47 protein-coding genes, 2 tRNA genes, 1 pseudogene and 1 riboswitch (2 of these 51 running past the window's edge) are annotated in these 57671 nt (G+C 47.5%); of the genes and pseudogenes, 39 read left to right on the top strand and 11 right to left on the bottom strand.

Annotated elements, in window-relative coordinates; all coding sequences use genetic code 11:
* Both BVJ53_RS03275 and BVJ53_RS03270 read left to right on the top strand, forming a co-directional pair.
* Positions 1–183 carry the 3' portion of a metallophosphoesterase gene (locus tag BVJ53_RS03275; protein ID WP_129301129.1) on the top strand. The gene continues 651 nt to the left of window position 1, outside the view, so 183 of the gene's 834 nt are visible here — the last part of the coding sequence; its start codon lies off the left edge, out of view; it ends in the stop codon at positions 181–183.
* A gap of 95 nt (positions 184–278) precedes the next feature.
* A tRNA-Tyr gene (locus tag BVJ53_RS03270) sits at positions 279–359 on the top strand.
* A gap of 167 nt (positions 360–526) precedes the next feature.
* Here BVJ53_RS03270 and BVJ53_RS03265 read toward each other — a convergent pair.
* A complete protein-coding gene (locus tag BVJ53_RS03265; protein ID WP_129301128.1) occupies positions 527–2017 on the bottom strand; it encodes a helix-turn-helix domain-containing protein in 1491 nt (496 codons plus the stop codon).
* A 309-nt stretch (positions 2018–2326) separates the two neighbouring features.
* On the opposite strand from BVJ53_RS03265, the pseudogene BVJ53_RS03260 reads away from it, so the two are divergent.
* The 15 genes and pseudogenes from BVJ53_RS03260 to BVJ53_RS03185 form a co-directional block, all read left to right on the top strand.
* A pseudogene (locus BVJ53_RS03260) lies at positions 2327–7819 on the top strand (LPXTG cell wall anchor domain-containing protein); the annotation flags it as partial.
* Positions 7820–8247: 428 nt separating this feature from the next.
* Positions 8248–10224, top strand: coding sequence for an alpha/beta hydrolase family protein (locus BVJ53_RS03255; RefSeq protein WP_129301126.1), 1977 nt, complete (start codon positions 8248–8250; stop codon positions 10222–10224).
* Between the two features lie 2 nt (positions 10225–10226).
* Positions 10227–11024 (top strand): pyrroline-5-carboxylate reductase, encoded by a 798-nt coding sequence (gene proC, locus BVJ53_RS03250; RefSeq protein ID WP_129301125.1) that lies wholly within the window; start codon positions 10227–10229, stop codon positions 11022–11024.
* 109 nt (positions 11025–11133) lie between these two features.
* Entirely contained in the window at positions 11134–12279 is a 1146-nt protein-coding gene (gene nagA / locus BVJ53_RS03245) for an N-acetylglucosamine-6-phosphate deacetylase (protein ID WP_129301154.1), read from the top strand.
* Positions 12280–12303: 24 nt separating this feature from the next.
* Positions 12304–13005 (top strand): GntR family transcriptional regulator, encoded by a 702-nt coding sequence (locus tag BVJ53_RS03240; protein WP_129301124.1) that lies wholly within the window; start codon positions 12304–12306, stop codon positions 13003–13005.
* 200 nt (positions 13006–13205) lie between these two features.
* Entirely contained in the window at positions 13206–14669 is a 1464-nt protein-coding gene (locus BVJ53_RS03235; RefSeq protein WP_129301153.1) for a nicotinate phosphoribosyltransferase, read from the top strand.
* A 1-nt stretch (position 14670) separates the two neighbouring features.
* The gene (locus tag BVJ53_RS03230; RefSeq protein WP_129301123.1) at positions 14671–15867 is read left to right on the top strand and encodes a serine hydrolase domain-containing protein; all 1197 of its coding nucleotides are present in this window, start codon (positions 14671–14673) and stop codon (positions 15865–15867) included.
* Positions 15867–16694, top strand: a complete 828-nt coding sequence (gene nadE, locus BVJ53_RS03225; RefSeq protein WP_129301122.1) for an ammonia-dependent NAD(+) synthetase — start codon at positions 15867–15869, stop codon at positions 16692–16694. Before BVJ53_RS03230 ends, nadE begins: the two co-directional genes overlap by 1 nt.
* A gap of 112 nt (positions 16695–16806) precedes the next feature.
* On the top strand, positions 16807–17970 hold the full coding sequence (locus BVJ53_RS03220) for a serine hydrolase domain-containing protein (RefSeq protein ID WP_129301152.1): 1164 nt from the start codon (positions 16807–16809) through the stop codon (positions 17968–17970).
* 249 nt (positions 17971–18219) lie between these two features.
* Entirely contained in the window at positions 18220–20883 is a 2664-nt protein-coding gene (locus BVJ53_RS03215; RefSeq protein ID WP_129301121.1) for a cation-translocating P-type ATPase, read from the top strand.
* Between the two features lie 65 nt (positions 20884–20948).
* Entirely contained in the window at positions 20949–21386 is a 438-nt protein-coding gene (locus tag BVJ53_RS03210) for a hypothetical protein (protein ID WP_129301120.1), read from the top strand.
* A 693-nt stretch (positions 21387–22079) separates the two neighbouring features.
* Positions 22080–23075 carry a tryptophan ABC transporter substrate-binding protein gene (trpX, locus tag BVJ53_RS03200; protein WP_129301119.1) on the top strand — a complete coding sequence of 332 codons (996 nt, stop codon included), beginning with the start codon at positions 22080–22082 and terminating at the stop codon, positions 23073–23075.
* Positions 23072–23971, top strand: a complete 900-nt coding sequence (locus BVJ53_RS03195; RefSeq protein ID WP_129301118.1) for an ABC transporter permease — start codon at positions 23072–23074, stop codon at positions 23969–23971. The genes trpX and BVJ53_RS03195 overlap by 4 nt, the downstream gene beginning before the upstream one ends.
* Complete coding sequence (locus BVJ53_RS03190) at positions 23964–24716, top strand: ABC transporter ATP-binding protein (RefSeq protein WP_129301117.1); 753 nt, start codon at positions 23964–23966, stop codon at positions 24714–24716. The genes BVJ53_RS03195 and BVJ53_RS03190 overlap by 8 nt, the downstream gene beginning before the upstream one ends.
* Before the next feature lie 251 nt (positions 24717–24967).
* The gene (locus BVJ53_RS03185) at positions 24968–25420 is read left to right on the top strand and encodes a SprT family protein (RefSeq protein ID WP_129301116.1); all 453 of its coding nucleotides are present in this window, start codon (positions 24968–24970) and stop codon (positions 25418–25420) included.
* Here the strand turns inward: BVJ53_RS03185 and BVJ53_RS03180 are convergent.
* Positions 25413–25877, bottom strand: a complete 465-nt coding sequence (locus BVJ53_RS03180; protein WP_129301115.1) for a GNAT family N-acetyltransferase — start codon at positions 25875–25877, stop codon at positions 25413–25415. The two genes, BVJ53_RS03185 and BVJ53_RS03180, sit on opposite strands and share 8 nt — an antisense overlap.
* 103 nt (positions 25878–25980) lie before the next feature.
* Positions 25981–26066: transfer RNA gene (locus BVJ53_RS03175), tRNA-Leu, on the bottom strand.
* 212 nt (positions 26067–26278) lie between these two features.
* Between BVJ53_RS03175 and BVJ53_RS03170 the strand changes: the two genes are divergently transcribed.
* Together BVJ53_RS03170 and BVJ53_RS03165 are read left to right on the top strand one after the other, a co-directional pair.
* Entirely contained in the window at positions 26279–26884 is a 606-nt protein-coding gene (locus tag BVJ53_RS03170; protein ID WP_129301114.1) for an ECF transporter S component, read from the top strand.
* 45 nt (positions 26885–26929) lie between these two features.
* Positions 26930–28072 carry a M20 family metallopeptidase gene (locus tag BVJ53_RS03165; RefSeq protein ID WP_263932445.1) on the top strand — a complete coding sequence of 381 codons (1143 nt, stop codon included), beginning with the start codon at positions 26930–26932 and terminating at the stop codon, positions 28070–28072.
* An 84-nt stretch (positions 28073–28156) separates the two neighbouring features.
* On the opposite strand, the gene BVJ53_RS03160 is transcribed toward BVJ53_RS03165, so the two are convergent.
* Positions 28157–28975, bottom strand: a complete 819-nt coding sequence (locus BVJ53_RS03160; protein WP_129301112.1) for an aldose epimerase family protein — start codon at positions 28973–28975, stop codon at positions 28157–28159.
* A gap of 113 nt (positions 28976–29088) precedes the next feature.
* Here BVJ53_RS03160 and BVJ53_RS03155 point away from each other — a divergent pair, with 113 nt between their 5' ends.
* Positions 29089–29652, top strand: a complete 564-nt coding sequence (locus tag BVJ53_RS03155; RefSeq protein WP_129301111.1) for a restriction endonuclease — start codon at positions 29089–29091, stop codon at positions 29650–29652.
* A 174-nt stretch (positions 29653–29826) separates the two neighbouring features.
* Positions 29827–30657: a TIM barrel protein gene (locus BVJ53_RS03150; RefSeq protein ID WP_129301110.1), complete on the top strand. Its 831-nt coding sequence runs from the start codon at positions 29827–29829 to the stop codon at positions 30655–30657.
* On the opposite strand, the gene BVJ53_RS03145 is transcribed toward BVJ53_RS03150, so the two are convergent.
* Positions 30654–30953, bottom strand: coding sequence for a hypothetical protein (locus tag BVJ53_RS03145; protein ID WP_129301109.1), 300 nt, complete (start codon positions 30951–30953; stop codon positions 30654–30656). The genes BVJ53_RS03150 and BVJ53_RS03145 overlap by 4 nt on opposite strands.
* A 437-nt stretch (positions 30954–31390) precedes the next feature.
* Between BVJ53_RS03145 and BVJ53_RS03140 the strand changes: the two genes are divergently transcribed.
* From BVJ53_RS03140 to spxB, 4 genes are all read left to right on the top strand, one after another.
* Positions 31391–32572, top strand: coding sequence for an acetyl-CoA C-acyltransferase (locus BVJ53_RS03140; protein WP_129301108.1), 1182 nt, complete (start codon positions 31391–31393; stop codon positions 32570–32572).
* A 9-nt stretch (positions 32573–32581) separates the two neighbouring features.
* On the top strand, positions 32582–33862 hold the full coding sequence (locus BVJ53_RS03135; RefSeq protein ID WP_129301107.1) for a hydroxymethylglutaryl-CoA reductase, degradative: 1281 nt from the start codon (positions 32582–32584) through the stop codon (positions 33860–33862).
* Positions 33846–35048 (top strand): hydroxymethylglutaryl-CoA synthase, encoded by a 1203-nt coding sequence (locus tag BVJ53_RS03130; protein WP_129301106.1) that lies wholly within the window; start codon positions 33846–33848, stop codon positions 35046–35048. The genes BVJ53_RS03135 and BVJ53_RS03130 overlap by 17 nt, the downstream gene beginning before the upstream one ends.
* Positions 35049–35294: 246 nt before the next feature.
* A complete protein-coding gene (gene spxB / locus BVJ53_RS03125) occupies positions 35295–37049 on the top strand; it encodes a pyruvate oxidase (RefSeq protein WP_129301105.1) in 1755 nt (584 codons plus the stop codon).
* Between the two features lie 70 nt (positions 37050–37119).
* Here the strand turns inward: spxB and BVJ53_RS03120 are convergent, their stop codons facing one another.
* Entirely contained in the window at positions 37120–37599 is a 480-nt protein-coding gene (locus BVJ53_RS03120; RefSeq protein ID WP_129301104.1) for a nucleoside 2-deoxyribosyltransferase, read from the bottom strand.
* A gap of 85 nt (positions 37600–37684) precedes the next feature.
* Complete coding sequence (rlmD, locus tag BVJ53_RS03115; RefSeq protein ID WP_129301103.1) at positions 37685–39052, bottom strand: 23S rRNA (uracil(1939)-C(5))-methyltransferase RlmD; 1368 nt, start codon at positions 39050–39052, stop codon at positions 37685–37687.
* Positions 39053–39128: 76 nt separating this feature from the next.
* On the opposite strand from rlmD, the gene BVJ53_RS03110 reads away from it, so the two are divergent.
* Positions 39129–39509, top strand: a complete 381-nt coding sequence (locus BVJ53_RS03110; RefSeq protein ID WP_129301102.1) for a hypothetical protein — start codon at positions 39129–39131, stop codon at positions 39507–39509.
* A gap of 11 nt (positions 39510–39520) precedes the next feature.
* Here the strand turns inward: BVJ53_RS03110 and BVJ53_RS03105 are convergent, their stop codons facing one another.
* A complete protein-coding gene (locus BVJ53_RS03105; RefSeq protein ID WP_129301101.1) occupies positions 39521–41041 on the bottom strand; it encodes a helix-turn-helix domain-containing protein in 1521 nt (506 codons plus the stop codon).
* A gap of 72 nt (positions 41042–41113) precedes the next feature.
* On the opposite strand from BVJ53_RS03105, the gene recX reads away from it, so the two are divergent.
* From recX to BVJ53_RS03090, 3 genes are all read left to right on the top strand, one after another.
* A complete protein-coding gene (gene recX / locus BVJ53_RS03100) occupies positions 41114–41911 on the top strand; it encodes a recombination regulator RecX (protein WP_129301100.1) in 798 nt (265 codons plus the stop codon).
* A 73-nt stretch (positions 41912–41984) separates the two neighbouring features.
* Complete coding sequence (gene ntdP / locus BVJ53_RS03095; RefSeq protein ID WP_129301099.1) at positions 41985–42521, top strand: nucleoside tri-diphosphate phosphatase; 537 nt, start codon at positions 41985–41987, stop codon at positions 42519–42521.
* A 25-nt stretch (positions 42522–42546) separates the two neighbouring features.
* Positions 42547–43065, top strand: coding sequence for a hypothetical protein (locus BVJ53_RS03090; protein WP_129301098.1), 519 nt, complete (start codon positions 42547–42549; stop codon positions 43063–43065).
* 111 nt (positions 43066–43176) lie between these two features.
* Here the strand turns inward: BVJ53_RS03090 and BVJ53_RS03085 are convergent, their stop codons facing one another.
* Complete coding sequence (locus tag BVJ53_RS03085; protein WP_129301097.1) at positions 43177–43611, bottom strand: GNAT family N-acetyltransferase; 435 nt, start codon at positions 43609–43611, stop codon at positions 43177–43179.
* A 76-nt stretch (positions 43612–43687) separates the two neighbouring features.
* Between BVJ53_RS03085 and BVJ53_RS03080 the strand changes: the two genes are divergently transcribed.
* The 3 genes from BVJ53_RS03080 to BVJ53_RS03070 all read left to right on the top strand — a co-directional run bounded on the left by BVJ53_RS03080 (position 43688) and on the right by BVJ53_RS03070 (position 47939).
* Positions 43688–44866 carry an AI-2E family transporter gene (locus BVJ53_RS03080; protein WP_129301096.1) on the top strand — a complete coding sequence of 393 codons (1179 nt, stop codon included), beginning with the start codon at positions 43688–43690 and terminating at the stop codon, positions 44864–44866.
* A gap of 73 nt (positions 44867–44939) precedes the next feature.
* Positions 44940–46298: a hemolysin family protein gene (locus tag BVJ53_RS03075; RefSeq protein ID WP_129301095.1), complete on the top strand. Its 1359-nt coding sequence runs from the start codon at positions 44940–44942 to the stop codon at positions 46296–46298.
* A gap of 66 nt (positions 46299–46364) precedes the next feature.
* Positions 46365–47939 carry a peptide chain release factor 3 gene (locus tag BVJ53_RS03070; protein ID WP_129301094.1) on the top strand — a complete coding sequence of 525 codons (1575 nt, stop codon included), beginning with the start codon at positions 46365–46367 and terminating at the stop codon, positions 47937–47939.
* A gap of 129 nt (positions 47940–48068) precedes the next feature.
* Here the strand turns inward: BVJ53_RS03070 and BVJ53_RS03065 are convergent, their stop codons facing one another.
* Together BVJ53_RS03065 and BVJ53_RS03060 are read right to left on the bottom strand one after the other, a co-directional pair.
* Positions 48069–48362 carry a DUF1827 family protein gene (locus tag BVJ53_RS03065; protein ID WP_129301093.1) on the bottom strand — a complete coding sequence of 98 codons (294 nt, stop codon included), beginning with the start codon at positions 48360–48362 and terminating at the stop codon, positions 48069–48071.
* A 161-nt stretch (positions 48363–48523) separates the two neighbouring features.
* Positions 48524–50752, bottom strand: a complete 2229-nt coding sequence (locus BVJ53_RS03060; protein ID WP_167470157.1) for an ATP-dependent Clp protease ATP-binding subunit — start codon at positions 50750–50752, stop codon at positions 48524–48526.
* Positions 50753–50972: 220 nt separating this feature from the next.
* On the opposite strand from BVJ53_RS03060, the gene BVJ53_RS03055 reads away from it, so the two are divergent.
* The 7 genes from BVJ53_RS03055 to purK form a co-directional block, all read left to right on the top strand.
* Positions 50973–51164 (top strand): hypothetical protein, encoded by a 192-nt coding sequence (locus tag BVJ53_RS03055; RefSeq protein ID WP_129301091.1) that lies wholly within the window; start codon positions 50973–50975, stop codon positions 51162–51164.
* Between the two features lie 141 nt (positions 51165–51305).
* Entirely contained in the window at positions 51306–51572 is a 267-nt protein-coding gene (locus BVJ53_RS03050) for a phosphocarrier protein HPr (RefSeq protein WP_129301090.1), read from the top strand.
* The gene (gene ptsP, locus BVJ53_RS03045) at positions 51572–53296 is read left to right on the top strand and encodes a phosphoenolpyruvate--protein phosphotransferase (protein WP_129301089.1); all 1725 of its coding nucleotides are present in this window, start codon (positions 51572–51574) and stop codon (positions 53294–53296) included. The genes BVJ53_RS03050 and ptsP overlap by 1 nt, the downstream gene beginning before the upstream one ends.
* A 263-nt stretch (positions 53297–53559) precedes the next feature.
* Positions 53560–54984, top strand: a complete 1425-nt coding sequence (locus BVJ53_RS03040) for a sugar porter family MFS transporter (protein ID WP_129301088.1) — start codon at positions 53560–53562, stop codon at positions 54982–54984.
* Between the two features lie 166 nt (positions 54985–55150).
* Positions 55151–55248, top strand: a riboswitch (TPP riboswitch).
* Between the two features lie 42 nt (positions 55249–55290).
* The gene (thiT, locus tag BVJ53_RS03035; protein WP_129301087.1) at positions 55291–55896 is read left to right on the top strand and encodes an energy-coupled thiamine transporter ThiT; all 606 of its coding nucleotides are present in this window, start codon (positions 55291–55293) and stop codon (positions 55894–55896) included.
* A gap of 357 nt (positions 55897–56253) precedes the next feature.
* Positions 56254–56739 carry a 5-(carboxyamino)imidazole ribonucleotide mutase gene (purE, locus tag BVJ53_RS03030; protein WP_129301086.1) on the top strand — a complete coding sequence of 162 codons (486 nt, stop codon included), beginning with the start codon at positions 56254–56256 and terminating at the stop codon, positions 56737–56739.
* A protein-coding gene (gene purK / locus BVJ53_RS03025; RefSeq protein ID WP_129301085.1) for a 5-(carboxyamino)imidazole ribonucleotide synthase crosses the window boundary here: on the top strand, positions 56736–57671 show its 5' portion. It continues 180 nt past the right edge of the window; the window shows 936 of its 1116 coding nt (coding positions 1–936); its start codon is at positions 56736–56738; its stop codon lies beyond the right edge, outside the window. The genes purE and purK overlap by 4 nt, the downstream gene beginning before the upstream one ends.

The following is a 57671-nucleotide window of genomic DNA, read 5'->3' as shown; positions in this document are numbered from 1 at the left end:
GCGGTGGCATTTGGTCATGAACATTTTCGTGATGGCCCTAAGCTATTAGGCAAAACCGCTTATTATCACCAGCCGTTGGGTTACGGACTGAAACGTTTGTTTGAATGGCAAAGTCATGATTGGTTGACTGAGTGGCAAAACACTTTGGTGACGCTGCATGTACCGACGCTGGCCGAATCGTAATCGAGGGTCGGATAGGTTATAGAAACTGCCAAAAGATGGTTGCTTTTTATAACCTGTTTTTGTACACTATTTGAGTCGGTTGCTTGCAATCACATGGAGGAGTAGCGAAGAGGCTAAACGCGGCGGACTGTAAATCCGCTCCTTCGGGTTCATAGGTTCGAATCCTATCTCCTCCATCATGATGACTGGGCTTGATTGACTGGTAATAAAAAAGCTGCTTTACGCGATTCAGGGCGTAAGGCAGCTTTTTTCATGCGCGCATGCGAGACATGAACGTTTTATCAAGCATTTTTTAAATCGACAAATAATAGCTGAGGTACCCAAACTAGATTTTACTGAGACATTACGAAGCAGGGCTTTCAACGGTCTTGGCATTAATAATTTTATTGTAAACCGACAAGATGTTGTCAAAGTCTTCTGGTGTGGGATGTGGTTGTATCGAGACGATATGACAATCAGGCAGGTTCAACAACGGCAGATTTGTGATAATCATATCAAAGTGTGGCGCGGCCGATTTTAATTTGGCCAAGGTGGTGACGTGCATCAATTCCGGTTTCAAGGCGGAACGCATGTGGTAGCTTAGTTCCTGCAATAAAAATTGACTGTGTTCAAAGCTGGTATTGAAGAAGAGGCCAGTTCTGACTTTAGGTGCCTTTTCTTCCAGTTGAATGGTTAAATTTTCCCAAGAAGTGACCAAAATAAAGAGCAACCTAGTAATGAGGGCGTCATCAGTCCGTTCCCAGATTTTTGCAACCCGCAAAATGTTAATTAACGATTCTTTAGTTTGCGCAATGAATGTTTGCTCAAATTTGTTCATACTAATGAAGAAAGCTTCATCCGGATTATACAAAATCTTAGTCGGTCCCCAGGTATACTCGATGGCGTTATATAGCCGCAGAAGAACCAGATCACGATTCGCCAGTGTCAGATTTTTAGAGGCGATGGTGACATCAATAAAGTGAGACAGCGCTTGATAAATGGTACGAATCGTTGGATCATGGCGCGCTTTAACTAGAAGATCTTGGTAAGTCAGTGCGTTACGTGAATTGAAAAAAAGGTAAAACAGTTGTGAAAAAACAAACGAAGAGCAATTAATTTTATAAATTCGGGTAATCTTTTGCCGCAGTTCAGGTGAAAAGGTGTCATTCTCCTTCAGCAGGCCTGCATCTTTAAACATGTGCCCGCGGCTGTTGCGGTTCAAACAGATAAAAACAGTCGTTCGTAACTTGTTCAAAAATGAAAATGATTGATATCTAGCCGATTTTAAAACCGGAAAATGAGCAGAAAAATCTGCGATAATCTCATCGATCAACTGCAATTCATCTGGCGCCAAAAAGGCATCGATGAACCAGTATCTTTCCAGAAAGTAACAGTAATAGAAAAAGTGGATTCTTTTTTCATTCCCGATGATATCCAACGTTTGCGTGTCAATTCTAAAGCCGTCAGCTTCCAGGACTTGATTGATGGCCAGAACATGCCGTTTAAGCGTTGATTCACTGATGAAAAGTTCCTCGGCTAATTGAGCCATTGACGAAAAACGGTGAAGAAAAAGTTGTTCAAGGATCAAAAAACGGGTTGACTGCCGATAAATGGCGGCATAGATATAAAGCGGATTGTGCGAAGCATCATAAGTGAGTCGAATGCCAAAACGTTGGCTGCTTTCGATTTTGGCAGGCGCAATGTATTGATTGATATTGCCAATATCTTGTCTGATCGTGCGTGCTGGTATTTTAATTTCCTGGGCTAAACGGTCAATGGTCATCCAGTCTTTGTTCAACAAGAAAGTGATGATGTAATAGTGTTTCAATAAACTATTTTCAAGTAACTCCTCCATAACCTTACCCCCCCTTTAGTGAGCGTTGTACTGGCTTTCGAATCGGCAAACGTTTTTTTGACTTTCTCAAATGTTGCCTAACGTTAGGCAACATTTGACCTGATACCCAATAATGAATTATTTATACTAATTTGCGTGTTGCCAGAACAACATTCGAATCGTTATGAATTATAGCAACACAGTGATATTTATTTCAACAGTGACGCATTGACAATTGAAAGACGATCATAAAATTATTTTTTTAATAATAAACAAAACGTTTAAATGCGCGCTGTTTTGGAGGCTAGCAAGAAGGGGAGCGACGACAAATTGAACAAAGGAAAATTAACATTCTTTTTGGCGACCGGCATTGTCACAATTGGTCTTTGGGATTCAACCATTGTGGTGCAAGCGGCCGTTAAGCCACAAAGCGGCAACGTCTTTATCGGCGGTGATAGTATTGCTTATAAAAGAGTCGTGGACAGCATCACATTTCAGTACAGCAATGACACCATTGAGTATGATCAAAAAACGGATACGTTTAAAATTCCGATTCGTTTTGGCTCAGCAAATATTGCCGGTGGCTTGGATCGTTATCTGAAGTTCTCGTATTCTTTTAATGACGAACTGGAAGGCAAAGTTAAACGAGTCGTGATCTCACCTGATGGTTTAGATACAGCGGTTATCAATCACATGGATCCGATGACTCATCAGTTTACGCACCAATGGGATGTTCGAACGCGTGTCGGCGGGACAGCGGATGCCGTGATTTATATGCAGGCGCATAAGATCACGCCTGACGACTGGATCGCCGTTCAAATGGAAAGCAGTCGGTTGAAAGGTTTAAAGCCAGTTCGGCCTGCATGGGATTCAACTCGGGTTCTCGAATATAAAGACTTCGGGCCGGCGTTAAACGCCAAGTTGCTTGAGTCGATGAAAAAGAAAGCCGTTGCCGACGTCGCCACGGATTCCAAAGCGGTTCAGGATGAAGCCAAGAAAAAAATCGACCAAGTCAAGGTTGATGAAGACTTTGCAAAGGTCTTGCCGCAAGTGGTCACTGGTGCGCACAAAGAGCAAGCCAAAACCGATCTCGACGACGAGGCCGCTACAGTCGCTGCCAAGATTGACAGTGATCCGACCTTAGATGCCAGCGAAAAGAAAACGCAAAAAGATGCCGTAGCCGCTGAAACAGCCAAAGCGAAGACTGTTGTCGACCAAGCACAAGATGACAACGGCGTTAAGCAGGCAAAAGCTGCAGGTATTGCGACGATTGACGCACAACACAGATCTGGCAAGTCATTGGATTTGCGCAAAGCCAATGCCAAGAAGAACATCAACGATAAGGTTGCTCAGGTGACGGCAGCCATTGACCAGGATACGACGCTGGCAACGCCTGAAAAAGACGCGCAAAAGCAAGCGGCTGCCGATGAAGCGGTCAAGGCAAAAACTGCGATCGATCTGGCCCAGACAATTGAAGCCATCAATCAGGCAACGACAGACGGAAGCAAAGCCATTGATGATCAACATCAGTCCAGAGCTGATTTTGATAAGCAAAAAGAACAAGCCAAACAGGCAATTGATGATGAAGCGGCCAAAGCCAACAAAGCGATTGATCAAGACATCACCTTAACGACAGCCGATAAGCAGACGCAAAAACAAGCCGTTACCAAAGAAGCCGATAACGCCAAAGCTGCCATTGACAAGGCGCAGGACATGGATCACTTGATTCAAACCAAAGCAGACGGCATTAAGGCCATTGATGATCAGCATCACGCTGGCACCGCTTTGCCGGATCGCCAAGCTAAAGCCAAACAGGCGATTGATGATGAAGCAGCCAAAGCTAACGCGGCGATTGATCAAGATTCAACCTTAACGGCAGCTGAAAAGAAGACACAGAAACAAGCTGTTTTGGATGCTGCTGCGAAGGCAAAGACTGCCATTGAACAAGCTAAAGACGCAGATGAAGCAGATCAAAAACAAGCAGACGGCATCAAAGCCATCGATGGGCAACATCAGTTCGGCATAGCGTTGACCAAGCAAAAAGCAACTGCCAAGCAAGCGATTGATGACGAAGCTGCGAATGTTAAGGGAGACATTGATCAAGATGTCACCTTGACTGCCGCTGAAAAAAAGACTCAAAAGCAGGCCGTTGACGATGAGGCTGCCAAGGTCAAAAGTGCGCTTGACGCTGCTAAAGATGCTGATGGTGTGATTCAGATCCAATCTGACGGCATTAAGGCCGTTGATGATCAGCACCAGGCCGGCACAGATCTGGCTGTTCGCAAAGCTGAGGCACAAAAGGCGATTGATGCCGAAGCGACATTGGAAACAGATGTCATTGATCAAGATGTGACCTTGATTAGCAGCGAGAAAGCGATTCAGAAACAAGCCATTAAAGACAAAGCGACTGCCGCTAAAGATGCCATTATCAAAGCGCAAGATATGGATGGGGTTAATCAAGCCGAAGCAGATGGGATCAAGGCAATTGATAGCGTCCACCAGTCGGGTATGCTATTAGACACACGCAAAACCGATGCTAAGCAAGCGATCGATGCCGAACTCACGAAAGTTAACCAAACCATCGATCACGATGTTACATTGACTGGCGCTGAAAAGACCGCGCAAAAGCAGGCAGCTGCCAATGCTGCAACCACCGCTAAAAACGCCATTGATGCGGCAGGTGATGCTGATACCGTTGACCAAGTTAAAGACGATGGCCTTAAAGCCATTGCCGGCGCCCATCAGTCAAGGACACTTTTAGATACCCACAAGGCCAATGCCAAACACGCAATTGACGCTGCTGCCGCTAAAGTTGCTGCGGCGATTGATCAGGATGCGACATTGACCGTTGCCGACAAAGCATTGCAAAAACAAGCGGTGACGGATGAAGCAACAAAGGCAAAAGTGTCGATTGATGCAGCTAAAGATGCCGATGCGATCGATCAGGCGCAAAATGATGGTGTGAAGCAAATCAACGCGCAACATCAGCTCGGGACAGCTTTGGACGTTCGTAAAGACGATGCCAAGCAAGCGATTAATGCCCAGGCTGAAAAGATTCGTGATGCCATTGATCGCGATGCCACCTTGACAACGGCCATGAAGCAAGCACAGAAACAGGCAGTGGCTGATGAAGTGACGAAAGCTAAAACTGCTATCGACGCTGGGAAGAGTGCGGATATGGTTGACCAGGCGAAGGTAGACGGCATTAAAGCTATTGCTGATCAACACCAAACTGGCAAAACCTTAGCTGATCGCCGGAGTGATGCCAAAAAGGCGATTGCCGATGACGCTAAAAAGGTTGCCCAAGCGATTGACCAGGATGTGACGCTGACAAACGCCGACAAGGATGCCCAGAAGCAAGCAGTTAATGATGCGGCAGACAAGGCAAAACAGGCGATTGACACTGCGCAAGGTGCCGATGCGGTTGATCAGGCGATTGCCAATGGAAGCAAGCATATTGCTGATCAGCATCAAGCTGGTACCGCGTTGGCAACCCGTAAAGATGACGCCAAGAAAGTCATTGACGCAGAAGCAGCAAAGATTGCCAATGATATTGATCAGGACATCACTTTGACTGCCGCCGAAAAGCAGACGCAAAAGCAAAACGTTGTTAATGAAGCAGCAAAAGCCAAAGCGGCGATTGATGGTGCGCAGGATGCTGAAGGAGTTGTGACCATTCAGGCTGACGGGACCCAGGCTATTGATGCCCAGCACCAGTCCGGCACGGATTTAGCCACCCGCAAAACCGAAGCGCAAAAAGCTATCGACGCCGAAGCAGTGCTGGAAGCAGATGCTATTGATCAAGACGTGACGTTAACCGCCCCGGAAAAAGCTACACAAAAGCAAGCTGTGGCTGACAAAGCGACTGTTGCTAAAGATGCCATTGCTAAAGCTCAGAATATTGATGACGTTAATCAGGCAGAAGCTGCCGGCATTCAAGCAATTGATAGCATTCATCAGTCTGGTAAGCTTTTGGCGACGCGGCAGGCCAACGCCAACCAAGCGATTGATGCCGAAACTACCAAGGTTAATCAGGCCATTGACCAAGATGTGACCCTGACAGGCGATCAAAAAGCTGCTCAAAAGCAATCAGTTGCTGATGAAGCTGTCAAAGCCAAAGCAGCGATCGATCAAGCATCAAATGCAGATGCCGTTGATCAAGCCAAGACGACTGGCATTCAGACCATTGATGCCCAACACCAGTCCGGCACGGATTTGGCGAAGCGTCAAGCTGATGCCGAAAAAGCGCTTGAAGCCGAGGCCGTTAAAATCATGAAAGTCATTGACCACGACGTCACATTGACCAACACTAAAAAAGCGATGCAGAAACATGCTGTTGAAGATGAGTTGAAGCGAGAGAAAAAAGCGCTCAACAAGGCAACTGATGCTGATAAAATTAATCAAGTAAAAACCCGCGGTATCAAACACATTGATGAGCAACACCAGGCAGATGCCACTTTAAAGAGTCATAAGCAAGTGGCGGAAAAAGCCATTGATGCCGAAGCTGTCAAAATCAGTCAAGCCATCGATCAGGACGTCACCTTGACCACCGCTGAAAAAATTGCCCAAAAACAGGCAGTTGCGGCTGAAGCCATTAAGGCCAAGCAAGCCATTAAACAGGCTAAAGATGTCGATCAGATCAACCAATCGGTAACGCAGGGCATTCAAGCGATTGACGCGCAACATCAGTCAGGAACTGCTTTAAACACACGGCAACAAGCAGCTAAGACCGCGATTGATACAACAGCGGCCAAGGTAACTGCCAACGTTGAGCAAGATGCTACGCTGACAGCCGCCGAAAAAGCCGCTCAGAAGCAGGCAGTGGTTGCCGAAGCGGCTAAAGCGAAGCAGGCGATCGATGCTGCAACGGATGCTGATGCTGTCGATCAAGACAAAGCTGACGGTATTAAGACTATTGATGCTCAACACCAAGCAGGCACAGCGGTCGCAACGCGCAAAGATGCGGCAAAGCAATCAATTGATGATCATGCTACCCAGGTGATTGATGCCATCGATCGTGACGTGACGCTGACCAGCGCTGAAAAGGCTAAGCAGAAGCAAGCGGCCATCAATGCAGCAGACAAAGTGAAGGCCGCAGTTGATCAGGCTCGGGATGCAGACCGTGTTGATCAGGTCGTCGCTAATGATCTGAAAACCATTGATGCCGCTCATCAATCCGGCACATCGTTAGAAACGCGCAAAGCTGACGCAAAAGCTGCCATTGATGCCGAAGCGGCCAAAGTGGTCAAAGCGATCGATCAAGACGCCACACTGACTGAAGCGCAAAAAGCAACGCAAAAGCAGACTGTCGCAACACAGGGCGCCAAAGCAAAGGAGGCGATCGAGACAGCTACCGATGCCGATGCCATTGATCAAGCCAAGACTGACGGGATTGAGGTCATTGAGGCCCAGCATCAGTCCGGTGTTGCCGTAACAGTTCGGCGGGATGAAGCGAAACAGGCTATTGACGTCGAAGCTTCCAAAGTGATTGTCATGATCGAACGTGATGCCTTTTTGACCGATGCGCAAAAGGCTGACCAAAAGCAGGCTGTTGAAACACAAGCAGTCAAAGCCAAGCAGGCCATTGATGCTGCTGTCAGTGCCGCTGCGATCGATCAGGCAAAAGCTGAGGGGATCAAAGGCATCGATGCCCAATACCACGCCGGCAAACCGGCACCGCAACTTAAGAAAAAAGCACCTGTCACCAAGGCTCAGCCGGCACCGAAACAGGGTCATTTTCCTAAAACCGGTGAGCAGCAATCGCTATGGGCAGTCATGCTAGGAGCGTTGTTAAGCTTAGGGTCCGGATTGTTCTTCGGTAAAAAGAAGAAGCAATCACGTTAAACAGCTATTTGAACGAAAGTTGTCAGGCATGATACCTTGAACTCTCCAAGCAGCAAGAAGCAGTTAACCCAAAAAGATAGTTCATCATGAAGTGACACATTATAAGGACGCCCGCAATTTTGACATGTCGAAGTTGTGGGCGCCTTTTGTTTCATCATCATTAATTGACAAAAGTTTTAATTACTAGTGTCAAAGCGGAGCCATCAGAGGGCAGAGGGGGGACTCGGCCTGGCGGTTTTGTACTTGCTGGTGGGTCTTCTCAGCATTGGACGAAATGGAAACATTTGACTGAAACTATGGCCTGGCCCATCCATCATCAAAAGTTTTTCAGTTTCACCGGTCCAGTAGTTTGACACGGTATAGCCCAACCGCTACGCTTAAAGCAAGACAATGAAGGGTGTGATTGCATGGCATTAAAAGCAACGGATCTTTTCAAATTGGTATCGTTATCGTATCCGATTGCAACAAATCGCGGTTATTTTTTTCAGGAAAACCGTATTTCAGAAGTGGACAATACCTATTATCAGCGGATTTGTTTCGTAAACCCGCGTGGTCAGGTGACGGTTTATGGAACCGATCAAAAGCACGATCGACATCCTAAACTAAGCCCTGATCAGCAATGGCTGGCGTTTCTGAGCCAAGCCGCAGACAAAACAACGCAGGTTTTCCTGCAAGCAGTTGATGGCGGCGTAGCACATCAGTTATCTGCAGAAAAAGAAGACGTGACGGATTTCGGATGGCAGCCCGATAGCCAGGCTGTTTTTCTTCAAACAACGATTGGCGCTAAAAAGAAGCTGTCAGACGCTAAACGACCACATCCGGTGACGGTCACGCGCGCGCAGTACAAGCTCAATGGTGTTGGCCTGTTGCCGGAAAACGTAACCTATGAGTTGCGGGTGCAACAACGGCGGCAAAAAACTAGCCATATCGTGATGCAACGCCAACATGACTTTCAAGTTGGTGCGATCGCGCCTGATGGTCAAAAAATTGCATTTGCGGCGGAACGTTTACCAGATGATCCTAACGATTTTAGCCAAGCCACCTATTTGCTCGATTTAACCACTAAGCAAGTGACAATGGTGAATGACCACTTACCGCAAGCCGAGCTAACCCCTGCAGCCTTTTCAGCGGATTCGCAACAATTGTTGTTGTATGGTTCTGACAATCATTTGCCTAATGTGTCGCAGGGGCACTTGTGGCATTACGATTTAGCGAGCCAGAAACTACAGGACGTTGCCGATGATGTTGATTTTGACATTCCTGGTTATGTCAATGGTGACTTTCAGCAGGACTTATCAGGAAAAGTGGCCGATTTTGTTACGACGGATTATTATTTGACGATTGGTTTTGATCATGGGAAGACCAGCTTGTATGCTGGAGGACCGGATGAGCGCTTGACGCCGTTGATTGAGGGTCGGCGTCATGTGACCGATTTTACTTTGACACCTGATCATCGCGGGGTTGTGTTCACTGAAAGCACCATGACCATCCCGAGTCGGCTGATGTACTTTGATCTGGCCACCGAAGAGGAAATGGTTTTATATGATCCAAATCGGCGGATTACCCGCTCGCTCGGATTGGTAACGCCAGAAACCTTTAACTTTAATCGTGCTGGTTTTGAAATTGAGGGCTGGTATTTCCCACCACAAAAAGCAACTGCATCGCATCCGGCCATTTTATATGTGCATGGTGGGCCGGCAGTCGGTTACGGCTACACGTTCTTTCACGAAATGCAGTATCTCGCAGCAAAAGGGTATGGCGTTATTTGTCCCAACCCACGGGGCGGATTAGGTTATGGCGAAGCGTTTACGGCAGCGGTTATTAAGCATTACGGCCAGGATGACTATAAAGATTGCCTGGCAGCGGTTGATGAGGCCTTGAAACTGGATACAACCATCGACCCTGAGCGCTTATTTGTTGCCGGTGGTTCGTATGGCGGCTTCATGACCAACTGGATTGTGACCCACACGCATCGCTTTAAAGCGGCTGTTACCCAACGCTCGATTGCCAACTGGTTAAGTATGTATGGTACCAGCGATATTGGTTATTATTTCACACCTTGGGAGCTGGAAGGTAAGTGGACTGGCGATTTATCAGATGTGCAGGGCCTTTGGGAATTCTCGCCACTGGCACATATCGATTTTGCCAAAACACCGACATTGGTGATGCACAGCGAGGATGATCAACGGTGTCCAATTGGTCAGGGGGAAGAATTCTATATCGGGTTGAAACTACATGGAGTTGAAACCAAATTTATGCGTTTCCCGAAATCAAATCATGACTTATCGCGCAACGGACTCCCTAACTTACGGATGGCGCGTCTAACCGCGATTACGGACTGGTTTGATGCCCACCAATCAAAGCAAGAAGCTAAAGGAGAATAAGGATGACAATTGGATTTATCGGAGCCGGCAACATGGCGCAAGCGATCATTAGCGGATTATTAACCAAAAAGGCCATCGCCCCAGCGGACATCGTCGTTCACGGTGGCCACCCGCTGCATTATGAACCCTATGCAGCCAAAGTCGGCGTCAAAGCTTTAGACAGCAATCAGGCTGTTGCCGAAGCCGCCGACGTTGTTTTCTTGGCTGTCGCGCCGAAACTGGGTGCGCCGATTTTAAGTAGCATCGGAACGACCTTGAAAAGACGCCGCGTGCCCGTGGTTTCAATGCTAACCGGCGTTTCGCTTGCGACGTTAGAAAAGGCACTGAGCAATCAGAATCAGCCGATTTTGCGGATCATGCCGAACGTAAATGTTGCAATTAATGCCGGCATGATTGCTTACGCCGCGAATGATGCGGTGGCTGGCCAATTGGATGGGTTGTTGGATTTACTGAATGTTTTGGGCAAAACCATGTCGCTGCCTGAAGACCAATTTTCAACGTTTGTGGCACTGGCAGGTTCTTCTCCGGCGTTTGTGTATTTGTTCATCGATAGTCTTGCCCGTGCCGGCGTTAAGTACGGACTGGAAAAGAATGAGGCGACTGCAATTGCTGCACAAGCCGTCATGGGTAGTGCCAAAAATGTTTTGGCAAGCACACAATCACCTTTTGACTTGATTGATCAGGTATCCAGCCCAGGCGGTACCACTGTTGCCGGATTGCTGGCCATGGAAGAAGCCGGGTTGATGTCCGCTGTGGTAAAAGGTGTCGACGCAACGATTACCAAGGACCGTCAAGGATGAAAATAGTTAAACTTCCTGTAAATACGAGGTAGGCCACCTTGAAACTCTGGTCTATACCGGTTATACTGGTTAGTGATAGTCAGGACATTAAATGATTAGGAGTGGTATTGTGACGGTTACGGTGTTGAAACACGCAACAATTTATACAGGATTGGAACGCATTGAAGATGGGTATATCCGTTTTGACGACAAGATTCTGGCAGTTGGCGATATGTTTGATTACAAGGCTCAAGCTGGTGAACAGGTCGTTGACGTTCAAGGTAAAACGTTGATACCGGGATTCATTGATGTCCATGCTCACGGCGGTTATGGCTTTGATGCCATGGATGGTGATGTGGACCAGATCGATGAAATGGCCACTAAGATGATGACGCACGAAGGGGTGACCACTCTTTTTGCTACCACGATGACACAATCAACCGAGAATATTGATAAGGCGATGCGCGGCGTGAAACAGGCAGCTGAACGCAACCGTATTATCCAAGGTGTCCACCTCGAAGGTCCTTTCATTAGCAAGGTCTTCAAGGGCGCACAACCAGAAGAATATATCAAGAACCCAAATATCGATTTAGTGAAGCAATGGCAGGAGTTATCCGGCGGTCTGGTTAGGTTGATCACTTACGCACCGGAAGATGAAGGTTCCCGCGAATTTGAAGATTATCTGTTAGCGCACAACATTGTGCCATCAGTCGGTCACAGTAATGCGACGCGCGAACAGATGCTGCAAAGCAAAGCGACCCATGTGACCCATCTATACAATGCGCAGCGTGGGTTACGCCACCGTGAACCTGGCGTTACCGGTCATGCAATGCTCGAAGACAATATGTATTGTGAATTAATCTGCGATGGCTTCCATATTGTGCCTGACATGTTGCGCCTGGCCTTTGATCAAAAAGGTCCGGAACGGATTGAATTGGTTACTGATTCAATGCGCAGCAAAGGAATGCCGGAAGGAAAAAGTGAATTAGGCGGACAGACGGTGTATGTTAAAGACAAACAGGCGCGACTAGCTGATGGTACGCTTGCCGGTTCCGTTTTGATGTACAAGGATGCCTTTAAAAATGCGATGAGCTTCATGGACGCCTCTTTGTTTGATGCAGTTGAAATGTCGTCAGTCAATCAGGCCCGTGAATTCAATCTAACGTCCAAGGGAACTCTTGAAGTAGGTAAGGATGCCGACATTAACATGTTGGATCGCAACCATGATCTCGTTGCCACTTACAGTTATGGCGTCAAACATGATACTGAAGACTGAACCACGTATTGGAGATGATGATTGATGGAGTTACCGGTTTATATTCAAATTCATAACGCGATTCGGGCTGATATCGAAGCCGGCAAATGGCAGGTCGGCGATCGTATTCCTTCCGAACGCGATCTCGCGGTGACGTTTAATGTTTCTCGAATGACGTTGCGGCAGGCCATTCAAACTTTAGTCGACGAAGGCATTTTAGAGCGGCGCGTGGGTTCCGGAACGTATGTTGCGAATCAAAAAGTTCAGGAAAAAATGTCCGGCGTAACTAGTTTCACGGATTTGATGCAGGCCCAAGGTAAGGTGCCGTCCAGTAAAACGGTATCTTATCATGTGGCCCAGCCAACCAGCTCCGAAGTTGAAAAGCTGAAACTGGCCCCAGCGGAACAAGTGCTGCGAATGGAACGAATTCGCTATGCCGACAAGGTGCCGATCAGCTTTGAAACAGCTGCCGTGCCGTACGATTTGGTCAAGAACTTCACCAAAAAGGAAATGACGGCTAGTTTTTATCACACTTTAGAGAAAAAAGGCGGTTACGTTCTTGGCGGCGCACAACAAACTGTCAGCGCGATGTTAGCCAGCGAGCGGATTTCCGAATACTTGGCGATCAAGCGTGGCGATGCAATTCTGCGGTTGCGACAGGTGTCGTTCTTGAACGACGGCACACCATTTGAATACGTCCGTACCCAGTATGTTGGCGAACGGTTTGAGTTTTATCTAGAACGGTAACGAATCAGTATTAGCGTGACTAAAGGGCCAGAGAACAAATTTTATTGTTTTCTGGCCTTTTGCAATGATGAGAAAATTGGCATGATGTGCTTCCTGCAAAGCAGCCTACAGTGGTATATAATCATTACTTATATGATTGAATTAGTTGCTCAAAAGTTAACGTACGTCGTTTATTGTATGCTGCTGGAAGGGGAAAGATGATGGCTACGCAATTGGGTGAAGGACTGACACTCCACACCGATTTTTATGAACTGAATATGATGAATACCTTTTTTGAAAGAGGTATCAATGAACGTCATGCTGTATTTGAGGTTTTCTTTCGGGAGTTACCATTTGGTTCGGGATTTGCCGTATTCGCCGGGTTGGAGCATGTGATGGATTACCTGAACCATCTCAGCTTTTCCGAAGATGATTTGGCGTATCTTCAGGCGCAGACAAATTATTCAGATGCGTTTATCGATTACTTGCGAAAGTTTAAATTTAGCTGCACGGTGCGATCGGCTTTAGAAGGTGATCTGGTTTTCAACAATGAACCGATTTGGCAGATTGAAGGACCATTGGCGCAGGCACAACTAGTTGAAACCGCCGTTTTGAACATGATTAATTATCAAACACTTGTTGCGACTAAGGCGGCGCGGATTCGCAGCGTTGCCGGTGCCGACCCCTTGATGGAATTTGGCACGCGCCGGGCGCAGGAAACCGCAGCCGCGTTGTGGGGTACCCGTGCGGCTTACATTGGCGGTTTTAATGCGACGAGCAATGTTCTGGCCGGTAAAGAATTCGGTATCCCGATTAGTGGCACCCACGCCCACTCGCTAGTTCAGGCTTATGGCAACGACTATGATGCCTTTAAGGCTTATGCACAGAGCAACAAGGACGTGGTTTTCTTAGTTGATACCTATGACACACTACGTTCCGGTGTTCCCGCGGCAATCAAAGTGGCCAACGAGTTCAAAGGCCGTATCAACTTTCTTGGGGTGCGGATTGACAGCGGCGATATGGCATTTATTTCCAAGCGTGTTCGTCAGCAATTAGACGATGCCGGGTACACTTCGGCGAAGATTTATGCATCGAATGATCTTGATGAAAACACGATTCAAAACCTGAAAATGCAAGGTGCCAAAATCGACATCTGGGGTGTTGGTACGCGATTGATCACCGCATATGATCAGCCGGCTTTAGGCGCCGTGTTTAAACTCGTTTCGATTGAAGACGCCAGCGGTAACATGCGTGACACGATTAAGCTGTCAAATAACGCTGAAAAGGTGTCGACACCAGGCAAAAAACAGGTTTGGCGGATCACGCGCCGGGATGATGGTAAGTCGGAAGGCGATTACGTTGCATTGGCCGACGAGCAGATTGACACAGATCGTAGCCTTTACATGTTCCATCCCAACTTTCCATACATCAATAAAACGGTTAAAAACTTTGAAGCCAAGCCATTGCTACAGCTGATTTATGATCGAGGGAAACAGGTTTATCAAACGCCGCCGCTCGCCGAGGTTCAAGCCTATGCCACGCGCAGTACCAATGCTTTGTGGGATGAATATCGACGCATTCTGAATCCGCAAGACTATCCAGTCGACTTATCGCAGCGGGTGTGGGATAACAAGATGGACTTAATTAAAAAAGTGAAATCGGCTGTTGCTGACCGCGAGGAATAATATGAAACACGCAAAAAAAACGGGTTGGATACGCTGGCTGTTTTTGGGGCTTTTCGCTGGGCTCATCATCGGCATTGCGATTTACGCCAGTTACGATTATTTCTATGTCCGCCCTCAAACCGTAGCGAAGGAAGAACGCATCCGGCGCAAATATGAAACTGAGTTAAATCGGCATCGCGCAATTGAGCAACGTCTACAAAATGCCACTCGCCAGTCAACAAGTACCACTGAACGACTGATGCAACAAGTCAAGCTGGCAGAAGCGCAACCTTTTTTGAAACAACTGAAGGCCAATCATTTTAGCGGTACCGTTTTGATGATGCGCAACGGGAAAGTGATCCTGAACACCGGGATGGGTTATGCCGACGCCGCAACCGGCCGTTTGAATGGTCCTGAGAGTCTATATCAAATCGGCTCGATTCAAAAAGGGCTTACCGCAGTCATACTCATGAAACTTGTTGAGCAAGGCAAGGTACACTTGACGGATCCGATTAGTCGTTATTTGCCTGGTATTCGGACCGGTAAGCAGGTGACGTTACGCATGATGCTGGATATGCGCAGCGGTTTTTCATTGAAGCGTAATCAACCGAAACAACTGTCAGATGCCGGCATTGTTCGCTGGTCGATTGCCAATTTGAATTATGGTGCGAAGCGGTATGCATATGAACCGGTAAATTTTGTGTTATTAGCCGGAGTGATTGAAAAAGTAACCGGTCATTTATATGCTGACCTAATTCAACAGGAAATATTTAAAAAGTTAAAATTGACGCACTCAGGGTTTATGCCTGAATTATATCGTGAACCGAATCAATCATTTGGTTATAATGGTCCCAAGGCGGATCCTTATTCGCGACGTTACGTCGAACCATCTTTGAATTATAATCGAGAATTAGGTACCGGCAATATTTATACCAGTGTCGGAGATTTATACCAAATTATGGCGGCGATCAATCAGGGAAAGATTATCAGTCGTTCGGCGGTTGCCAAATTGCGTGATCTGAATCGAGGCCATTACACGGCAGGCGTATATAACTTTGGCGACTATACGCTGACGCATGGCATTGTAGCTGCACAATCATCCGCTACCGTCATGGATAGCAGTGGCCAAAATGCAGTGGTGTTGCTGGCAAATACGGATCAAGTGACGCGCAATTTAGCACAAACGCTTTATCGTGACATGATTAAGGGAGTGAAGTAATGCGTCCATTACAGGCAAAGATAATTAAAGCATTAGGTGTACAGCCAACAATTGATCCAGAAACCGAGATTCGACGGAGTATTGATTTTTTAAAAGACTATCTTAAGAAAAATACGGTTCTGAAAACCTATGTGTTGGGGATTTCCGGCGGTCAAGATTCAACACTTGCCGGTACGCTGACAGAAAAGGCCATGCAAGAAATGCGCGCCGAAACGGGCGATCAGTCCTATCAATTTATTGCCATTCGCTTACCTTATGGCGAACAGGCCGATGAGGCAGACGCAATGGCAGCGATTGACTTCATGCAGGCAGACGTGGTTAAACGGGTCAATATCAAACCCAGTGTCGATGCTATGGTCGCTGCAGTGGAAGCCGATGGATCGGCTATTTCCGATTTTAACAAGGGCAATATCAAAGCTCGGATGCGGATGATTGCCCAATATGCGATTGCCGGCAACATGTCCGGTGCGGTCATTGGCACGGATCATGCGGCGGAAGCAGTTACCGGATTTTATACCAAGTTCGGTGACGGCGGTGCTGATTTGACGCCGCTTTACCGCTTGGATAAACGCCAAGGTGCGGCTTTGTTGAAGACATTAGGAGCACCAGCACATCTTTATCAGAAGGCGCCAACTGCCGATCTCGAAGACAATCGGCCAGCTTTACCAGATGAAGTTGCTCTGGGCGTTAAGTACAAGGACATCGATGATTATCTAGAAGGTAAGCAAGTGAGTGACCATGCTGCCGAGACGATCGAACATTGGTACCAGAAGACGGCACACAAGCGTCATCTGCCTATTACGGTTTTTGATACTTTTTGGAAATAAGCATGGCAGACAGCCAACATCAGCGAAGTTGTTCTTAAAGGTGTTATGGCTGTTTTTTTGCGCTGGTTTAAGGTATCCTTTGGTACACATGACATTGGGAGGTTGAGACGTGGTGCGTCATCGTTGGGCTCTTTGGTTAGGCATTGTGACATTAAGTGCGCTTTTATTAGGTGCCGTTGCTTTTGTCTGGCAACAGAAGATAGATGTTCCGGAAAGACAGGCTAAGGCTGTGTTATCGCAGCGGCATGAGAAGGCGCCCCATCGTGAAGCCGCGCAAATGGCAGCAACGCATTTTGATGAGCGTCTCGATCGGCCGATCGAAACATTGGCGGGTAAATCGTTTAAAGAAATCTTAAAGAACGATAAATTTATTGGCAGTGCTTTGATCATCAAACAAGGCAAGATTATTTTCAATGGCGGCGTGGGTTACGCCGATGCTGCATCGAAACGGGTTAATGGGCCAACGACTTTGTTTCAGATCGGATCGATTCAAAAAGCGGTCACTGCGGTCGCCGTGATGCAGCTAGCTGAAGAAGGCAAATTGCATTTAGATGATCCGGTTGGCAAGTATCTATCCGGTATCAAAACCGGTGATCAGGTTACATTGCGCATGATGATCGATATGCGTAGTGGTTTTGCTCTTAAAAAGTATCAGCCTTACGTGATGGACGATGCCGGTATTATTCGTTGGGCAATTAGCAATATCACTTATCTGCCGCAACGAAACTATGCATATCAGGCAGTCAACTACCTTTTGCTCGCTGGTGTGGTTGAAAAGGTCACCGGTCGCTCTTACGAACAGCAGGTGAGAAGTACGATTATTGACCGTTTGGGACTCAAGCACACCGGATTCTTGCCAAAAATGCTGACAGACGCCAACCGTTCGTTGACATACACGGGACCGGTAACGAATCCTTATCAAACATCCATTGGCGAACCAAAACTGTGGTACAACCGCGAGCTAGGTACTGGCAATATGTATACGACGGTTGCTGATTTGTATCGATTGCTACGGGGCATTGATGATGGAAAAGTTTTGCAGTTGTCAGCGTTAAGGGCCTTGCGCAATCGCGATGACGGGGTCTATACGGCAGGCATTTATAATCATGCCGATTTTTACTCAACGAATGGCACCGTGGCCGGACAAATGGCGTCAACTGCTATTAGCCACGATGGCAAAGATGCGGTGATTTTGTTGAGTAATTATAATTCACATGCACTCAATCTTCACAATGAAGCCGTTCGTTTGTTTCAAATGCTGCGGCAAAAGGGATGATTGCCAAAATAGGTGAATGATTCCGACTTTTTGGCGCGCAGTGAGATTTTGACATAGCTTGCGCAAGGCCGCTTTGACCTGATATACTTGAACCAACATAGGGGAGTAACTAGCAGAGCTTTTCTGCGACAACATCACCAACAAGGCTATGTCTGGTGTTGTCTTAAATAGTGAGACTTATGGATCTACTGCTGGTAGGCCATAAGTCTCTTTTTGGCTACCGGCCCAAACAAAAAAGGAGGCACTATTTTGGCAAAAAAACCGCCATATGCATTAAGCAGTCAAGAAGTTCTGCAAGAAGAACAAACCCAATTGACTGGACTATCTAAAGAAACGGCACAAACCCGGTTGGCTGAAAACGGGCCCAACGAACTGGCCCAGGCCGAAAAAAAGAGCATGTTGGCGCGCTTTTTGGATCAGTTCAAGGACTTCATGATCATTGTCCTGCTTGCTGCTGCTTTGATTGCCGGGTTCCTGTTGAGTGAATGGGCAGATGCTGGGATTATTTTGGCTGTTGTGTTACTGAATGCCCTCTTTGGCGTTTTTCAGGAAAGCAAGGCCGAAGAAGCGATTGACGCGCTTAAGGAGATGTCGACGCCGAATGCACACGTCCGGCGTGGCGATCAGGTTTTGACGATTCCAAGCAGTCAGTTGGTTCTCGGCGATATCGTGTTGCTGGAAGCTGGTGATGTGGTTCCTGCTGATTTACGGTTGGTGGAAAGCGCTAATTTAAAAATCGAAGAAAGTGCCTTAACGGGTGAAAGTGTACCGGTTGATAAAACCACGGCACCGTTGGACACTGATGATGTTGGTATCGGTGACCGGACCAATATGGCCTTCATGAACAGTAATATCACTTACGGCCGTGGTGTCGGCGTCGTTGTTGCCACCGGGATGAAGACTGAAGTTGGACGAATTGCCGGGATGATTAATGCCGCCGAAGAAACGACGACACCGCTTCAAGAAAACCTTAAGAGCCTGGGCAAGACGCTGACTGTGATGATTTTGGTGATTGCAGTGATTGTTTTTGCGGTCGGCATCTGGCGCAATGCGGCAAGTCTGCCGGAAATGTTCTTAACGGCGGTGTCCTTGGCAGTTGCGGCTATTCCTGAGGGGTTACCGGCAATTGTGACGATTATTTTGGCATTAGGAACCCAGAAAATGGCCAAGCGCCATGCCTTGGTTCGCAAACTGCCTGCTGTCGAAACCTTAGGCAGCACTGATATCATTGCCAGTGATAAAACTGGTACGTTGACGCAAAATAAAATGACGGTTGAAAAGGTTTATTACGATGGTCAGTTAAATAATGCCAGCGACGGCATCCATGGCGGCAATCCACTCATGACCATTATGAATTTTGCCAATGATACGCAGGTTCAGGATGATGGAAAATTGTTAGGGGATCCAACCGAAACCGCGCTGGTGGCGTATGGGAAGACCCAATCGTTTGATCTTGATCAGGCTTTGGCGGACGAACCGCGAATCGATGAAGTACCGTTTGATTCTGAACGTAAATTAATGTCGACCCTTCATCGGCGGGCAGATGGCAAGATTCTGGTGACAACCAAGGGCGCCCCGGATGAATTACTCAAGCGGGTAACTGAATTGGCTACCGGTGATCACGCGGCGCCGATGTCAGACAGTGAACGCGATGCCATTTTAAAAGCCAATAAAGATATGGCCACGCAGGCTTTGCGTGTGTTGGGTATGGCTTATAAGGTCATTGATAAGGTGCCTGAACCGGTCAATTCAGAGACAATTGAAAACAATCTTATTTTCGCCGGTTTGGTCGGGATGATCGATCCGGAACGGCCTGAAGCAGAAGCAGCGGTCGCAGAAGCAAAATCAGCCGGGATTCGGCCGATGATGATTACCGGCGATCACCGCGATACTGCTGAAGCAATTGCGGTGCGGCTTGGGATCATTGATCAAGGCGATGACGATGCTGTCATTACCGGGGCCGAACTTGACCAGCAAAGCGATGAAGAATTTGCCAAAAATGTTGGTAAGTACAGTGTTTATGCGCGAGTGGCACCGGAGCATAAAGTTCGGATTGTCAACGCTTGGCAAAAAAAAGGTAAAGTTGTTGCAATGACCGGTGATGGTGTTAATGATGCCCCTGCTTTGAAGGCCGCCGATATCGGAATTGGCATGGGGATCACTGGTACAGAAGTTTCCAAGGGTGCCTCTGACATGGTGCTAGCTGATGACAACTTCGCCACGATCGTTGTGGCCGTTGAAGAGGGCCGGAAAGTCTTTTCCAACATTCAAAAAGCTATTCAGTATCTGTTGTCCGCCAACCTTGGCGAAGTGCTGACGCTGTTTATGATGACTATGCTTGGTTGGGATATTCTGGCACCGGTGCACATTCTTTGGATTAATCTGGTGACGGATACTTTCCCGGCGATTGCTCTTGGGGTTGAACCGACAGAACCTGGCATTATGAACCAAAAACCGCGTGGTCGTAAATCCAACTTCTTCTCAGGCGGTGTGGGTCCAGCGGTCATCTGGCAGGGTATTCTTGAAGGCTTATTGACCCTAGGCGTTTACTGGTTTGCCATCACGTATCCGGTGCACAGCGGTCAAGCAGCAATGCATGCGGACGCTTTGACGATGGCATATGCTACCTTAGGCTTGATTCAACTCTTCCATGCCTTTAACGTCAAAAGTATTCATCAAAGCCTCTTTACAGTTGGGGCCTTTAGAAATAAAGCCTTTAACTGGGCAATTCTTGCATCCTTCGTATTACTGGCTGTCACGATTTTAGTACCGGGGTTCAATGGACTATTCCACGTGACGACGCTGGATTGGCATCAATGGTTAACGGTTCTAAGTGCCGGTGTTACCATGATTGTGCTCGTCGAAATCGTCAAAATCTTTGAACGCGCTCGGCGTAAGCGGCGTGGCCTGTAAAACATTAAGCATATAAGACAAACAAAATTGATGAATCAGTTTTCAAGAGAGGATTCGTGCTTTTCATGAACAAGCAACAAATAAAAATAGCGCACTATGGCACTACAATTAATGATGTGGTGGAACAAACACAAGACAATCAGGAAAAAATGGCTCCTTTATTTGAACCGTTACGTCAAGCAATCGATGCCGGCAAATTGGCTGATTATGATCAGGATACTTACGATGACACCCGGAGTGTGTTTCGTGAAGGCACCGATGTATATCAAAAGTTACTAACGCAATTGCAAGAAGTTGCGGTTCCTGCGCGGTTGATCGGTCCACATCGCACCTTAATTCACAATTATGCGGCCTTCACAGCGGCGTGCGAAGCCATGACTGAAAGCCTCAAGCCTGACTTAGAGGTAGATGTCGCGGCGTTTAATGCAGCTGAAAAAGCGCAAGATGAAGCGATCCAAAAATTTACCAAGCAGATTCAAAAGATTTCTGCGGTCTTACAGTAATTTTCTTCGTGAAAAGAATCATTTTCGCTTGACATGAGAAGTTTGCTCACGTATCTTTAATTTACCATCTTAATTCAAATTTAAACGAATGGAGGAAACCAACATGAAAGCACTGCTTACCTTAAAAACTTGGCAAAGCCAACTTTAGGTAGGTTGCAGACGCGACCTGCCAGACGCGCAGGTTGTGTCTATGTTGGCTTCTGTTCAATTTGTCCGCATAGATACCCACAACGGGACTATGCGGTTTTTTATTTGCCGCAAAGGGACAACCTGATGCGGCAATTTTTGTGTGAGCGTGAGCCGGCGCGCTTAGAAGTCGGAGTGTAAGTGGCCTCAGACCGCAATGGCCGGTCTAAGCCATTGCGGTCTGAGGTCCTTACACGCAGACTTTTGCGCCGGTGAACGCGTTATAGAAAGCAAAAGCAAGATTTTCACGTCCAGCCCTCAATAGAACTAGTACCATACCGGTCTTTGGCCATTGCGACCAAGGTCCTTACACGCAGGTTTCTGGGATGGCGAGCGCGTTATAGAAAGCTGAGCGTGAGCCGGCGCGCTTAGAAGTCTGCGACAGCGAGCGCGTTACAGAAAGCAAGACTATCGGCCGGCCCTCAATCGAACCAGCCCCACATTAAAAAATCCATCACGGCCACAGCCACCACCTAACCAAAAATCACAACAATTGGAGGAACACGTATGAAGCGAATGCTTGGATTGATCATCATCATCTTCGGTTTTTTAGGCATTGCCTATTTTCAAAGCGGCACAACAACGCAACAAACGCAAACAAAACCAACTGTAGGAATTTTGCAGCTGACAACCCATCCGGCGTTAGATGCGATTCATAAAGGCATTATTTCAGGGTTAAAGGACAAAGGCTACGTTAACGGTAAAAACATCAAAATCGACTTCCAGAATGCCGAAAACGATCAGAGTAATCTGAAGTCAATGTCGGAACGTTTTACCGAAGAGAATGCGGCGGCTACCGTGGGAATTGCAACCCCAGCGGCCCAGGCATTGGCTAATGTTAACCAGAAAACGCCAATCATTCTCGGGGCCATTACCGATCCCGTGGCGGCTAAACTGGTCAAAAATGTCAAAAGGCCGGGTGGCAATATCACCGGTGTTTCCGATCAGGCGCCGATTGCGACCCAACTAAAGCTGATTCGCCAGATCATGCCCGATGCGAAAACGCTAGGCGTGATTGCCACTTCTAGCGACGATTCGGCCCAGACCCAAGCAAAGATGGTGGCAAAACTCGGGCCAAAAGAAGGTTTTACGGTGAAACGGTATGCCATTAGTTCCACCAATGATCTAAACCAAGTGGCAAGCCAAATGGTCAGCCAAGTTGATGCTGTTTTTGTGCCGACTGACAATACGGTTGCCAGTGCGATGCAAACACTGGTTGCGGCGGCCAATACGCGCAAAGTGCCGATTTTTCCAACTGTGGATACCATGGTTAAACAAGGCGGGGTCGCCACGATCGGAATCAATCAGTTTCATCTAGGCGTTGTTACCGGACACATGTTAGCGGATGTCTTGAAAGGTAAAACCAAACCCGCAACGACGCCCATTCATTTTGAAAAAACCGGTCAGCTTATTTTAAACGAGAAACAAGCAAAACAGTTAGGGTTGACCTTACCTAGCGCGTTAGTTAAACAGGCAGAGACGAAAGGAACGGTGATCAAATGAGTTTAGGCGTTTCGGCAATTGGTCAAGGATTGCTTTATGGGTTAATCGGTTTGGGATTGTTTTTGACCTTTCGGGTACTTGATTTTCCCGATATGACAGTTGAAGGGACTTTCCCGTTTGGAGCGGCAGTTGCGGTCAGTGCAATTACGCATGGTATTTCGCCGATCGTTGCGACACTGCTTGCCACCGGGGCGGGGATGCTTGCGGGCTTGGCAACAGGCTTATTGACAACAAAAGGGCGGATTCCAGTCTTACTCGCCGGAATTTTGGTTATGACCGGCTTGTTTTCGATTAACTTAAGAATTATGGGGCGGGCGAACCTATCCTTGTTGCACCAAGCCAATCTTTTTCAGGAATCGTTTTTGAAGGATCTACCGCCATACTTTAACAGCGTTGTGATTGGACTGGTGGTTGCGGTCGTTGTAGTCGGATTACTCATATTGTTTTTGAATACCCAGTTGGGTCAAGGCTTCATTGCTGCCGGAGATAATCCGAACATGGCGCGTAGTTTGGGGATTGATCCTGATCATCAAATGGTGCTTGGCTTGATGGTTGGTAATGGACTTGTCGGACTCGCCGGTGGCCTTTTAGCGCAGAACAATGGCTATGCGGATGTGAATATGGGCATCGGGGTTATTGTTATCGGGTTGGCTGCCATCATCATCGGTGAAGTCGTTTTCGGCGAATTGACATTGTCGCAACGGTTAGTGGCCGTTATTTTGGGCAGTATTCTTTACCGATTTGTCCTGCTAGTGGTTTTGGCACTGGGTTTCAACGCCGACGACCTGAAATTAATTTCGGCAGTGGTTCTAGCTATTGCCATCATGGTGCCGCAAATCGATCATCAACTGCGATTACGGCGCGTTTTGCAAAAAGGGGTGCAGGTTCATGGCTGAATTAATATTGGATCACGTCACAGTCAACGTCCCGGTCGCAACGGAAGTAAAAACCTTACTTCAAAATGTGACGTTGACGGTCAAGAACGGTGATTTCGTAACGGTTTTAGGCCACAACGGCGCAGGAAAATCAACGCTGTTTAATGCCATTACCGGCGATCTACCGGTGAGCGGAGGGACGGTGACCTTGGCCGGTAAAAAGTTGAATGGGCAGCGTCCGGAGCAACGGGCACGTCACATTGCCCGAGTCTTCCAAGATCCGAAAATGGGCACAGCCCCGCGAATGACAGTCGCCGAAAATTTGCTATTAGCCAGTCACCGTGGCCAACGATTAAGTTTGCGCTCGCGCGGACTAAATGCCCAAAAGGATCGGCTGAAAGAGCTTGCGGCAAAAACCGGAAATGGCCTTGCTGAAGCGCTAGATAAACCGACTGAACAACTTTCCGGTGGGCAACGGCAGGCACTGAGTCTGTTAATGGCCACCATGCGCGAGCCGGATCTGTTATTGCTTGATGAGCACACGGCAGCACTAGATCCACACACGAGCCAGTCAATCATGATGCTGACGAACGAAATCGTTTCGAATCAAGATTTAACCTGCTTGATGATTACACATCAAGTCGAAGATGCGTTGCGCTATGGCACGCGCTTAATTGTTTTGGATGCTGGTCAGGTTGTGGCTGATTTTGATCGAAAGAGAAAAGCCGCCCTAACCCGTGATGATGTTTTGGCATTTTTTAGCTAAAGACTTTTTTAGCTAGAGCATTCGAATAATTGTGTCTCAATGCATTAAAAATGGGTGATGCATGAGCCAGATTCAACTTTGCAAGGACGTTTAAAAACCGATTCTAGATAATCGTGCATTTTGCATGAACATCTAGAATCGATTTTTGTATTGTTGGTATAGATTGTTTGTGAATTGGTTAGTGTTCAACGTTGGCCGTGCAATCGCCCATTACATGATGTACACTATTGGCTCGGAGGTAATGTTCAACGATGACAAACCAAGAATTGCAGGCACGCGTGGAGGCTATTTCCATGGCGTCATTTCATCAGCCGTTCCGACATCATGCTTTTTTCAATGCGCGGCTTAAAACAACCGGCGGACGGTTTCATCCGGCTGACATGAATTTGGATTTTAATCCCAAACTCTTTGCCGATTATCCCACAGCAATCACCGATGGTATCATTAAACACGAACTGGTGCACTATCATTTGTATGCTCAACACCGCGGTTACCAACACCGTGACCATGATTTTCGCCAATTACTGGCAGCAGTCGGCGGCTCCCGCTTTGCACCACCGCTGCCTACAACCGGTCGTCAGTATATCTACGTTTGTACCCAGTGCGGTCGCCAATTCATTCGTCGTCGCCGGCTTGATGTCTGGCGTTATGCCTGTGGCCATTGCCGAGGCAAGCTTCGACTACAAAAAACGGTGCTCAATTAAGAGGCTTTTGCAAAATTAAATTGACCGGTTGGAACCCGGCCTTAACGTAGACTTCACGAGCCGTCTTATTGGCACTGAGAACGTTTAACTGGATAAAAGCCGCTTGGTGACTTTTGGCGAAAGACTCGACCGCCGCCATCAGCTGTTTTGCCAAGCCTCGGTGACGCTGATCACGGATGACAAAGAGATCAATGAGTTGTGCAAAATGCTGTGGCACAAATTCAGGACTGGCGCCGGTTTGTGCTAAGACAACCAAAGCAAAACCGGTAAGCTTGCCATTGCTTTCCGTCACAAATAAGCGGGCAAGGTCGTTTTGCAGATAGTCTGCAAAATATTGACGATTATCGGTGGTTAATGGCCGATATGTGTCCGGTGCCAATGTCGCCATTTCCGTCGTAAGCTGTCGGTAAAGATTCACAATCGCAGGAAGATCAACAAATTGGCCTTCACGAAGCATCTTAGGTCACTCCTATTCCATTCAGACTAAGCGGTTACGAATAACGAATCATTAAAAAAGATCCGATCAACAACAGCATCTTGTTGATCGGATCTTTTTACGCTGCGGGCAAGAAGACTCGAACTTCCATGAGCAAAAATGCTCACAAGATCCTTAATCTTGCGCGTCTACCAATTCCGCCATGCCCGCATAGCTATTTAAGCACAAGAGATATTATAGAAAAACAGATGATCAAAGTCAACAGAAATTTACTATTCGCTTGACACAGAAATTTACTATTCGTCTGAAACCAGAAAATGACCAAAAGTTGACAGTTGCTGACCGAAAGCTGAACTTGTTTGGTGCTGCTTGGAACGTGTATAATCTGATAGAACTAACTGTAAACAAATAGGGGGTCCAACATGACGCGTCGAGGGAAAGCGTATAATATTGCTATTATTGGGATTCTCGGTGCTTTGATTATCCTCCAGGCCTATATTCCGATGGTGGGTTATGTTCAGATTTTTCCAGCCTGGCCTGCCATTTCGACGATTCATTTGACCGTCATCATTGGCGGAATTGTTCTAGGATATGGTGGTGGTGCCAGTCTTGGCTTATTATGGGGACTGACAAGCTTGATTCGTGCTTATACATCAGCGACTGATCCTGTGACTTTATTACTTTTTCGTAATCCGATCATTGCATTAGTGCCTCGCGTCATGGTCGGTCTTGTGGCGGCGTTTATCTTTCATCAATTGTTCAAACGCCACCAAAGTGCACTCGCACAAACCGTTAAGATGGTGTTTGCCGGTATTGTTGGTGCTTTGACGAACACGCTTCTGGTCATCGGCTTTACCTGGCTGCTTTTTTCCAGTAAAGCAGCACAAATTGTGCCAGGCGCCAATGCAACGAATCTTGGTTGGTTGTTGATCACGGCGTTAGCGATTAACGCGGTTGCTGAAGCCTTACTAGGTGGTATTGTCACACCAATCCTAGGGCATGCATTATTGCGGTTTCGACGAAAATAGCTTTAGAATCAGCAAGCATGAGTTTTGAGAAGCGGAGGCTTTGGATTGACAGATGAAGAGCAGCAAGTCGTTAATTTATTGAAAGCAATGGTACAAATACCGAGTGTCGGTGCAAAAGAAGGTCAAGTTGCCGATTTGATTGAGGCTTATTTAGCCCCTGAATGGCAAGCCGGTTTAATCAGGCGCAAGCGGATTACTTATGCGCCGGGACGGGATAATCTGGTTTTGACTGTTGGCGATCCCAAAGCTAAACGGTGGTTAGGTGTTGACGGACATATGGATGTCGTCGATGCCGGCGATGAGTCTAAATGGGAATTTCCACCGTTTTCAGCCCATATCAAAGATGGCAGGTTATACGGTCGTGGGGCGACGGATATGAAATCCGGTCTGGCAGCGGTGATCGTCGCTTTGAAAAAGGTCGCGCATACGCAACTGGATCATGGAATTCAATTGATGGCCACTGTCGGTGAAGAAATCGATAATTATGGCGCCCGGCAATTAGCTGCGGCAGGTTATGGCGACCGCTTGGCTGGCCTTTTAGTGGCAGAACCCGGCAATAGTAACGTGGATGCGGCTGAGCGCGGGATTATTGATTATACGTTAACCGCGCACGGTAAAGCGGCACACTCATCGCGCCCGGATCTTGGTGCCAATGCGATTCATGGTTTGTTTGCATTTGCCAACGCGGCATTGACAGCAACAGCGCCATTGCAAGCTAAGGATGATCCGATTTTGGGACACGCCACGCATAATATTGATATGATCCGTGGCGGGAATCAGATCAACTCGCTGCCAGAGTCGGCCTATCTTCGTGGCAATATTCGCACAACGATGATCGCTGACAATGATGCGTTCATTCAGGCACTGAAACAAGCGGCGAAAACGGCTGTCCCAAAAGGCGTTCACCTGTCACTTTCAATTGACTCGGTGCTTGGTCCGGCTGCTGCTTCGCCTGACAATGCCTTGATTGAAACGGTTCAGCAGGCGCGGCAACATGTCGGCCTTGACCGTGGGGCTGTGGCGTATCGAACCGGAATTACTGATGCAGCACTGTTCTATCACGATGGTTTGGATCTGGCAATTTACGGACCAGGAAATGATACATCGCATGAGACTAACGAATATGTGACGCTCCAAGATGTTTTTGACAGTGTGAAAGTTTATAAAGATGTTTTTATGAATTATTAAGTAGAATATTGTAATTGAAAAAACTTGTACGCATGATCGGTACAAGTTTTTTGCTTGCTTATGTTCGACGCAGCCCAGTCTGGTTTACGATTCATGCCTAATGCCTAAGTGATATTCGGCATGATGGCGCCAGGTCTCACCTGCCGGAAGTTCCCAGGCTTGTGCGTGCGAATTAGCTTCAGGGGCAATGCCGATTGCCACATGGGGCTGGCCGAGGATACCGTTGAAGTTGTTTTGCGTACCAATGTCGGCAAACGGATCGATTCGGGTGGCCGGCGTATCGGTTACGTAATGGAGTTGCCAGTCAGCAGCTGCCATACTATACTCATGAGCCGGATAAACTTTTGGTTGTTTGGGAACCGCGGTTGGCTGCGTAGCAATTGTTAATTTGGCTTGCATCATTGTTTGCGCCGGATCAGCCGTGAGCAGCCAAGGCAAGACCAGTCGCGGATGCATGCGAATGGAAGCGCTGGTTTGGATCGCCATGTCGATTGTCCAGATGTTCGCGTTGTTGAGACGGTGGGTGATGGTAAGTTGTCGCGAGCCAGGTTGACCGTCTGCACCCTCTGGCAAGTCTAACGAAAACGTGATGACTAAATCAGGATCCTGACTGGTTTTCACCGCCCAGTTCCAGTTTTGCCATGCGCCAGAGACATTGGTTTCTGTTGGTTGCAGTGGACCGGTCATGGCACCGAAAAAGCCTGGCTGGTGCAAATAGTCTTCTAAAGTGACAAATCCTAGCAGTAAGTTAGGATCAAACCCAGTTGCGTTAGGCAGACGAACCTGTTGAACGCGGGCACCGAACGTCAAAAAACGTAAGGTCATGTGATGATCATTCACCAAAGTATATTGGGTAATCCGTTCCTGACCAACTTTGGCAAAAATTTTGGCGCTTAGTTTCATGACGGAAACGCTTCCTTTCTCAATAGTCTAAGCCTACAGAAAAATTGCTTCAGATTCAATGCAATCATGACTTGAATCTGCTAGGCTTGATAAAGAAAGAGAAGGGTGGAACCATGAAAACGTTACTTAAGAAGGCCTATCAATTACTGTGGGTACTATTTATTCTGGCACTTGCTTACAGTTTCTGGGCCCGCGATATTCTGCCCCAGCAGTTACGACCATATGGTGATCCGGCCAGCTTTGTGATCATTAGCTTGTTTGTCGTGGTGAATGCCATTTGGCTTTATCACCACCATTTTCGCTTCCGTGATTTAAAAATGGAAAACGTCGACATCATGGAAGGCGAGAAATTTGAGGAGTTTTGTGCCTATTTGTTGAAGCGGAATGGGTTTAAACATATCCAGTTGACGCAAGCTTCCGGTGATCAAGGAATTGACATCATCGCTCGAAAGAAGGGGCAGTCCATTGGATTTCAATGCAAGCGTTATACCGGTTTTGTCGGTAACAAAGCGGTGCAGGAGGTCTGGGCCGGCCATCAATTTTACAAACTTGATCAAGCTGCGGTGATTACCAACAGCGACTTTTCCGACTCGGCAATTGCACTAGCGGATGATCTGGGGGTTATGCTTATTGATCGTAAAAAGCTCAAACGGCTCATGAGAAGGCTACCAAGTTGAGGTGAGCGTGAGCCGGCGCGCTTAGAAGTCGGAGTGTAAGTGGCCTTGGACGCAATGGCCCGGGCTTAGGCCATTGCCGACCAAGGTCGCACGCAGACCCCCTGCGCCGGCGAATGCGTTATGGAAAGTCTGACGACTGTGTGATCAGTTTGATGAGGAGGCAACAGAGGATCAATGTTACTGGGATTAAAAGCTAGTACAGATGAACGGCAGATTCGCGATCGATTGCAGTATCATCCGGATGTATTTGAATTTCACTTAACCGAAAATGATTTTACGGCTGCAGGATGGGCGCATTTTTTGAAAATGGTGACTTGGGTTCGCAGCCAAGTGCCCACAGTGGTTTTTCATCATCCGATGCGATTTCGTGGTCAACGCAACGAGTTAGCCATGAATCCAACCAAGTATCCGACTCGGTACGATTTCATGATGACCAGTTCGATTAAGCTCATGAATCTGGCCAAAAAGGTGAATGCCACAGCGTTGATTCATGGTGGTTATCGCGTGGACACACCAGGCGATTATGCTGGGTGGACAGATGTTGCTAAAGCGCAGGATGTTGCTTTAGCGCGGATGATTGCTTTCGCGCAGGAGGCACCGGGACACGTTGTCTTTGAAAACTCCATATCACCTATTTTTCGCTATGGCGATCCTGATTTTGAGGCGCGGATAATGCGGTGGCATCTACCGCTAGCCTATGATACCAGTCACACTTTCATCACGCTTCATGGCGATAACGATCGATTAATGGCCAGTCTGACGAATCTAAAACCTTTGGTGCGGCATTATCACCTTGTTGATTCGATGGGCAAAACGCATGACAGTCTGCCTTTGAGTCAAGGTCGGATTGACTGGGCGCGGATGTTGCCGCGGCTTAACCCTAAGGCCAGTCGCATTTATGAAATCGGGTTAAAGGATCAGTTCAACTGCGAAGAAATGATTGCTAGCCATCACTATTTACAAAAGGTGGCTGAAGAATTAGCCGCAGCCAAGCATCCAGCTTAATTAAGCAGCAAACCATTCGAGCGCTTGATGAACCCGAAAAGAGCGCGCGGCCCATTTGCGTCTGTCAGATACAAGAATCGTGTCTGGAGGTCCGGCTTTTTCAACAAGAGCTGCAGTTCCCAGACTCGTAAAGGTGCTTTGCGGGTCGGGTTGGGTTTAAAAATCAGTTGCGGCTGATCATCTGCTGTTGTCAGGACAAAATCATCAAAACGACTCGGTGTTGGCTGCGTGTTCAGCAACACGGAGGCGTTTTTGTTTTGGTCGGCTAATAAGGCGAGTAAATCAATCACTCGCATGGTGGTTGCCCCCCTTTCTGACAACAAAAGTTAAGGATTCATGAAGACGGTTGGTGCTTATCAGAACAATCGCATACAATTTAAGCAAGCTGATGTTTGATTTGGTTTTTTGAGGTGAAGATAGCAGAAGCCTGCGTGTAAGGACCTCATTCGCAATGGCCAAACCCGGGCCATCACGCCTGAGGCCGCTTACACTCCGGCTTCTAAACGCGCCAGTTCACGCTCTTAAACGCGTTCACTGCCGCAGAAGCCTGCGTATAAGGACCTTGGTCGCAATGGTCAAAGCCCGACCATCACGCCCAAGGCCACTTATACTCCGGCTTCTAAACGCGCCAGTTCACGCTCTCTAAATTATAGCTCAATGTTTTACATTTAAGTCTGTGATAAACTATAACGGTTTATCTACAAAGTGCGATTTTACGTATTAGGAGGTCATCATGGAAGAAGTTGTCATTCTCAGTGCCAAGCGGACGCCGATTGGGAAGTTGGGTGGCGAGCTTGCTGGGGCCAGTGCGGTTGATTTAGGGGTTGCGGCGGCAAAGGCAGCTATTAAAGCAGCGCGGCTTGAACCGAAAGAACTAGATCAAGCTATTTTCGGGAATGTCTTACAGGCCGGCTCTGGTCAAAATGTGGCCCGGCAAATTGCATTAAAAAGCGGGATGGCAAATCGTTCCACGGCCATGACGGTCAATGAAGTCTGCGGATCCGGATTGAAAGCAATTCGCCTTGGGCAGGCAGCAATTCAATTGGGGGAAGCCACAGCTGTGCTGGTTGGCGGTACAGAAAGTATGAGTCAGGTACCTTATTACGCGGAAGCCATGCGCGCTGGCCATAAGTTTGGTGACACAGCTTTTGTTGACGGACTTAGCCGTGACGGTCTAAACGATGCCTTCAGTCAGCAACCAATGGGGATTACCGCGGAAAATATTGCCAAGCGCTTTGAGGTTAGCCGCCGCGATCAAGATGAGTTTGCTTTACGCTCGCATTTACGCGCGGCAGCTGCAGCGGCTGAGGGTCGATTCAAATCGCAGATGGCACGGGTCACGATTGCCGGTCGCCGCGGTGATGTCACCGTCGAAACCGATTCCGCCATCCGTCCGGACACGTCGCTGGCTCAACTAGCCAAACTGCCGCCGGTTTTTGAAGTTGGCGGTACGGTGACGGCTGGCAATGCAAGCGGCATTAATGATGGTGCGGCGGCTTTGGTTTTGATGGCTAAAAGTAAAGCAAAACAACTAGGACGACATTATTTAGCGACCATTACCGATTATACTGAAGTCGGCATTGACCCGGATATCATGGGTTATGCGCCAAAATTGGCTATTGACCAATTGCTTCAGGCAAAGGGCGCCTCGATCGCGGCCATTGATCAGGTCGAACTCAATGAAGCTTTTGCCGCCCAAAGCGTTGCAGTGATACGTGATTTGGGATTAACCGATGAACAGGTGAATATTAATGGCGGTGCCTTAGCTTTAGGGCATCCGCTTGGGGCTTCCGGTGCACGCATTATGGTTTCGCTGCTTTATAACTTAGCTGAACGTGATGAAAAAACCGGTATCGCTGCTTTGTGTGTCGGCGGTGGTATCGGCATTGCAATGCAAGTCATCCGTCATGTGTAGGAGAGTGCAATGAAATTTTATGAAAAAACACCTGAAGAAAGGCGTGCGCAATTGATTCGCGAAGGTTCGCTGACGCAGGCGGATGCTGATTTATTCGCGGCGACATCATCACTTCCTGCCACGACTGAAGCCAAGCTGGTTGAAAATTCAATCGGTGAATTTTCACTACCTTTGGGGATTGCGCGGAACCTCTTGGTGAATGGTCAGTTACATCAGGTGCCGCTTGCCAACGAAGAGCCTTCCGTTGTGGCGGCCGCCAGTAATGGTGCGCGGATTGCTGGGGAAAATGGTGGCGTTGTGGCACGGGTTGATGCGCATCAAGTCGTTGCTGAGGTGGTTTTAACAGAATTAACCGATTTGGAAGCTGCCAGGCAAACGGTTCTGGCCCATCAAGCAGACATCAAAGCGGTTGTCGCAGCCGCGCACCCTTCCATGATTCAGCGTGGTGGCGGGTTAGTTGCAGTCGCAGTATCGGTGTTGGCCAACCGTTTTTTGAAGATTCGCTTAACCCTTGATCCTAAAGCGGCGATGGGAGCCAATTATGCCAATACAGTTGCCGAAGCTGTTGCGGCAGTGGTTAAAACATGGCTTGGCGGGACAATTTTGGTCAGCATTTTAACGAATGCCCCGGCCGAGTTGGTGACCGCGACAGTGAGACTGGACCCGGCGAGCCTTGCCACGAAGGCGAAGCCAGGCGATGCGATTGCGGAAAAAATCGTTCAACTTAGCGACTTGGCATTTGTTGATCCGGAACGGGCCGTGACACATAATAAAGGAATTCTTAACGGTGTGATCGGGGCGGTTTTGGCAACTGGCAATGATACGCGGGCAGTTGCCGCTAGTGTGGGTGCTTTTGCAGTTGCTAGCGGCCAATACCAACCTTTGTCGCGCTGGGTGATGCGAGCTGGCAAGTTAGAAGGAACGTTACAAATGCCATTACCGCTTGGGACAGTGGGCGGTGCGATCGGCGCATTACCATTGGCGCAAGCTGCCCGCCGTCTGGGTGGTTATCGGGACTTAGCCACCATGCAGCAGGTGATGGCGGCATTAGGTTTGGTGCAGAATCTTGCGGCATTGCGGGCACTGGCCGGACCCGGGATTCAAGAGGGACACATGAAGCTGCAAGCCAATGCCTTAGCGATAACGGCTGGTGCCAAGGAACATGAACTTCCGGCTCTGGTTACCGCATTGCGGGAAGGTCAAATGGATTTAGCACACGCAAAAACTTATTTAGCAAACATTCGATTAAATCAGAAAGTAGGCCAATCAAAACATGAAAATCGGGATTGACGCCATTGCAATGGATACACCGGACTTTTACGTTGATTTAGTGACACTCGCAAAAGTCAGGGGAGATGACCCGGACAAATACACCATCGGCATCGGCCAAGATGAACAGGCGGTACCGCCTTCAAGTCAAGATATTGTGACGATGGGCGCCAATGCTGCATCGCAATTGGTAACTCCGGCGATCCGGGCAAGTATTGGAATGGTGCTGGTTGGAACCGAAAGTGGTGTGGATGCGAGTAAGTCCGCAGCATTGTTTATTCATCAGCTGCTGGACTTGCCTGAATGGGTGCGCGCAGTTGAATTAAAAGAAGCCTGTTATGGCGGAACCGCGGCTTTGATGATGGCGCGGGATTATGTGGCCGGACACCCAGACAAAAGTGTCCTAGTCATCGCGGCTGACATTGCCCGTTATGGCTTGGCCACAGCAGGTGAAGTCACTCAAGGCGCTGGCGCTGTCGCGATGATCGTCAAGGCGGAACCGCGGCTGATCACGATCGAACCGGATTCGGTTTATCGCTCGACTTCGATTAATGACTTTTGGCGGCCCATTTACCAAGATACTGCGATTGCCCAAGGAAAGTATTCCACCGAGCAGTATTTGGCTTTTTTTCAGGCTGTCTGGGATCGTTATCAGGAGGAAAACAAGTTAACCGCGGATAATTTTGCCGGAATGACGTTCCATTTACCTTACACCAAAATGGGCAAAAAGGCGTTGGATTTAGCCTTACCGAAAGCTGAGCCGCAGACTGTGAAACGGTTAAAAGAACGGTTTGACGCTAGTACCCGTTACTGTCGCCGGATCGGTAACATTTATACGGGTTCGCTTTACCTGGGACTGCTTTCCTTATTGGATCACGATGCAACATTGCAAGCCGGGGATCGGATCGGGCTTTTTTCATATGGCTCTGGTGCCGTGGCGGAGTTTTTCAGCGGTATTTTACAACCGGGCTTCAGCGATCAACTCCAATCAGCCGTGCACGCCCGCCAATTAGATGAGCGCCAACAGCTGACTGTACCTGCTTACGAGGCGCTGTTCAGTGACAAAGTGCCCTATGATCCTGAAGATTACCGACCAGATCCGGCATATTTCCGTGGCCAATTTGTTTTGACTGGCGTCGTTGGGCAAGAACGCTTGTATGAAAAGCGACCAGCCCATGCTTCCAACGCAACACAGCAACTGGATTGATGTCTGGTTATTTTATTGCGGTCATTCTCGTCAAACGATCGGGAAACTGTCAATCTGTATTAGTCAATTTGGTTGACTGTTCTGGTTGCTGATGCCTTGTTGTGATAGCAATGGAGGTGCTTTCCTAGTTTTCGGTGCTTTTGCAATCGTGACTGAGGTGAAAAGGCTTGCATTCCCAATGATTAGTTGTTATACTCTATTTTGTAATCAGCTTACAAAATGTAAGTAACAATGGAGGCAAGTGTCATGACAGAAAAAATCAATGCTGCAGACGCAATGATCAAGGTGCTTGAAGACTGGGGCATTCATAACATTTATGGATTGCCGGGCGGTTCTTTTGATAGCACGATGAATGCACTTTATAATCGGCGTCACACGATCAACTATGTTCAGGTTCGGCATGAGGAAGTCGGTGCGTTGGCCGCAGCTGGTGAAGCTAAAGTGACTGGCCGCATTGGTGCCACATTTGGTTCTGCAGGCCCTGGAGCTGTGCATCTGCTCAATGGTTTGTATGATGCGCAATACGATCACGTGCCGGTTTTGGCTTTGGTCGGGCAGGTGCCGACTGCTGCCATGAACACCAATTATTTCCAGGAAATGAATGAGAATCCGATGTTTGCCGATGTTTCGGTTTACAATCGGACGGCGATGACGGCTGCCCAGTTGCCGCATGTTGTGGACGAGGCCATTCGTCAGGCATACAAGCATCAAGGCGTGGCAGTGGTCACGATTCCTAAAGATCTTGGTTGGCAACAGATCGATGACAATTATGTTTCATCGGCCAACCTTTATCAGAAGCCGCTTTTGCCGGAGCCGGATCCGGAGCAAGTTGCAACGGCTTGGAGCATCATTAAAGGCGCCAAGAAACCGATCTTATACGTTGGTAATGGTGCGCGTGGTGCCCGCGATGAGATTATTGCTTTTTCTGAAAAAACGCATATTCCGATTATCACAACGGCTTTGGCAAAAGGCGTTGTGCCTGACGACTACAAGGCAAATATGGGTTCTGCCGGTCGAGTTGCGTCCAAACCAGGCGTTGAGGTAGCTCGCGGCGCCGATATGGTCTTGTTCCTTGGTTCGGATTTCCCATTCCAGCCATACTTTATTGCACCGAATGCCAAATATATTCAGGTCGATATTGATGCCAGCAAGTTTGGCCGCCGCCACACCGTTGACTTGGCGGTTCTGGCTGATGCCAAGAAGTTCATCAAAGCGTTGACCACCACCGCTGATTTATTACCGGAAACAGCTTGGTATCGGGCTGCCTTAGCCAATAAGGCAAACTGGGTTGATTGGATGAAGTCCTTTGAAGACGATGCAGAAACGCCACTGCGGGTTGAGCCAATCTTCAAGCTGATCAACGAGATGGCCGAAAAAGATGCCATTTTCCAAGTTGACGTTGGAAATGTCACCATTAACGGGATGCGCTATCTTAAGGCTAACGATGATCAGGTATTCACCACGTCCGGCTGGTATGCAACGATGGGTTATGCTTTACCGGCAGCCATTGGGGCACAGGCAGAGTTTCCCGATCGTCAAGTCTGGTCCATCTCTGGTGACGGCGGCTTTGCAATGGTGATGCAAGACATCATGACGCAAGTGAAGTATCACCTGCCAATCATTAACGTGGTTTTGACGAATCAAAGCCTAGGGTTCATCGAAGCAGAGCAGGATGATACGCATCAGCCACATTCAGGGGTTGATCTCATCGGTGCTGATTATGGTAAAGCTGCAGAAGCAATGGGCGCCCAAGGCTTTGAAGTCCACACGTTGGATGAACTCAAGGATGCGTTTGCCAAGGCGAAGGATCGTAAAGGTCCGGTTGTGATTGATGTGAAGATTTCCAATTTGCGGCCGATCCCGGTTGAACAGTTAGTTCTCGACAAGCAAACTCAGGATCCCGAAGCAGTTGATGCTTTCGTGAAGAAGTATCACGCCGAAAGCCTGATCCCATTTCGACAATTGCTGGAAGATGCAGAAAAGGCTAAGGCCAATGTTTAATTGAAGTGTAAAAAAGGCTTCCGATCATCAGTTGATTGACTGATGATCGGAAGCCTTTTGATATTTTGACTTAAGCAGTTGCCCGGGCTTTTATAGCCGCAACCAAGTCTGCTTCATCGGTGTAGATGGCACCGTTGAGTTTGATTAAGCCAGTGGTGTATAAATTCAGATAATGGAACTGATTTTCGGCAACTCGTTGCAAGGCGTCGAGTTTTTGCTGATTCGTCGCACCAAGACGCCGGCTGTCAGTGTAAAGGCCGAGAATCGGGATTTTGGTGGCATAGGCGACCCCGATTTCAGTGGCCACCCCATTGTCGATGACCGGACCATCCAAAATGGCTACCAACAGATCAGCGGTTTCCAGGTGATCAGTATCGGCTTGGGCAATCATTTTAGAATCGGCGCAAGCTTCTTTATTGTTAATTGCCGCGTTTTCCTGAGGCACATACAGGTCAACGCCAGGAACAGCGGCACGAATTTGGCCGGCCAATTTCGCGTTGTAATCGAAATCGGCATGACTGAAAAGGGCATTGGCAAAATAAATTTTCATGGCAAGAACCCGCTTTGTATGGATGAATGTGACGAATGAAGGGAATCTTTTGGCGATGTTGGAGCTGCTGTTTCACCTGACGCAATTAGCGGCGCGTAAACTTTACAACCGCCTCACAGCGGGCCGTTTGCGGGAACATGTCGATGCTCTGGATCCAAGCGACCTTGTAATGTTTGGCCAGAGGGATGAGATCACGTGCCAACGTTGAAGGGTTGCAGGAAATATAAACAAATTTCTTAGGATTAAGCGCTAGCAAGGCATCGATAAAAGGACGCTCGAGGCCGGCGCGTGGCGGGTCAACAATCACGGCATCAGCTTGAATGCCTTCTTGCAGCCACTTAGGAAACAGCGTCTCGGCTTTACCGACAAAATAGTGTGCTTTGGTGAAGCCGTTATGGACTGCATTTGCCTTTGCATCGTCAATGGCTTCAGGTACTGTGTCCATTCCGTAGATTGTCTGGTGCCGATTTGCAAGGCTGATTCCGACCGTGCCAATCCCACAATACGCATCAATCAGCGTATCGTCTGGTGCCAATTCAAGTGCGTCTTTTGCGACCGTATAAAGCCTTTCTGTTTGTACCGGGTTAAGTTGTAAAAAGGCTTGCGGCGAAACCTGAAAAGTACGGCCTAACAATGTCTCGTGGATATAAGGTTGGCCGGCCAACAATCGGTTTTCCTTACCCCAGATGATGGAGGTATTGCCTGGATTAATATTTTGAGCAATACTGACGACCATAGGCAAGCGTGTTGCAATGGCCGCGACCAATTTTGTTTGCTGTGGTAGTTTAGCGCTATTGGTAATGAATGTGACTTGCACTTCACCGGTTGCAAAAGATTCCCGAACAACCAGCGTTTTGACAATGCCGGCGTTATTTTTTTCTTGATAAATCGGAATCTGGAGTTCTTCAAGCAGTTGACACAAAGCAGCCACGACTTTCATGGTCAATGGCGCCTGCGTCAAAAAATGGGTCAATGGGACAAGGTGGTGTGAACCGGGCGCGTATAAACCGGCGCGAACATGACCGTCAATGACCCGAACCGGGAACTGAGCTTTGTTGCGATAATGCGTCGGATGCGTCATGCCAATGGTTGGTTTTAAGTCATAATGTTGCCAGCCTGCTGGTTTGAACTTGGCCAAGGCCTGTGCGACCACATCCCGTTTGAAGCGTAATTGTGCTGGATAAGCAAGATGGTTTAATTCGATGCCACCAATTTCTCCATAAAGCGGTTCCGCGGGTTTCACGCGATCCGGTGAAGCCGAACGGATTTTGTGAACCTTGGCTTCAAGATAGCGGTTGTAAATCGCCGTTACTTCTGCAACGACAACTTCACCAGGGAGCGCACCGGTGACAAAAGTGATTTTACGTTGATAATAGCCGATACCCGCACCATTGATATCCAACCGCTTGATAGTCAATGGAAAACGTTGCCCGATTTTAACTGTGGTTACCATAAATACTCCTTTACGTTGATAAATGGTGACGATCCCTGAAAAATTCTAGTATAATGTACTTTCAGGAGGATTGATTGTGAAAATTACTTATTCGAACACCATGAGCAAAAAAATGACGGCGACTGTTTGGCAAAACGACACGCCAAATGTCATACACGCTGGCGAAACGTTAGATCTCAAAGTCCAACGCGGCGACAAAATAACCTATAAGGTTGGCCGGTTGAACAAAGTCCATGCTATTGATTACCAAAGTCCAGAGGCTAAATTTGAAATTCAGATCAATCGCAGCCTGCAAAATGCCTATTTTGTTGTGATGCTTCTAATGGTGGCTTTTTTGTGGTTTAACCGCAACAGTAACTTAAACAACACGATACTGATTACCGCGGTGATTCTGGGGTTGGCTGGATATGAAGCATTAGTTTATTTTATCGGCTATACCGCCAAACCGGTCCACTAAAGCATCAAGGGTTAGGACTTCGCTGATGAACCGTGTTGACGTTGTAATTGTTTAAGTCGGCGATAAAGATGGAAATAATCTAAATCAGTCGGTTCCGGCATCCAGGTAATCAGCGGGGTTGCGGGATCAAACGGGTGGCCCAGACGTGGGATCACCCGTTTTGGCTTGGTGAGGGTGGTGATGATTAGATCCGGTTTGACTGCTGTATCAGGTGGCACAACCCGGATAAAGCCCAAATCATCCAGAAAGTTGAGCAAATCCCGTTTGGCAAACGAGTCATGCTCGATGAGAACGTTGACGACCATCTGCATGTCTCGGTTAAGTTCGGGATAATTGTCCTTCACCAAAAGATATAAGCCGCTGACGAATGGCTCGGAGAAATCGGCAAAAATGGATTCCGGCATCGATTTAGGAATCTTTTTGAGGTACTGTTGGATTTCCGTGGCTAATTGACTGCTGTCGGCTTCTTCATAAGGTGATTGGGCAAAATCAATGCGCTGGCTAAACCGTCCATCGAGTACGTACTCGGTAAAACTAAGACGGTACAGATTGGCAATCATGACTTGGCTTTCAGCAATCAGCTGGCGATCGGTTTCGTGCAGCTGATCGTTTAAGTGACTGAGCAAACCAAAGACGAATCGATTCACGAGGTTATCGGTTTCATCAAAATGTTCGATGATTTGCTTATCAAGCGTTTGCGGTTGCCGGGTAACGGTCATAAGATACATGCGCATAAAATAATAAAATTGTTTTTCCGCCTTTAGTTCGGACGCCGATAAATTAGGAAACCGTGATTGGGTAAAAATTAAATCCGGCAGATCGTCGTGGCCGAAAAAAAGCAGCTGCATGCGCCGATTCGGCAATAAGGTATGGCCGGCTTTGATCCGCATCAGCTGAATGGCGAGAATGACCAATGCCTCCTTGGACATCGGTTGCACCGGTAACAACAAAAATTTCGGCGCGACTTGATTGATCTCGGTCAAGAGCTGCTTTGCCTGCTGCTCTTGGACATCCGAAAATGGCCAGCCGGCACCGCGATAAGCAAGCATAAAAAAAGTAAACATCGCCAAGCGAATATGTAGTTCATCACCTTCGATTGCCCAGGTTGTGCTGTTGAGACTAACGCCATTGTCCGCCAAGTAATCCCGAAACGGGGTAATACGGCGTCTCAAAGTTGAAACGCTTGTCTGGTGATTTTCTTTAAATCGGTGAAAATCAGGGTTCGGATTTTTAAACACATCATCAAAGAATTCAAAAGGCAGGTTGTCTTTAAGCAAAGCAAAGCGGTACTGGTTGAGCGTGATACGTTCTAAAAATTGGGTAAAATTTGCCTCGTCAACGGCTTTGTCAGGAATGATTTTATTAAGCTGAACCAAAACGGTCTGAAATGCCGTGTAGGTTTGTGAGTATGATAAACCTGTTGTGCGGCTAAGTGCATTGATCGATATGGTTGTTTGTGGCAAGGTCTTCATTGCCCGAAATAGTTGATAATTAGTCATACTATGACGGTCAAAAAAACTAGCTTCAAACATAACAGACCTCCATCTTATTTATCAAAAGTATAACATAAGTGATGACGTGATTAGAAAGGTGGTCAGAAGCGCATGGGGCAAATTACAAAGATAACGGCGCAACACCGGCGGGGACGCTATAATATTTTTCTGGATGGTGAGTATGCCTTTCCGGTCAGTGAGACGACATTGGTGAATTATCAACTTGCCAAGGGGATGATCCTCACACCAGCGGAGGAAGCCCAGATCAAGGACAGCGAAGTCGTTGCCATGGGGGTGGAGATCGGTCTGAATTATATTAATCACCAAAGTCGTACCCGCCACGAAGTCAAGGAACGGTTGGCAAAAGAAGATCTTCCGGAAGATGTCATCAGCCGAGTCTTACAGCGTTTGACCGAGCTGGGATTTTTAAACGATGCCGAGTATGTTCAAAGTTATTTAGAAGCCAATAGCAAAATAGGCGAAGCCGGACCGCGCATGGTACGCCACAAACTCGAGCAGAAAGGCATTGCGGCCGACTTATTAACCGAGCAACTGGCTGCTGTCCCATCGACAACCTGGACTGAAGCAGCGGTGCGCGCCGGTCAAAAAAATCTGCGTCACCATCAAAACCGGGCGTTTAAGGATCAGTTACAGCGACTGCGGGTTGCCCTGATTCAAAAAGGCTTTGATCAAGCAACGATTGCTGCCGCGGTTGAAATTCTCGATCCGCAACCGGATGCAGAAAGTGAGCTGGCCCTTTTAAAAGCCGAGGCTGCCAAACAATGGCGGTTAAAGCAGCGTTACGATGACCGAATCCGTAGGCAAAAGGTAAAATCAGCTTTGTTTCGTAAGGGGTTTGATTTGGATGCTATTGACGATGTTTTGGAAGATTTGGCTGAAGAGGACTAAGACTCTAGTTTTTTAGCGGTATCCGATAAGCTTTGTTATAATAGAAAACGGAATTTTAGAAAGCGGGTTTTTTATGCGGATCCCTAAAGAAGGCGACTCGTTCGCCATTCAAAGTTATAAACATGATGGCAGTTTGCATCGTACCTGGCGCGACACGATGGTGCTAAAAACGAGTGAAGACGCCTTGATTGGCTGCAATGATCATACACTGGTCACTGAGTCTGACGGGCGTCGGTGGTTGACGCGGGAGCCGGCAATTATTTTCTTTCACAAGCATTACTGGTTCAATGTGATTGCGATGATTCGCGAAGGCGGCGTTTCCTATTATTGCAACCTGGCGACCCCTTTTACCATGGATCAGGAAGCACTGAAATATATTGACTATGACTTAGATGTCAAAGTGTTTGCCGACGGGGAGAAGCGCCTGCTGGATGTTGATGAATATGAAGCGCATCGTAAAATGTGGCAGTACCCCGCGACGACGGATCGCATTTTGAAAGCCAACGTCAAAGTGCTGGTCGATTGGATTAACCATGGTAAAGGGCCTTTTTCCCAAGCCTATGTGGATTTGTGGTATCGCCGGTATTTGCAATTGGCACATCGAATCTGAAGACGATAGTGATGTTGGAGGCAATATGAAACAAATTCCGCAACAACCTGCACAATTATTTGCAGGTCATGCTTATACAACCGAAAGTAGCGATCAACTTGGCACGTTTCGCCCTGCATGGACGGATTTCGAACAACGACTGGGGTTTAAGCAGCTTGACCAGCTGGCTGAAACGCCTAATCGAACAGCAATGGTGATCTTTTCACCGTATGATACTTTTCTGTACTGGATCGGCAGCTTATTGCCAGTGGGGACAGATGTACCAAAAGCTTATGAATGCTTCCAACTGCCAGCGGCGACGGCAGGACAAGTGAAGCAACCGGCTAGTCAGGTTTTGGCAAAAGAATTGCCGCTTGCTACCAGCTTTAACAAAGGCTTACAGATCATCGAACAGGCAGGATACCCGCTGCCCGAACGTTTAGGTCAGACGGATCACCCGTATTATCTGGAAAGTTATCTGCTTGATGGTGAGGTCGTTAAAACGGTGGCTTATCGTCTTTATATTGATCCGGAGCAGTTGACCGGTGTGGACGAATATGAATAAAAAGCAAGCGAGGCATGGCCTGCTTGCAATGATGGTCTTCTAATAAATTCAAATTAGAAGCATATTTTTTTCAAATTTGAATGGTTTAATCGGACTAACCTAAAGCACCGTTTAGTCTAATTTCAGCATCATTTCACGATGGCGAATGCCGGCATCCAGGAACTCCGGTCGGTTCGTTAATTGAAACCCTAAAGTTTTATAAAAACCGACTGCCTGAATCTGGGCACCAAGTTTTAAAAAAGACACGTGGTGCTGCCGGGCGTACTTGATAATGGCGGTTAGCACCATTTTGCCAAGGCCATGCTTGCGGTAGATCTTTTCCACGGCAACGCGTTGGACATGATAGCCGTTTGCTTCCGGTAAAATCCGGGCAGTGGCAACAGGCAAGCCAGCGTCATAAAGGACAAAATAGGTGGCTTTCCCTTCATCCTTGTCGACTTCCAGATCTGCCGGGACGTGCTGTTCCTTGACGAAAACATGTGTCCGGATCTGAATGCTGTCTTGATGAATTGGTGAATCTAAAGCAGTTGTTGTCTTTACTTCCAAAGTGCGAACCTTCTTTCCGTTTTGGGAAATTGTTTGCTATTATAACACTAGCGAGAAGAAGTTGGGGAGGCCGATTATGTTTGATAAGTTACGCCATTCAAAATTAATGTTCTGGTCAGTCGAGTTGTTGGTCCTGATTTTCGTGGTAATCGGCTTAACCCAGGTCTCTTTCTTATTTGCGCCGGTTGCAACATTCTTTTCAACGTTGCTGATTCCGATTCTGTCGGCCGGATTTTTGTTCTATTTGTTTAATCCGATTGTCAAGCTGTTGCAGCGGCTACACATTAGCCGCAATATTTCGATTCTTTTGATTTTCCTAGTCGTCATTGGTGCCATTGGCTTAATTATCATGGCGGTCTTGCCGAATCTGATTTACCAGGTCACGCAATTCATCACTAATATTCCGGATTTCTTAAAAGGGCTGCGTTCCTTTATCGGCAAGGCTTCACATTACACTTGGTATCAGCGGCTTAATATTGGCAAGTATGTTGCCAGTTTACAAATATCGCCGAGCAAGTTGTTGAGCCAGGTATTAGGCAGCTTTTCAAGTGGATTGCCAGGTATGATTGGCTCCTTGGCAAGCATCGTCATCAGCATTATTACGATTCCGGTCATGCTTTTTTACTTCCTCAAAGATGGCGAAAACTTCGTACCAAGTATTCAGCGGCTATTGCCCCGGCGTTATCATGATGAGGTTGCAACAGTCTTCACGCGCTTGAATGCCACATTGTCGCATTATATCGGCGGTCAGGCAATTGAGTGTTTGTTCGTTGGAACCTTTACGTTTATCGGCTATTTGATTATTGGTATGCCTTACGCTTATCTGCTAGGCTTTATTGCCGGTTTGGTTACGATCATTCCTTATTTGGGACCGTATATCGGTATTGCCCCAGCATTGGTCATTGCAGCAACCCAGGGATGGACCAAAGTCTTGCTGGTTGTCTTGGTAGTGGTCATTATTCAGATGACTGACGGGAACTTCATTTATCCTAACGTCATCGGCCGGTCTTTGGATATTCATCCGTTGACGATCATCATTTTGCTGATGGTGGCAGGCAATTTATGGGGGCTAATGGGCACCATTTTGGCGGTGCCGACTTATGCCGTGATCAAAACCGTCATTACTTACTTATACGAATTATATCGGTTCCATCAAGCACATAAGGATGACGAAGATTCTGATGATGAGCGAGAACTGCCGGAGCCGACTGCACAGGACGGGGTCCAGTCTGATTCAGAATTGAAAAAGAAATAAGGACTTGCTATACTGAAGTGATAGAGCTACGGGGATGAGTCCCCGTTTTTTTTACGAAAGGTTGTGTTTTTGAATGGGCAGTGACCCAGACGGTCAGATATGGGGACAGTTAATCCTCATTATCTTTTTGACTTTAATTAATGCAGGATTCGCTGCCGCAGAAATTGCGGTCGTTTCAAGCTCACGTACCCGGATGCAAACACAGGCAGACAAGGGTGATCGAAAAGCAGCTAAGTTAGTTGCCATCATGAAGGACTCCAGCCGGTTTCTGGCGACGATTCAAGTCGGCATTACCTTTGCCGGATTTTTTGCGTCGGCTTCAGCTGCAACCACATTGGCGGATCGGATTGCCCCGATTTTTGGCCATTGGTCCTTTGCCCATGAAGCAGCAGTTATTTTAGTCACGTTGATTTTATCGTATTTTTCGCTTGTCTTCGGTGAGCTTTATCCCAAGCAAGTGGCGCTTCAAAAGGCAGAACGAGTGGCCAAGATGAGTGTGACCCCAATTAGTTGGCTAGCGGCGTTAATGCGCCCGTTTGTCTGGCTTTTATCGGCATCAACCCAACTTTTGATGAAGCTGACCCCAATGGAATTTAATCACCAAGGCGAGTCTGTCACGCGGGAAGAAATGGTTGCCATGATTGAAAATGGCAGGAATGCCGGTGCCATTGATCCTGATGAATATCAAATGTTTGAAGGAATCATCTCGTTGTCAGACACCATGGCGCGTGAAGTGATGGTGCCGCGAACAGATGCCTTCATGATCGATGCCGAAGAGCCTGATCAAAAAGCGATCGACGCTATTTTAAATAATATTTACTCACGAATCCCCGTTTACGAAGAGGACAAGGACCATGTCATCGGAATTGTCCATATCAAGAACTTACTCAAAGAGGCACGGCGAGTTGGATTTGAACATGTTAAAATCGAATCGGTGATGACGGAACCGGTGTTTGTACCGGAAACCATTACCGTAGATGCATTGTTGAAGGAAATGCAAACCCGTCAACAGCAAATCGCTATTCTTTTGGACGAGTATGGCGTTGTTGTCGGCATCGTCACGATTGAAGATTTACTTGAAGAAATTGTTGGCGATATTGATGATGAATCGGATCAAGCGGAACAGCTCTATACCAAACAAACGGAATTTGACTATGTGGTTTCCGGGCGGATGCCGATTTCTGAGTTCAATGATTTATTCAAAACCAGTCTGGATGTACCGGATGTTGATACGATTGCCGGCTATGTGTTGACGCAGCTTGGCGCGATTCCATCGACGCATCATAGCGAAAAGCTTGAGCTAGCACCGGGCGTCGTGTTGTCGACCGGTAAAGTGGAAGGGTCACGGCTCGTCAACGTTCATATTCATTTAAGTGATGTGCCGACTTTAGAGGCATCGAAAGAGGTATCGTCCAAGGAGACCGATAGCTAGTGCGGCTCAAAATGACTTGGAGCAGGTACTGGCAGTAACTTTGAACACTTTGGAAGGAATCAGATAATGAAACCACAGGAATTAGCACAAGAAGTCGCAAAACGGCGGACGTTTGCGATTATTTCTCACCCTGATGCCGGGAAGACCACGATTACTGAACAGTTATTGCTGTTTGGTGGCGTCATCCGTGAAGCGGGGACGGTTAAAGGCCGAAAGTCCGGACATTTTGCCAAATCAGATTGGATGGAAATCGAAAAGAAACGTGGCATTTCAGTCACAAGCTCGGTAATGCAATTTAATTATCAAGGCAAGCGGATTAACATTTTGGATACACCTGGGCATGAGGACTTTTCCGAAGACACGTATCGGACGCTGATGGCTGTTGATGCTGCTGTGATGGTGATTGATTCAGCGAAAGGGATTGAAGCCCAAACGAAAAAACTGTTTAAAGTTGTCAAGCAACGTGGCATTCCAATTTTTACTTTCATGAATAAATTGGATCGTGACGGGCGTGAGCCACTGGACTTAATTGCTGAGTTAGAAGATCTGCTGGGCATTGAAGGTTATGCGATGAATTGGCCGATTGGGATGGGCAAAGGCTTGAAGGGGCTGTACGATCGGGTAAATAACCGAATCGAATTGTATCGACGGGAAGGTGCCGATCGCTTTTTACCGCTTAATGATAAAGGTGAGCTGGCTGCCAGTGAACCGTTGACTCAGGATTCGATTTATACACAAACAATGGAAGACATCGAGCTGTTAAACGATGCTGGCAATCAATTTAGCCTCAAGAAAATCATGGCTGGTAATCAGACGCCGGTTTTCTTTGGGTCAGCATTGACTAACTTTGGCGTAGAAACTTTCCTGAACAGCTTTGTTAAATATGCACCTGAACCGGGTCCTAAAAAGACCGAGCAAGGCAATGAAGTCATGCCGACAAATCCCGAGTTCTCGGCTTTCGTCTTTAAGATTCAAGCCAATATGAATCCAGCTCATCGTGACCGGATTGCTTTTGTGCGAATTGTTTCCGGCGAATTTGATCGCGGTATGGATGTTGTTTTGCATCGGACCGGTAAAACGATGCGGTTGAATAATTCTACCGAGTTCATGGCTGACAGCCGCGAAACCGTTTCCACTGCGGTTGCCGGAGATATTGTCGGCTTGTATGACACTGGTAATTTTCAGATTGGCGATACCATCTATCAAGGAAAAACGCCGATTCAATTTGAGAAGTTGCCACAGTTTACGCCAGAAATCTTCGTGCGCGTCACCCCTAAAAATGTTATGAAACAAAAGTCGTTTCACAAGGGCATGCAGCAGCTGGTCCAAGAAGGGGCGGTCCAACTCTATAAAACTTATCATACGAATGACTACATTCTCGGTGCGGTTGGACAACTGCAGTTTGAAGTTTTCCAGTTTCGAATGTTGCATGAGTATCACTCCGAAGTCGTGATGACCCCGATCGGCTCGCGCATTGCCCGCTGGATTGATCCGGAACAGATGGACGAAAAAATGAGTAGTTCGCGCAACCTGCTGGTACAGGATGTTCACGGTGATCCATTATTCTTATTTGAAAATCAATACGCCGAGCGCTGGTTTGCAGATAAGTATCCGGATGTAAAATTGACGGCTAAACTTTAGTATTGGCAACAAAAAAAACGGCAACAGCCGCTTTTTTTGTTCCTGGATTTTGAGGCGCCTTTTTGCCTATACACAATAGCCGTTACGAAACATCATTTGATCGCCTAACGAAAGAACAAAGGGCCGCATTTATTCAGCCTGACGCTCTAACTTAGGGATCGTAATTTCAGCCAAGTGGTGTCCCATGATTGGCGAAACATCGTCAACGGACTTTTTGAGCAGCCGATCAAGCGTGTAAGCAATTTCTTCACGCTGAATGTTGCGGCGTTCGTTGGTAAACAATATCTCGATGTGCGCAGGTGCTTCTGTATAAACAACGGTGGTTTGACCGAGTGAAAAGACTTTGACAAGTCGGGCATCAGTACCGCTTAGTTGTTGGCTTACCAAATTTCTAAAGCTGTTGGTGACATTAATTAGTCGCATGGTCAGGCCCTCCATTTCTCTTGCTACCGGTTTTATTATAAAACAATTTAAGAAAAAATAATATTATGTACAATCGAAAGCCTGCGAACAGTTTGTCCGCAGGCTTTCTTTTTTTGCATCATTCGTTCTAATCGCTACGATCAGGTGATGACTGATCGTTGTTACTTTTTACTGGTTTTTGAAGCTGTTTCGGCTTTGGCTGGTTCACCAACCGTAATTTCACCATTGCTGATGCGTGCCTCAAGTTCCTTGGCATTCGGATGATCCAGGTAGAAGTCGGCAACGCGATCTTCAATCTGTTCCTGGATAACCCGTCGTAACGGTCGGGCACCCATTGAGGGATTATAACCCAGACTGACCAGTTTCTCTTTGACCGGATCGGTGACATGAATCGTCAGACCCTGACTCTTGAGATTGTTATTGGTGTCAGTGATCATCAAGGAGACGATCTTCAACAAGTCATCTTTGGATAATGGCTTGAATTCGACAATATCGTCAAAACGGTTGAGAAATTCCGGCTTGAAGTAATTGCCAAGCTGATCCAGGACACTGTGCGTCTTACCGCTTAAGGTGGCGCCAAATCCAACATTTGCTTCGGCATCGGTTGATCCGGCGTTAGACGTCATGATGATGATGGTATCCTTAAATGAAACGGTGCGACCCTGCGAATCTGTCAGCCGACCATCATCAAGAATCTGCAGGAACATGTTCATGACATCAGGATGGGCTTTTTCAATTTCATCTAACAGGATCAGGCTATAAGGATTCCTGCGAACTTTTTCGGTTAGCTGCCCGGCTTCCTCATAGCCGACATAGCCTGGCGGTGACCCGATCAGCTTGGAGACGCTGAATTTCTCCATATACTCCGACATGTCAAACCGAATCATGGCATCTTCCGAACCGAACAGTTCTTTGGCAAGTTGCTTGGCCAGCTCGGTTTTACCGACGCCGGTAGGTCCAACGAAGAGGAAGGAACCGATTGGCCGCCCCGTCTTGTTGAAGCCTATCCGGTTACGCCGAATGGCTCGCGCAACCTTGTCAACCGCTTCATTTTGGCCGATGACATGTTTTTCAAGATCACTGGCAAGGTTCTTCAACTGCGCCTGTTCTTGTGCCTTCAATTCACCGACAGGAATGTTGGTCTTTTCTTCGACAATTTTTTCCATGTCCTTTTCGGTGACTGTTGGGACTTCATTTTCCGGAAGGTTCGATTGTTTCTTGGCCAAGTCTTCTAGTTTCGTGACTTGATCGCGATAGAAGGCGGCTTTTTCGTAATCTTCCTGCTTCAACGCTGCCTGCTTTTGGTTTTCGGCATCTGCAATCTTGGTTTTAATCGTTTCAGGATCAACAGTTGCAATTGTCAGGTTCTTGCGCGACCCCGCTTCATCCAACAGGTCAATGGCCTTGTCGGGCAAGAAGCGATCCTGAATGTAGCGGTTGCTGAGCGTTGCTGCAGCTTCAATCGCGGCTTCTGTGTACTTAACGTGATGGAAGTCTTGATAGCGCGGCTGCAAGCCTTTTAGAATCTTAATGGTTTCGGCAACGCTAGGTTCTTCAACCATAACTGGCTGCAAGCGCCGAGCAAGCGCGGAATCTTTTTCGATTTGGCGGTATTCGTTGCTGGTGGTTGCACCGACCAGTTGTAACTCGCCACGAGCAAGAGCAGGCTTCAAAACGTTGCCAGCATCCATACCGCCTTCAGCATTGCCGGCACCGACAATTTCGTGAATTTCATCGATAAATAGGATAATGTTCTTATTTTGTTTGAGTTCATCGATTAATTGTTGCATCCGCTGCTCAAATTGACCACGAATACCAGTTCCTTGAACAAGGGAAACGACATCGAGACGAATGACGTGACGATCCTGTAACTTGGCCGGTACGTCACCATTGGCAATTTTCAAAGCCAAGCCTTCGACGACAGCGGTTTTACCGACACCGGCTTCACCGATCAGAACCGGGTTATTCTTCGTCCTGCGATTCAGGATTTCGATCACCCGCGAAATTTCTTTGTCGCGGCCGATAACCGGATCAATCTGGCCTTTGCGTGCCTGTTCGGTCAGATCAACACCGAATTGACCCAGCAATCCCTTACTACCATTGCCATTGCGGCCGTTGTTACCATTGCCGCCGCGACCTGCCTGGGTAGGCGGAATCTGCGCGTTAGGCTGTTGCGGCCGATCCATTCCCTGATTCATCGCACGGAAGATATCATCTAAGCTCCCGAACCCAAACGGATCACTTGCATTTGTTGGATTCATATTTCCTCCTGCTTGTTTCTTGAGTAATTGATAACAGTTTTGGCAGAGGTTGATCTCCTGCCGCGTCCCGTTAACAACGGTTGAAAGATGAATAGTGGCTGGATTCTTATGACAGTTTTCACATAACATTTTGTCACAACCTTCCTGTCTAATTAGGTGCCACATATAGTCGAAAAAAGGTTTGACCTTTCTTGACCTATGGCAATAGTATACACCCTCATGTCGAGAATGCAAGCACTCGGCTTGCAAGAGTGCTAAAAAGTTCCAAATATTTCAGTGATATCAGGCATTAGCGCTTTTTCAATGCCTACTTTTATGCTAACCTTATGAAGTGAGGTGAGGCAAATAGATGACTCAGAATTATGTCACTTTAATGGATGAGTTAAAAACTGGTCAGCGTGAGAAAATCACGGTGACGCCCGAAACATTTATGGCGTTTCGGACGGCATGGACAAATTATCCTGATCGTGAAGAGATTGTGGGGACGGCTAAACGTGATGGTGTCATCGAATACCACTACAGGTCAGTCGATTCCCGCTAAATAAGCGTCAAATCTCATGTGACGCTTGTGGCAAGCCACAAAAAATGGTAAGGTTTACATGAATTGTTTTGGGTGTTGGTGTGCCTATAAACTATTCGGAAAAACACTAGAAATCTAGTTATATGAAGGAGCAGATCAGTCATGGAAAAACGTGAATTTAACATTATTGCAGAAACCGGGATCCACGCACGTCCGGCAACTTTGTTGGTACAAGCAGCCAGCAAGTTCAACTCAGACATCAACTTGGAATATAAAGGTAAGAGCGTTAACCTCAAGTCCATTATGGGTGTTATGAGTTTGGGTGTTGGCCAAGGTGCCGATGTTACCATTTCTGCTGAAGGTGCTGACGAAGCAGACGCAATTGCTGCTATTACCGATACTATGGAAAAAGAAGGCTTGGCTGAATAATGGATGAACATTTGAAGGGAATCGCTGCTAGTGATGGGATCGCCACAGCGAAGGCCTATTTACTGGTTCAACCTGATTTATCATTTAACAAAAAAACGGTTGATGATCCTTCAAAGGAAATCAATCGGCTGAAGCAGGCACTTAATCAAAGTAATGATGAGTTGAAGGTTATCCGTGCAAAGGCCGCTGAATCGCTTGGCGAAGAAGAGGCTCAAGTTTTTGATGCCCATATGATGATTTTGGCTGATCCTGACTTTACTGGCCAGATCGAATCCAAGATCAAGGATGAAAAAGTAAACGCTGAACAGGCTGTGAAGGAAGTTTCCGAATTCTTCATCCAGACTTTTGAAGGCATGACTGATAATCCGTATATGCAGGAACGTGCTGCCGATGTTCGCGATGTGACAAAGCGTATTATGGCGCATCTGTTGGGTCGTACGTTGCCGAATCCAGCGTTAATTGATGAAGAAGTCATTATCGTGGCTCACGATCTGACACCTTCTGATACGGCGCAGTTGAATAAAAAGTATGTCAAGGCATTTGTCACCGATATCGGTGGTCGAACTGCTCACAGTGCGATTATGGCCCGTTCATTGGAAATTCCTGCCGTTGTCGGGACTGATGATGTGACCAAAAAGACACAAAACGGCGAATTGATTTCCGTTGATGGTCTTACCGGTGAAGTTGTTATTGATCCTTCGACGGATGAAATTACTAAATTCAAGCAAGCTGCTGAAGCATTTGCTAAGCAAAAAGCTGAATGGGCGCAACTGAAGACGGCGAAATCCGTGACGGCTGATGGCAAGCATTTTGATGTTGCGGCTAACATCGGAACACCTAAGGATCTCGACGGTGTGCTGGCAAATGGTGCTGAGGGTATCGGCTTGTATCGTACCGAATTCCTTTACATGGATTCTTCCGAATTGCCGACAGAAGACGATCAGTTCGAAGCTTACAAGAAGGTTCTTGAGACCATGAATCCGAAGCCGGTTGTTGTTCGGACAATGGATATAGGCGGTGACAAGCATTTACCGTACCTGCCATTACCGCAAGAGCAAAATCCATTCTTGGGTTATCGTGCGATCCGGATCAGTCTAGATCGTCAGGATATATTCCGTACCCAGTTGCGTGCTTTGTTGCGCGCCTCTGCCTTCGGTAATCTGCGGATCATGTTCCCGATGATCGCTACCATTTCCGAGTTCAAACAGGCTAAGCAGATCTTCACAGAAGAAAAAGAAAAGTTGGTCAAGGATGGCGTTAAGGTATCCGATAACATTCAACTTGGTATCATGATCGAAATACCCGCTGCGGCGGTTTTGGCTGATCAGTTTGCCAAGTATGTTGACTTCTTCTCGATTGGGACTAACGATTTAATTCAGTATTCAATGGCGGCTGATCGTGGGAATGAACATGTTTCCTACCTTTATCAACCATACAACCCATCGATCCTTCGGCTAGTCAAGCATGTGATTGATTCGGCTCATAAGGAAGGCAAATGGGCTGGCATGTGTGGTGAGGCTGCTGGTGATCCGATCATGGTTCCGTTGCTGCTTGGTATGGGACTTGATGAATATTCCATGTCTGCAACTTCTGTTCTGAAGGTTCGCAGCTTAATGAAGCGGCTCTCCACTGAGGACATGGCTAAAATGGCCGATGTTGCTCTAAATGAAAATATTTCGAATGACGAAAATGCGGACTTGGTTAAAAAGACAACCGGTCAGTAATGATGTCATGATTCGAAGAAGGCTGTCATCCCGAATCGGGTGGCGGTCTTTTTTTGCTTTGAAGGCTCTATGAAGGTGATTTGCCATTTCTGTCAAGTGAGGTCCATACGCCATCGACTCTGACTGAGCTATGGGCATGACTCTGACTCGCATGCATCAGTTTCAGAAAAGTGATATGGTTATTATGTAAACTAAAAAAGGTCGAGCCGCGATGCAGATCTCTGATAGTAAGTATGGTGGTTTACCGAATGAGGGGGAATTGCATGTATTTACAACATCAAACAAAAACAGGCTTGCAGCGCAGGACTGGTGCTTTTTCCACTGCGCGTGTTCGGTTACGACTGGTGGCGCTCATTTCGACTATGGGCGGTCTTCTTTTTGGCTATGATACCGGCGTCATCAATGGCGCTTTACCGTTTATTTCCAGTGAGCTCAAATTAGCACCGGGTTCACAGGGATGGGTCACCAGTAGTTTAACGTTAGGCGCGGCATTTGGAGCCGTGTTGGTGGGCCGAATCAGCGATCGTTACGGGCGTAAACGTTTGATTACCGGATTAGCCGGTTTATTTTTTCTCGCTACACTGGCTTCGGCGTTAGCGCCTAGTGCTGGTTGGTTGATTGGTGCCCGGATGATCTTAGGACTGGCGGTTGGTGGTGTTTCGGTTTTGGTTCCTAGTTTTCTGGCCGAAATTGCGCCAACGAATCGGCGTGGCCGGCTTGTGACCCAAAATGAATTGATGGTCGTCTCCGGTCAATTACTTGCCTTTATCCTGAATGCCGTTTTAGGGACGAATTTCGGTAATGTGCACGGTATTTGGCGGTGGATGATCGTCTTGGCCGTTATTCCGGCCATCTTGCTAGGCGTTGGTACCCATTTTGTTCCAGAGTCACCGCGTTGGCTGATGATGAAGGGGCGACAGAAGGCTGCAGAAGCCAGTCTTGCGGTTTTACGAACACCGCAAGAAGTTCCAGATGAGCTTGAACATTTAAGACAGACCATTGCAAAAAGTGCAGAACTTAAAAAGGTCAAGTGGGTTGATGCACTCAAGATTAAATGGATTCGCCGACTGTTAATGATTGGCATTGGCTTGGGTGTCATTCAGCAAATTGCCGGGATTAATGTCATGATGTATTATGGAACGTCGATTTTGCAGATGACTGGATTTGGCCGCAACAGTGCTTTGGTTGCAAACATTGCCAATGGCGTCACCGCGGTCGCTGCCACAATTGTCACGATGCAATTACTTAAGCGTGTCCCACGGCGACCACTACTGATTATTGGTTTAATTGGCACGTCACTTGCGATTATCGGTGTAACGTTTGCTACCCGTTTACCCGCAGGCTCTCCGTTGCGTTCCTTTACAACCATTCTGATGATGATGCTCTTTCTGGCTTTTTTTCAAGGAGCAGTTAGTCCAATGACTTGGCTGCTTATGTCGGAGATTTTTCCGGAGCAGTTGCGCGGACTAGGTATGGGCACAGCGACCTTCTTCCTGTGGTTGGCTAATTTTGCAGTCGGGGTGCTTTTCCCGATTGGCTTGGCACAGATGGGGATGTTTTGGACATTCGTTTGCTTCATTGCAACGAACATTGTATCGTTACTGTTTGTCGTTATCTTTGTACCCGAAACGGCGGGGAAGTCGTTGGAGGGTTTGCACCGCGAAGAAAAGGAACGGTTGAGTCGATGAACGAAAAAGTTATGTTGCGAGACTTCAATTTTTCTGAAACGAATGCTCATGCCCATAAACGCGTTTGCAGGTTTCTAACGATGTCTGCTCACGCTCCGCTCTGGGTAAAATATTTGCCCTTTCTCCAAAGTCTGGTAGGATAGGGTTGTATCAATTAATTCGATGAACCTTCACAAAGGGGAGCCATTGGCTGAGATTGGGGAGACCCGGACCCTTCGAACCTGTTCGTTAATGCGAGCGTAGGGATTTGTGAACGGTCGGAAGCGACCTTCTTTGTGAGTGGGGATTCACTGGGAGGCTTTTTTTATGCAACAACATAAGCGTCTGGTTGTTATTTTGGAAACAGCGATTATTGCCGCATTTGCGATGGCGCTAACCTATATTCCGCATACCACAGGGGTTTCGGCGATTGAGTTGAATTATGGCTTGATTCCGATTGCAGTTCTGGCGATGCGGCGTGGGGCGATCCCTGCCGCATGGGCTGGCTTTGTTTGGGGCATTCTGGATTTGATTCTGCGCGGCCTGGGTGGCAGCAGTGTCTTGAACCCGATTCAAGGCTTCCTTGAATATCCAATTGCGTTCACGCTGGTTGGCTTGATGGGATTGACGTATGCTGCGTTTCAAAAGAATGTCCGTGGCGGTGAAAAGGTGAAGGCTAGCGGCTATGCTTTTGCCGGTATTATTATCGGTACTTTTGCTAAGTACTTCATTCACTTTATTGCCGGCGTTGTTTTCTGGGGCAGTTACGCACCAAAAGGCATGAATGCCTGGATCTATTCGTTGATCGTTAATGGCGGATCCGCGCTGTTCAGTACCGTTTTGGCCATAGTTGTTGTCGGCATTCTGTTAACCGTAGCGCCACAACTCTTTATCGCCAAAGATGGCAAGTCACTTTCTACCAAAGCAGCTTAAACCGTTGCATCACTCATAAAAATGGTTGGCCGGTTTCTGTCTTTTCGCGTTGTAGGGGAGGCAACCAGGCCTTCAATCGGTTCCAAAGATGAAGCATATCTTTGGAACCGATTTTTTTGGCTTCAAGAAAATTGAAAAAGATTAGCGCGGAAGTTTTTGAATTTGAGGCGCGTTGCCGATTCAAATTTTCCCATTGAGAACAGCGATGACTCGGGTTTTAAACACCGCAAGTAATCATCAATCTTATCAAAACACGAACATTAGTTTAAAATAAGTCCAATATAGTTCCATTTTACGGTTGAATGTTGTTCCTCAACGTGCTATTCTCAAAATATCTTAAAGAAAGCAGGGAACAAGATGCAGAAAGTAGCTGTGGTCATGGGCTCAAGCTCCGATTGGCCAACCATGCAACAGGTTGCAACGCAATTGACGGCGTTGGCAATTCCTTTTGAAAAGCACGTGATTTCGGCACACCGCATGCCGGACAAGCTTTCAGAATTCGGCAAGCATGCGGCAGATCAAGGCTTTGGGGTCATTATTGCCGGAGCAGGCGGAGCGGCCCATTTGCCTGGGATGCTCGCTGCTAACACCCTTTTACCTGTCATCGGCGTTCCGATCAAAACACGAACATTAAATGGCGTCGATAGCTTGTTGTCGATTGTTCAAATGCCAGGTGGGGTACCAGTTGGAACTATGGCTATTGGTGATGCCGGTGCTATGAATGCTGCTTTATTTGCTGCTTCGATTCTGGCTTTAACTGATGAGGCATTAACCCAACGCCTTGAAGCATTTCGTGCCGAGCAGACCAAACGAGCCGAAGAAAGTGAGGCGGCTCTCAAATGATTGATTTGGTGACATCTCCGGCAACAATCGGCATTATCGGTGGCGGCCAACTTGGTCGGATGCTGACTCAAAGTGCCAAAGCCATGGGTTATCGTGTTGGCATTTTGGAGCCAACGCCGAACTCACCCGCTGGCCAGGTCGCGGACTTTCAAATTACCGCCCCATACGAAGATCAAGCGGCGTTGACCAAGTTGGCCAAGGAATCCGATGTTTTAACCTATGAGTTCGAAAACGTTGACCTCGCTGCACTTGAAGCGGTTCGCAATTTAACGAAGATTCCTCAAGGTACGGCAATCCTGGCAACGACGCGTGACCGCATCAAGGAGAAAACCTTTCTTGAGACCCATGGCGTGCCGGTGACACCGTTTGCCGCAGTTGATTCACCGACAACATTGAAAACTGCGATTGCCAAGATCGGCTTGCCAGCTATTTTGAAAACCACAACAGGCGGTTATGACGGACACGGCCAACAGGATATCAACACCATGGTAGATGTACCTGCCGGAGAAAAGTTGTTGGCGCACGGTCCGTGCATTTTGGAAAAACGCCAGCAATTTGATCGCGAAGCCTCTGTGATGATCACCCGTGATGGCCGCGATCAGGTGCGGGTTTTCCCGATTGTCGAAAATCGACACAAAAACCACATTTTGCATCTCACTTTAGCACCGTCGCCGAACATTTCAACGGTTTTAGCGCACAAAATTGATGACCTGGCGACCAAGATTGCCTTAGGGCTTGATTTACGCGGCGTGCTTGGCGTTGAGCTGTTCCTTGAAGGGGACAACGTGATTGCCAATGAACTGGCACCACGGCCGCATAACTCCGGCCATTATTCGATCGAAGCATGTAACTTTTCGCAATTCGATGCGCACATTCTGAGCATCTGCGGTCTGCCAATTCCGCCAATTAAGTTGAAGCAGCCGGCGGTGATG

The organism is Lacticaseibacillus chiayiensis (assembly GCF_004123795.1).
GTDB classification, from domain to species: Bacteria; Bacillota; Bacilli; order Lactobacillales; family Lactobacillaceae; genus Lacticaseibacillus; species Lacticaseibacillus chiayiensis.
This window is presented reverse-complemented; position numbering and strand designations above follow the sequence as displayed.

Coding starts and splice junctions, on each gene's coding strand:
- BVJ53_RS03265 (WP_129301128.1), bottom strand. CDS start 2,017: ATGGAGGAGTTACTTGAAAATAGTTTATTGAAACACTATTACATCATC.
- BVJ53_RS03230 (WP_129301123.1), top strand. CDS start 14,671: ATGAAACACGCAAAAAAAACGGGTTGGATACGCTGGCTGTTTTTGGGG.
- BVJ53_RS03190 (WP_129301117.1), top strand. CDS start 23,964: ATGGCTGAATTAATATTGGATCACGTCACAGTCAACGTCCCGGTCGCA.
- BVJ53_RS03155 (WP_129301111.1), top strand. CDS start 29,089: ATGAAAACGTTACTTAAGAAGGCCTATCAATTACTGTGGGTACTATTT.
- BVJ53_RS03255 (WP_129301126.1), top strand. CDS start 8,248: ATGGCATTAAAAGCAACGGATCTTTTCAAATTGGTATCGTTATCGTAT.
- BVJ53_RS03135 (WP_129301107.1), top strand. CDS start 32,582: ATGAAATTTTATGAAAAAACACCTGAAGAAAGGCGTGCGCAATTGATT.
- BVJ53_RS03105 (WP_129301101.1), bottom strand. CDS start 41,041: ATGTTTGAAGCTAGTTTTTTTGACCGTCATAGTATGACTAATTATCAA.
- BVJ53_RS03070 (WP_129301094.1), top strand. CDS start 46,365: ATGAAACCACAGGAATTAGCACAAGAAGTCGCAAAACGGCGGACGTTT.
- BVJ53_RS03160 (WP_129301112.1), bottom strand. CDS start 28,975: ATGAAACTAAGCGCCAAAATTTTTGCCAAAGTTGGTCAGGAACGGATT.
- BVJ53_RS03050 (WP_129301090.1), top strand. CDS start 51,306: ATGGAAAAACGTGAATTTAACATTATTGCAGAAACCGGGATCCACGCA.
- BVJ53_RS03090 (WP_129301098.1), top strand. CDS start 42,547: ATGAAACAAATTCCGCAACAACCTGCACAATTATTTGCAGGTCATGCT.
- ntdP (WP_129301099.1), top strand. CDS start 41,985: ATGCGGATCCCTAAAGAAGGCGACTCGTTCGCCATTCAAAGTTATAAA.
- BVJ53_RS03130 (WP_129301106.1), top strand. CDS start 33,846: ATGAAAATCGGGATTGACGCCATTGCAATGGATACACCGGACTTTTAC.
- BVJ53_RS03075 (WP_129301095.1), top strand. CDS start 44,940: ATGGGCAGTGACCCAGACGGTCAGATATGGGGACAGTTAATCCTCATT.
- spxB (WP_129301105.1), top strand. CDS start 35,295: ATGACAGAAAAAATCAATGCTGCAGACGCAATGATCAAGGTGCTTGAA.
- BVJ53_RS03235 (WP_129301153.1), top strand. CDS start 13,206: ATGGCTACGCAATTGGGTGAAGGACTGACACTCCACACCGATTTTTAT.
- BVJ53_RS03140 (WP_129301108.1), top strand. CDS start 31,391: ATGGAAGAAGTTGTCATTCTCAGTGCCAAGCGGACGCCGATTGGGAAG.
- ptsP (WP_129301089.1), top strand. CDS start 51,572: ATGGATGAACATTTGAAGGGAATCGCTGCTAGTGATGGGATCGCCACA.
- trpX (WP_129301119.1), top strand. CDS start 22,080: ATGAAGCGAATGCTTGGATTGATCATCATCATCTTCGGTTTTTTAGGC.
- BVJ53_RS03145 (WP_129301109.1), bottom strand. CDS start 30,953: ATGCGAGTGATTGATTTACTCGCCTTATTAGCCGACCAAAACAAAAAC.
- BVJ53_RS03185 (WP_129301116.1), top strand. CDS start 24,968: ATGACAAACCAAGAATTGCAGGCACGCGTGGAGGCTATTTCCATGGCG.
- purE (WP_129301086.1), top strand. CDS start 56,254: ATGCAGAAAGTAGCTGTGGTCATGGGCTCAAGCTCCGATTGGCCAACC.
- BVJ53_RS03040 (WP_129301088.1), top strand. CDS start 53,560: ATGTATTTACAACATCAAACAAAAACAGGCTTGCAGCGCAGGACTGGT.
- nadE (WP_129301122.1), top strand. CDS start 15,867: ATGCGTCCATTACAGGCAAAGATAATTAAAGCATTAGGTGTACAGCCA.
- BVJ53_RS03170 (WP_129301114.1), top strand. CDS start 26,279: ATGACGCGTCGAGGGAAAGCGTATAATATTGCTATTATTGGGATTCTC.
- thiT (WP_129301087.1), top strand. CDS start 55,291: ATGCAACAACATAAGCGTCTGGTTGTTATTTTGGAAACAGCGATTATT.
- proC (WP_129301125.1), top strand. CDS start 10,227: ATGACAATTGGATTTATCGGAGCCGGCAACATGGCGCAAGCGATCATT.
- BVJ53_RS03180 (WP_129301115.1), bottom strand. CDS start 25,877: ATGCTTCGTGAAGGCCAATTTGTTGATCTTCCTGCGATTGTGAATCTT.
- BVJ53_RS03065 (WP_129301093.1), bottom strand. CDS start 48,362: ATGCGACTAATTAATGTCACCAACAGCTTTAGAAATTTGGTAAGCCAA.
- BVJ53_RS03080 (WP_129301096.1), top strand. CDS start 43,688: ATGTTTGATAAGTTACGCCATTCAAAATTAATGTTCTGGTCAGTCGAG.
- recX (WP_129301100.1), top strand. CDS start 41,114: ATGGGGCAAATTACAAAGATAACGGCGCAACACCGGCGGGGACGCTAT.
- BVJ53_RS03055 (WP_129301091.1), top strand. CDS start 50,973: ATGACTCAGAATTATGTCACTTTAATGGATGAGTTAAAAACTGGTCAG.
- BVJ53_RS03150 (WP_129301110.1), top strand. CDS start 29,827: ATGTTACTGGGATTAAAAGCTAGTACAGATGAACGGCAGATTCGCGAT.
- BVJ53_RS03240 (WP_129301124.1), top strand. CDS start 12,304: ATGGAGTTACCGGTTTATATTCAAATTCATAACGCGATTCGGGCTGAT.
- BVJ53_RS03195 (WP_129301118.1), top strand. CDS start 23,072: ATGAGTTTAGGCGTTTCGGCAATTGGTCAAGGATTGCTTTATGGGTTA.
- BVJ53_RS03060 (WP_167470157.1), bottom strand. CDS start 50,752: ATGTTATGTGAAAACTGTCATAAGAATCCAGCCACTATTCATCTTTCA.
- BVJ53_RS03120 (WP_129301104.1), bottom strand. CDS start 37,599: ATGAAAATTTATTTTGCCAATGCCCTTTTCAGTCATGCCGATTTCGAT.
- BVJ53_RS03210 (WP_129301120.1), top strand. CDS start 20,949: ATGAACAAGCAACAAATAAAAATAGCGCACTATGGCACTACAATTAAT.
- rlmD (WP_129301103.1), bottom strand. CDS start 39,052: ATGGTAACCACAGTTAAAATCGGGCAACGTTTTCCATTGACTATCAAG.